The organism is Azospirillum soli (genome assembly GCF_017876165.1).
GTDB classification, from domain to species: domain Bacteria; phylum Pseudomonadota; class Alphaproteobacteria; order Azospirillales; family Azospirillaceae; genus Azospirillum; species Azospirillum soli.
Genome location: NZ_JAGINQ010000005.1, coordinates 171,250 through 228,258, shown reverse-complemented (window position 1 = coordinate 228,258; position 57,009 = coordinate 171,250). Strand labels below are relative to the sequence as shown.

48 protein-coding genes and 4 tRNA genes (1 of these 52 only partly in view) are annotated in these 57,009 nt (G+C 68.8%); 16 read left to right on the top strand and 36 right to left on the bottom strand.

Annotation, left to right across the window (positions count from 1 at the left end):
- Window positions 1–58: 58 nt before the first annotated feature.
- Both J2852_RS10725 and J2852_RS10720 read right to left on the bottom strand, forming a co-directional pair.
- Window positions 59–271, bottom strand: a complete 213-nt coding sequence (locus J2852_RS10725; protein ID WP_209875103.1) for a hypothetical protein — start codon at window positions 269–271, stop codon at window positions 59–61.
- Window positions 272–398: 127 nt separating this feature from the next.
- Window positions 399–2,093, bottom strand: a complete 1,695-nt coding sequence (locus tag J2852_RS10720; RefSeq protein WP_209875100.1) for an adenylate/guanylate cyclase domain-containing protein — start codon at window positions 2,091–2,093, stop codon at window positions 399–401.
- A gap of 287 nt (window positions 2,094–2,380) precedes the next feature.
- Here J2852_RS10720 and J2852_RS10715 point away from each other — a divergent pair, with 287 nt between their 5' ends.
- From J2852_RS10715 to J2852_RS10700, 4 genes are read left to right on the top strand one after another with little or no spacing between them, the layout of a single operon-like run.
- A complete protein-coding gene (locus tag J2852_RS10715) occupies window positions 2,381–3,544 on the top strand; it encodes a hypothetical protein (RefSeq protein ID WP_209875098.1) in 1,164 nt (387 codons plus the stop codon).
- Window positions 3,537–4,859, top strand: coding sequence for a YcaO-like family protein (locus tag J2852_RS10710; RefSeq protein WP_209875095.1), 1,323 nt, complete (start codon window positions 3,537–3,539; stop codon window positions 4,857–4,859). Before J2852_RS10715 ends, J2852_RS10710 begins: the two co-directional genes overlap by 8 nt.
- Window positions 4,856–6,253, top strand: coding sequence for a TfuA-like protein (locus J2852_RS10705; protein WP_209875092.1), 1,398 nt, complete (start codon window positions 4,856–4,858; stop codon window positions 6,251–6,253). The genes J2852_RS10710 and J2852_RS10705 overlap by 4 nt, the downstream gene beginning before the upstream one ends.
- The gene (locus J2852_RS10700; RefSeq protein WP_343206717.1) at window positions 6,250–6,558 is read left to right on the top strand and encodes a MoaD/ThiS family protein; all 309 of its coding nucleotides are present in this window, start codon (window positions 6,250–6,252) and stop codon (window positions 6,556–6,558) included. Before J2852_RS10705 ends, J2852_RS10700 begins: the two co-directional genes overlap by 4 nt.
- 3 nt (window positions 6,559–6,561) lie before the next feature.
- Here the strand turns inward: J2852_RS10700 and J2852_RS10695 are convergent, their stop codons facing one another.
- From J2852_RS10695 to J2852_RS10680, 4 genes are all read right to left on the bottom strand, one after another.
- Window positions 6,562–6,954, bottom strand: a complete 393-nt coding sequence (locus tag J2852_RS10695; protein WP_209875088.1) for a response regulator — start codon at window positions 6,952–6,954, stop codon at window positions 6,562–6,564.
- Window positions 6,951–8,627: a PAS domain-containing sensor histidine kinase gene (locus J2852_RS10690; RefSeq protein ID WP_209875085.1), complete on the bottom strand. Its 1,677-nt coding sequence runs from the start codon at window positions 8,625–8,627 to the stop codon at window positions 6,951–6,953. The genes J2852_RS10695 and J2852_RS10690 overlap by 4 nt, the downstream gene beginning before the upstream one ends.
- A gap of 49 nt (window positions 8,628–8,676) precedes the next feature.
- Window positions 8,677–10,326 carry a hybrid sensor histidine kinase/response regulator gene (locus J2852_RS10685; protein WP_209875082.1) on the bottom strand — a complete coding sequence of 550 codons (1,650 nt, stop codon included), beginning with the start codon at window positions 10,324–10,326 and terminating at the stop codon, window positions 8,677–8,679.
- 166 nt (window positions 10,327–10,492) lie between these two features.
- Entirely contained in the window at window positions 10,493–11,392 is a 900-nt protein-coding gene (locus tag J2852_RS10680) for a YihY/virulence factor BrkB family protein (RefSeq protein WP_209875079.1), read from the bottom strand.
- A gap of 113 nt (window positions 11,393–11,505) precedes the next feature.
- Between J2852_RS10680 and J2852_RS10675 the strand changes: the two genes are divergently transcribed.
- A tRNA-Glu gene (locus J2852_RS10675) sits at window positions 11,506–11,581 on the top strand.
- Between the two features lie 136 nt (window positions 11,582–11,717).
- On the opposite strand, the gene tatA is transcribed toward J2852_RS10675, so the two are convergent.
- The 3 genes from tatA to J2852_RS10660 all read right to left on the bottom strand — a co-directional run bounded on the left by tatA (window position 11,718) and on the right by J2852_RS10660 (window position 14,028).
- On the bottom strand, window positions 11,718–11,945 hold the full coding sequence (tatA, locus tag J2852_RS10670; protein ID WP_209875076.1) for a twin-arginine translocase TatA/TatE family subunit: 228 nt from the start codon (window positions 11,943–11,945) through the stop codon (window positions 11,718–11,720).
- A 131-nt stretch (window positions 11,946–12,076) separates the two neighbouring features.
- On the bottom strand, window positions 12,077–12,694 hold the full coding sequence (locus tag J2852_RS10665) for a DUF2076 domain-containing protein (RefSeq protein ID WP_246499477.1): 618 nt from the start codon (window positions 12,692–12,694) through the stop codon (window positions 12,077–12,079).
- A gap of 305 nt (window positions 12,695–12,999) precedes the next feature.
- On the bottom strand, window positions 13,000–14,028 hold the full coding sequence (locus J2852_RS10660; RefSeq protein ID WP_209875074.1) for an AraC family transcriptional regulator: 1,029 nt from the start codon (window positions 14,026–14,028) through the stop codon (window positions 13,000–13,002).
- A gap of 52 nt (window positions 14,029–14,080) precedes the next feature.
- Between J2852_RS10660 and J2852_RS10655 the strand changes: the two genes are divergently transcribed.
- Window positions 14,081–15,505, top strand: a complete 1,425-nt coding sequence (locus tag J2852_RS10655) for a cytochrome P450 (protein ID WP_209875071.1) — start codon at window positions 14,081–14,083, stop codon at window positions 15,503–15,505.
- Here the strand turns inward: J2852_RS10655 and J2852_RS10650 are convergent.
- Window positions 15,450–18,398 (bottom strand): PAS domain S-box protein, encoded by a 2,949-nt coding sequence (locus J2852_RS10650; protein ID WP_209875068.1) that lies wholly within the window; start codon window positions 18,396–18,398, stop codon window positions 15,450–15,452. The two genes, J2852_RS10655 and J2852_RS10650, sit on opposite strands and share 56 nt — an antisense overlap.
- Window positions 18,399–18,746: 348 nt before the next feature.
- Between J2852_RS10650 and lysM the strand changes: the two genes are divergently transcribed.
- The gene (lysM, locus tag J2852_RS10645; protein WP_209875065.1) at window positions 18,747–19,217 is read left to right on the top strand and encodes a peptidoglycan-binding protein LysM; all 471 of its coding nucleotides are present in this window, start codon (window positions 18,747–18,749) and stop codon (window positions 19,215–19,217) included.
- 64 nt (window positions 19,218–19,281) lie between these two features.
- Here the strand turns inward: lysM and J2852_RS10640 are convergent.
- The 4 genes from J2852_RS10640 to J2852_RS10625 all read right to left on the bottom strand — a co-directional run bounded on the left by J2852_RS10640 (window position 19,282) and on the right by J2852_RS10625 (window position 19,994).
- Window positions 19,282–19,368, bottom strand: a tRNA-Leu gene (locus J2852_RS10640).
- Window positions 19,369–19,420: 52 nt separating this feature from the next.
- Window positions 19,421–19,496, bottom strand: a tRNA-Ala gene (locus J2852_RS10635).
- Window positions 19,497–19,534: 38 nt separating this feature from the next.
- Window positions 19,535–19,621: transfer RNA gene (locus tag J2852_RS10630), tRNA-Leu, on the bottom strand.
- A gap of 166 nt (window positions 19,622–19,787) precedes the next feature.
- Window positions 19,788–19,994, bottom strand: coding sequence for a hypothetical protein (locus J2852_RS10625; protein ID WP_209875062.1), 207 nt, complete (start codon window positions 19,992–19,994; stop codon window positions 19,788–19,790).
- Window positions 19,995–20,224: 230 nt separating this feature from the next.
- Between J2852_RS10625 and J2852_RS10620 the strand changes: the two genes are divergently transcribed.
- Window positions 20,225–22,771, top strand: a complete 2,547-nt coding sequence (locus tag J2852_RS10620) for a DUF3772 domain-containing protein (protein WP_209875059.1) — start codon at window positions 20,225–20,227, stop codon at window positions 22,769–22,771.
- Here J2852_RS10620 and J2852_RS10615 read toward each other — a convergent pair.
- Together J2852_RS10615 and J2852_RS10610 are read right to left on the bottom strand one after the other, a co-directional pair.
- The gene (locus J2852_RS10615; RefSeq protein ID WP_209875057.1) at window positions 22,768–23,916 is read right to left on the bottom strand and encodes an MFS transporter; all 1,149 of its coding nucleotides are present in this window, start codon (window positions 23,914–23,916) and stop codon (window positions 22,768–22,770) included. The two genes, J2852_RS10620 and J2852_RS10615, sit on opposite strands and share 4 nt — an antisense overlap.
- 115 nt (window positions 23,917–24,031) lie before the next feature.
- Window positions 24,032–24,454: an organic hydroperoxide resistance protein gene (locus J2852_RS10610; protein WP_209875054.1), complete on the bottom strand. Its 423-nt coding sequence runs from the start codon at window positions 24,452–24,454 to the stop codon at window positions 24,032–24,034.
- A gap of 175 nt (window positions 24,455–24,629) precedes the next feature.
- Between J2852_RS10610 and J2852_RS10605 the strand changes: the two genes are divergently transcribed.
- From J2852_RS10605 to J2852_RS10595, 3 genes are read left to right on the top strand one after another with little or no spacing between them, the layout of a single operon-like run.
- Window positions 24,630–25,088, top strand: a complete 459-nt coding sequence (locus J2852_RS10605) for a MarR family winged helix-turn-helix transcriptional regulator (RefSeq protein ID WP_343206716.1) — start codon at window positions 24,630–24,632, stop codon at window positions 25,086–25,088.
- A 58-nt stretch (window positions 25,089–25,146) separates the two neighbouring features.
- On the top strand, window positions 25,147–26,079 hold the full coding sequence (locus J2852_RS10600; protein WP_209875048.1) for an aldo/keto reductase: 933 nt from the start codon (window positions 25,147–25,149) through the stop codon (window positions 26,077–26,079).
- Complete coding sequence (locus tag J2852_RS10595; RefSeq protein WP_209875046.1) at window positions 26,079–26,729, top strand: DUF6064 family protein; 651 nt, start codon at window positions 26,079–26,081, stop codon at window positions 26,727–26,729. Before J2852_RS10600 ends, J2852_RS10595 begins: the two co-directional genes overlap by 1 nt.
- 8 nt (window positions 26,730–26,737) lie before the next feature.
- On the opposite strand, the gene J2852_RS10590 is transcribed toward J2852_RS10595, so the two are convergent.
- Window positions 26,738–27,649, bottom strand: coding sequence for a LysR family transcriptional regulator (locus J2852_RS10590; protein WP_209875044.1), 912 nt, complete (start codon window positions 27,647–27,649; stop codon window positions 26,738–26,740).
- A gap of 143 nt (window positions 27,650–27,792) precedes the next feature.
- Between J2852_RS10590 and J2852_RS10585 the strand changes: the two genes are divergently transcribed.
- Genes J2852_RS10585 through cysE form a run of 5 tightly spaced genes read left to right on the top strand, consistent with a single transcriptional unit; the run spans window position 27,793 to window position 32,646 of the window.
- Complete coding sequence (locus tag J2852_RS10585; protein WP_209875042.1) at window positions 27,793–28,953, top strand: acyl-CoA dehydrogenase family protein; 1,161 nt, start codon at window positions 27,793–27,795, stop codon at window positions 28,951–28,953.
- 3 nt (window positions 28,954–28,956) lie between these two features.
- Window positions 28,957–30,084, top strand: coding sequence for a CaiB/BaiF CoA transferase family protein (locus J2852_RS10580; RefSeq protein ID WP_209875040.1), 1,128 nt, complete (start codon window positions 28,957–28,959; stop codon window positions 30,082–30,084).
- Window positions 30,081–30,917, top strand: coding sequence for an HTD2 family dehydratase (locus tag J2852_RS10575; protein ID WP_209875037.1), 837 nt, complete (start codon window positions 30,081–30,083; stop codon window positions 30,915–30,917). Before J2852_RS10580 ends, J2852_RS10575 begins: the two co-directional genes overlap by 4 nt.
- Entirely contained in the window at window positions 30,917–31,780 is an 864-nt protein-coding gene (gene ripC, locus J2852_RS10570) for an itaconate degradation C-C-lyase RipC (RefSeq protein ID WP_209875035.1), read from the top strand. The genes J2852_RS10575 and ripC overlap by 1 nt, the downstream gene beginning before the upstream one ends.
- A gap of 35 nt (window positions 31,781–31,815) precedes the next feature.
- Window positions 31,816–32,646, top strand: a complete 831-nt coding sequence (gene cysE, locus J2852_RS10565) for a serine O-acetyltransferase (protein ID WP_209875033.1) — start codon at window positions 31,816–31,818, stop codon at window positions 32,644–32,646.
- Between the two features lie 9 nt (window positions 32,647–32,655).
- On the opposite strand, the gene J2852_RS10560 is transcribed toward cysE, so the two are convergent.
- The 19 genes from J2852_RS10560 to J2852_RS10470 all read right to left on the bottom strand — a co-directional run.
- On the bottom strand, window positions 32,656–33,363 hold the full coding sequence (locus J2852_RS10560) for an SPOR domain-containing protein (protein WP_209875031.1): 708 nt from the start codon (window positions 33,361–33,363) through the stop codon (window positions 32,656–32,658).
- 1 nt (window position 33,364) lies between these two features.
- Complete coding sequence (locus J2852_RS10555; RefSeq protein WP_209875028.1) at window positions 33,365–34,048, bottom strand: hypothetical protein; 684 nt, start codon at window positions 34,046–34,048, stop codon at window positions 33,365–33,367.
- Window positions 34,049–34,229: 181 nt separating this feature from the next.
- The gene (locus tag J2852_RS10550) at window positions 34,230–34,616 is read right to left on the bottom strand and encodes a DUF4280 domain-containing protein (protein WP_209875027.1); all 387 of its coding nucleotides are present in this window, start codon (window positions 34,614–34,616) and stop codon (window positions 34,230–34,232) included.
- Between the two features lie 12 nt (window positions 34,617–34,628).
- Complete coding sequence (locus tag J2852_RS10545) at window positions 34,629–35,252, bottom strand: toxin-antitoxin system YwqK family antitoxin (RefSeq protein ID WP_209875025.1); 624 nt, start codon at window positions 35,250–35,252, stop codon at window positions 34,629–34,631.
- Between the two features lie 5 nt (window positions 35,253–35,257).
- Window positions 35,258–37,279 (bottom strand): type VI secretion system Vgr family protein, encoded by a 2,022-nt coding sequence (locus J2852_RS10540; RefSeq protein ID WP_209875023.1) that lies wholly within the window; start codon window positions 37,277–37,279, stop codon window positions 35,258–35,260.
- Window positions 37,280–37,294: 15 nt separating this feature from the next.
- Window positions 37,295–39,952: a type VI secretion system ATPase TssH gene (tssH, locus tag J2852_RS10535; protein WP_246499475.1), complete on the bottom strand. Its 2,658-nt coding sequence runs from the start codon at window positions 39,950–39,952 to the stop codon at window positions 37,295–37,297.
- Window positions 39,953–40,043: 91 nt separating this feature from the next.
- Window positions 40,044–41,426 (bottom strand): hypothetical protein, encoded by a 1,383-nt coding sequence (locus tag J2852_RS10530; protein ID WP_209875019.1) that lies wholly within the window; start codon window positions 41,424–41,426, stop codon window positions 40,044–40,046.
- A 237-nt stretch (window positions 41,427–41,663) separates the two neighbouring features.
- Complete coding sequence (locus J2852_RS10525) at window positions 41,664–42,671, bottom strand: eCIS core domain-containing protein (RefSeq protein ID WP_209875017.1); 1,008 nt, start codon at window positions 42,669–42,671, stop codon at window positions 41,664–41,666.
- A gap of 105 nt (window positions 42,672–42,776) precedes the next feature.
- Window positions 42,777–43,922 (bottom strand): type VI secretion system baseplate subunit TssG, encoded by a 1,146-nt coding sequence (gene tssG, locus J2852_RS10520; protein WP_209875014.1) that lies wholly within the window; start codon window positions 43,920–43,922, stop codon window positions 42,777–42,779.
- Window positions 43,886–45,700, bottom strand: coding sequence for a type VI secretion system baseplate subunit TssF (gene tssF, locus J2852_RS10515; protein WP_209875011.1), 1,815 nt, complete (start codon window positions 45,698–45,700; stop codon window positions 43,886–43,888). The genes tssG and tssF overlap by 37 nt, the downstream gene beginning before the upstream one ends.
- 5 nt (window positions 45,701–45,705) lie before the next feature.
- Entirely contained in the window at window positions 45,706–46,185 is a 480-nt protein-coding gene (gene tssE, locus J2852_RS10510; RefSeq protein ID WP_209875009.1) for a type VI secretion system baseplate subunit TssE, read from the bottom strand.
- Window positions 46,186–46,209: 24 nt separating this feature from the next.
- Window positions 46,210–46,710 (bottom strand): Hcp family type VI secretion system effector, encoded by a 501-nt coding sequence (locus J2852_RS10505; protein WP_209875007.1) that lies wholly within the window; start codon window positions 46,708–46,710, stop codon window positions 46,210–46,212.
- Window positions 46,711–46,810: 100 nt separating this feature from the next.
- A complete protein-coding gene (tssC, locus tag J2852_RS10500) occupies window positions 46,811–48,298 on the bottom strand; it encodes a type VI secretion system contractile sheath large subunit (protein ID WP_209875005.1) in 1,488 nt (495 codons plus the stop codon).
- Window positions 48,299–48,374: 76 nt separating this feature from the next.
- Window positions 48,375–48,908, bottom strand: coding sequence for a type VI secretion system contractile sheath small subunit (gene tssB / locus J2852_RS10495; RefSeq protein ID WP_209875003.1), 534 nt, complete (start codon window positions 48,906–48,908; stop codon window positions 48,375–48,377).
- 136 nt (window positions 48,909–49,044) lie between these two features.
- The gene (gene tssA, locus J2852_RS10490; protein WP_209875001.1) at window positions 49,045–50,169 is read right to left on the bottom strand and encodes a type VI secretion system protein TssA; all 1,125 of its coding nucleotides are present in this window, start codon (window positions 50,167–50,169) and stop codon (window positions 49,045–49,047) included.
- Window positions 50,166–54,359: a type VI secretion protein IcmF/TssM N-terminal domain-containing protein gene (locus J2852_RS10485; protein ID WP_209874998.1), complete on the bottom strand. Its 4,194-nt coding sequence runs from the start codon at window positions 54,357–54,359 to the stop codon at window positions 50,166–50,168. Before J2852_RS10485 ends, tssA begins: the two co-directional genes overlap by 4 nt.
- A 10-nt stretch (window positions 54,360–54,369) precedes the next feature.
- Window positions 54,370–55,215 carry a DotU family type IV/VI secretion system protein gene (locus tag J2852_RS10480; RefSeq protein WP_209874996.1) on the bottom strand — a complete coding sequence of 282 codons (846 nt, stop codon included), beginning with the start codon at window positions 55,213–55,215 and terminating at the stop codon, window positions 54,370–54,372.
- A 14-nt stretch (window positions 55,216–55,229) separates the two neighbouring features.
- Complete coding sequence (gene tssK, locus J2852_RS10475) at window positions 55,230–56,603, bottom strand: type VI secretion system baseplate subunit TssK (protein WP_209874983.1); 1,374 nt, start codon at window positions 56,601–56,603, stop codon at window positions 55,230–55,232.
- A gap of 25 nt (window positions 56,604–56,628) precedes the next feature.
- Window positions 56,629–57,009: the 3' portion of a hypothetical protein gene (locus J2852_RS10470; RefSeq protein WP_209874971.1), read on the bottom strand. Its footprint extends 117 nt past the window's final position; the window shows 381 of its 498 coding nt (coding positions 118–498); its start codon lies off the right edge, out of view; its stop codon occupies window positions 56,629–56,631.

Genomic DNA, 57,009 nt, shown 5'->3' with positions numbered 1-57,009 from the left:
CCTCGCCGCGCCTCCATAGGCGCGGTGGGGTCTTGCAGAATTTTTGAAGGAGGGTGCTTTACGCCCGGCGCTCGCCCAGACGCAGGGACGGCGCGCGGCCGAAGCCGGACAGAGCCGTGATCAGCTTGCGGAAGATGTTGCGGATGGTCTCGGCGCGGATCTCTTCGGCTTCGCGACGGATGCGGCGCAGGTCTGCGGCGGACGGAAGGGCCGAGGGGAAGGTGACCGAGGGGGAATTGGTCGAGGAAACGTCGGAATGCGTGGTGATCAAGGAAACCTCCTCAAGGATCGAGAAGGCGTCTCTCCCGGAATGGGTTCTTGTTTTGCTGCGGTGCACTATAAATGCGTCAGGGCCACTGCCATGTCAAGGCTGGTGCACGAAAGATCAATCCAACCGGCTAGCCCGGCCGCTCCAGCACCGCCCGCAGGTGCGCCGTGCTGGGAAGGACCAGAACCCGCACCGGAGCCGCCCGGCCGCGCACCGCGATATCCCGCGCCGCACCATCGCCGAGGTCCAGCCCCGCCCGCCGAACAACCGTGTCGGAGACGACGAGTTCCGCGTCCAGTTCCTTGGCAAGCCCCTCCAGCCGGCTCGCCACGTTGACCACGTCGCCGACGGCGGTGAGCGAGGTGGCCGGGCCGTAACCCATCTCCCCGACGATGGCGATGCCCGCGTGCAGCCCCATGGCGAGACGCAGCGGGTGGGACATGTCGGCCTGCAAGCCTTGGCTCATCTGCTCGACGCCGGCGGCGACCGCGCAGGCGGCGGCGATGGCCTGACGGCAGGCGCGGTCCGGGTTGCCGTCCACGCCGAACAGGGCCATGGCGCCGTCACCGATGAACTTGTCCACGCGCCCGCCCTCCCCTTCCACCACCTGCCCGATCATGGCGAAATACTGGTTCAGCAGATGGACCACGTCGAAGGGCAGCTTCTGTTCGGACAGGGCGGTGAAGCCGCGCAGGTCGCAGAACAGGACGGCAATGGCGCGCTCCTCACCACTCCAGCGGCCATCGGTGCGCGGCCGCGGCCCCAGCGGGGTGGAGCGGATCAGCGGAATCACCGCGAGGTCGGCGGTGGGGCGCAGCTGGCAGGCGAGCCGGACACCCTGCGGCGCGCCGACCCGGTCCAGCGTGGCGCGCTCGTCGGCGTTCGGCTCGGGCAGCTTGTCCGCCCCTTCCACGATGCGCACCCGGCAGGTCGAGCAGCGGCCCCGCCCGCCGCAGACGGACACATGCGGGATACCGGCCAGCCGGCTCGCCTCCAGCACGCTGAAGCCGCGCGGCACGGCGACGGTCTGGCGGTCGGGATAGGCGATCCGCACCAGCGTGCGCCGCCGTCGCAATGCCCGTACGCCCCGCGCCGCGAGCGTCGCCGCGATGGCCCCGCCGAACAGGCCGTAGGCGCCCGACCGCACCCACTCCAGGGTCGGCGGGTCGGGGCCGCGCACCTCCGGCCCGTAGCGCGCGACCAGTCCGGCAACCTCCTTGCCCGCCTGGGCGAAGCCGATCAGGGCCAGGACGGGGATCAGCAGAGCCACCGCGAACAGCCATGGTGCTGCGGCCGGATACCAGGATCGGTGGCGGAGCCAGAAGTGAATGCCGATGCAGCCATGGGTCCAGACCACCAGCAGAGTCAGCACTTGGCGCAGGCCGACCATTGGCGAGTCCACCCACAGCGCCTGCACAACCACATCGTATGTGTCCTCAAGCCCGGTCAGGACCGCGTGCAGCCGCGTTGCTACGGCATGCGGGATCACCAGGAACGGAACCGCCAGCCCGAGGACCAGCTGCGCCAGTTCCCCCGGCGGCATGCGCAGCGTGCGGCGCCGGTACAGCGCCACCATCGCCAGGGCGGCGTGGACGAGCACCGACCCATAGAACAGGATCGTCGCCGGGGTGCTGCGCCAGAAGCCGACGAACCAGCCCCGCGCCACGTCCATCGCGTCCAGCGAGACAAGGCCCATCGCGTGGTTCAGCAGATGCGTCGCCACGAAGCTGAAGATCACGAGCCCGGTGGTCAGCCGCAGGGCGCGCACCGAGGGCCGCGCCGGCACCCAGCCGGAATTCCCGCTTCGAACCGCGTTGTCCGTCATCGCGATTCCCTCCCGATGTGCTGGGCGGCGCACCATGACCCTGGCACAGACCGCCCGCCCGTGTCAGCCGCCCCTTCGGGAGAGGAGGGCTGCAACCTGTGGGAGATGGAGGTGGCGTGCAACAAAACGTCGCATGCATGCGAATTCGCATCCATACGCACTCACGGATGCGGAAATTTGGTGGTAGTTCCATCGTTATCGCTGACTATAATAACTTGCAAACGTGGCACGACGCACACCGAGTGCGGGTGTCTTGACCGGGAAAACGGGATAACAGGGGGAATACGATGGCGAACACTCGCGCGCTCGACCTCATCAAACGCCTTGCCACCGACAGCGAGTTCCGCAACACGCTGAACGGCTTGGACGCCGCCGGCAAGCGTGCCTTGCTCGCCAGCAGCGGTTTCGAAGGCGTGGATGCCGAGGAGGTGCGGTCGGCCGCCGGTGATGCGCTGCGCTCCCTGACCGCCAAAGGCCAGAACGTCGATCCGGGCGTGGCCGCCGAGTCGATCGCCACCGCGGCCGCAGCCGCCAGCGCGCCCGCTGTCGCGGCTCAGCCGGCCGGCGCTCCGATCTTCGCCGGCCAACCGACCAATGGCGCCACCACGGACGGCGGCGCGAGCGCCGGGATTTTCGCTGGCCAGCCGGCTGCGGGCATCTTCGCGGGCCAGCCGGCCGCTGGGATCTTCGCCGGCCAGCCGGCGGCGGGAATTTTTGCCGGCCAGCCGGCGGCCCCCATCTTCTCGGGTCAGCCCGCCACCGGCGCCACCGCCAGTGCCTTCATCTTCGTCGCCCAGCCGCTCCCCAGCGCGGCCACGGGCGCCTTCATCTTCGTGGCCCAGCCGATGACGGGTGCCACGGCCGGCGCCCCAATCTTCGCCGGTCAGCCCGCCACGGGCGCCACGACGGGCGCGGGCATTTTCGCGGGCCAGCCGGCCGCTGGAATCTTCGCCGGCCAGCCGGCGGCGGGCATTTTCGCCGGTCAGCCGGCAGCCGCCCCCATCTTCTCGGGCCAGCCCGCGACCGGTGCGACGGCGGGCGCGCCAATCTTCTCGGGTCAGCCGACCGCCGCTCCGATCTTCTCGGGCCAGCCGGCGACGGGTGCCGCCGCCGGTAGCCACATCTTCGCGGGTCAGCCCGCCACGGGCGCTACGACGGCCGCAGGCATCTTCGCCGGTCAGCCGGCTGCCGGAATCTTCGCGGGCCAACCGGCTGCTGGCATCTTTGCCGGCCACCCGGCCGCTGGGATTTTTGCTGGCCAGCCAGCGGCGGGCATCTTCGCCGGCCAACCGGCTGCTGGAATTTTTGCCGGTCAGCCGGCGACCGCCCCGATCTTCTCGGGTCAGCCCGCCGCCGGAGCCACCGCGAGCGGCTTCATCTTCGCCGGCCAGCCGGCCGAGGGAACCGTCGCCGCTCCGCAGACCCAGCCGGTGAAGAAGGCTGATGACTGAGACCGGTTCGGGTATCCGGCTCGGCGACACCGTTCACCGGGCGGCCAAGCGTTTCTTCCTGGGGACCCATCGCACCGCGACCCCGGAAGAAACGCTGGAGCGGATCAGGCCGCATCTGCGGCGGTGCGGGATCACCCGCCTCGCCGACGTGACCGGCCTTGACCGCATCGGCATCCACACCGTGCTGGCCCACCGGCCGAACAGCCCGTCGCTGTCGAACAGCGCCGGGAAGGGGTTCAGCCTGACCGCCGCCACGGTGTCGGCCGCCATGGAGGGCATCGAGGTCTACCACGCGGAGGCGCTCGCGCTTCCGCCGGTCGAATGCCCGTGGAACGCCCTGCCCCCGGACGGCCGGATCCCGATCGACCGGTTGCCGGGCACCCGGAACGGTTCCTTTCGGCCCGACCTGCCCGAATATTGGGCCTGGGGCTGGGATTTGATGAGCAACAGGCCGGTCGCCGCCCCCTGGACGGCGGTCGGCATGCTCGGTCCCCCGGTGCCGAGGCCGGGCCTGCGCAGCTTCTACGCCATGGGCACCAACGGGCTGGCCAGCGGCAACCACATCCTGGAGGCCATCGCGGCGGCCCTCTACGAGGTGATCGAGCGCGACGCTGTCGCCTGCTGGAAATTCGCCGGTGGCGTGCTCGGCTGCGCCACGCCGCGCGTCGATCTGAACACCGTGGACAGCCCGGTGATCCGGGATCTGGTGGCGCGCTTCGCCGAGGCGGGCATCCGCCCGCTGCTCTACGATATGACGGTGGACACAGGTGTTCCGACCTACATGGCCATCGTCTACGACCGGGAACTGCGCCACGGCGGCATGCACCGGGGCTATGGCAGCCATCTGGAACCGGCGGTCGCCATGTCCCGCGCCCTGACGGAAGCGGTGCAGTCGCGTCTCGTCCTGATCGCTGGGTCGCGCGACGACTTCTTCCGCCGCGACATCCAGATGAACCAGAGCGCCGACGACGCCGTCCAAGTGGCGGCCCTGGAGGCGGCGCCCGCCACCGTGGACGGCCGGCGCCATCCCAACCGTGCCACCCCGACTTTCGAAGGGGACATCGCCCTGCTGCTGGACGCGTTGCGCCGCGCCGGGATCGGGCAGGCCATCGCCTTCGACCTGACCCACGCGGACAAGGGAATCCCGGTGGGCCGAGTGGTGGTGCCGGGGCTGGAAGGCTATTGCTCCGATTTCTACACGCCGGGGCCGCGCGCGCAGGCCTTCGCCGCCGCCCTCGCCAACGCGATGGCCGCCCCTTCGCTGTCCGCTCAGCCAATGTCCGCCCAGCCAATGCCCGCCGGAATGCCGACATGAAGATTTGCGTCTTCCTCGGCCCGACCATGCCGGTCGAAGCCGCCCGCGCCATTCTGCCGGACGCGGTCTACCTGCCGCCGGTGGCGCAGGCCGACGTGGTCAGCGCGCTGCACATCCACCGGCCGGACGTGCTGGCCCTGATCGACGGCGTGTTCGGGCAATCGCTGGCCGTCTGGCACAAGGAGATCCTGTTCGCCCTGCACGAAGGGGTGACCGTATTCGGCGCCTCCAGCATGGGCGCACTGCGCGCGGTGGAGTGCGCCGAATACGGGATGATCGGCGTCGGCGAGGTGGTGCGCCAGTACACCGACGGCACCCTGACCGAGGACGACGAGGTCGCTCTCGCCCACGCCGGGCCGGAAGACGGTTTTATGCCGCTGTCCGAGCCGATGGTGAACCTGCGCGCCAGCTTCCGGGCAGCGCAAGACGCCGGGGTGATCGACGCTGCGCTGCACGACCGGCTGGTCGCCGCCGCCAAGCGGCTGTACTTCCCGGAGCGCGCGCGCGACCGGATCTGGGCCGAGGCTGGACTGACCGACGCCGAGACGGAGCGGTTGGAAGGCTTTCTCGCCACCGGCTATGTGGACCTGAAGCGGCGGGACGCCGAGACGCTGCTGCACCATCTGCGCGACCTCGCTCTGCGGGGCGTGACCGCCCTGCCCCCGCGCGTGCCCTTCGACTTCAACCGCACGCATTTCTTCGAGGTGCTGTACGAACGCGACCGCCGCGCCGTCCATGGCGGGCATGAGGTCCCGCTGTCCAGCATCGCCAACCACGCCGCCCTGCACCGCGCCGACTTCGCCGAGATCAACGCGGCGGCGCTGGGCCGGGTTCTGTCCCTGCAACTGGCCGAACTGGTCGGCGTGACGGTGGACGCGGCGGCGGTGACGGAGGAGACGCGACGCTTCTGCTGGCGCCGGGGCATCACCAGTGCCGAGGCGCTGGCCGGCTGGCAACGCCGCAACGACCTGACCGAGGCGGAATTCTCCGGCCTGATGATGGAACTGGCGGTCGAGCGGGCCATGCGCCATTGGCTGATCGCCCGCCGCTTCATGGCACGCACCACGCGCCCCGTGCTGAACGAGCTGCGCGTGCGCGGCCTGTACGAGGCGGTGGCCGAGGATGCGGCCCTTGCCGAGCGCGTCGCCGAGCTGCACTTCGCTGACTTCAGCCGTCAGCCGGCGGTGGAGATGGACCGGCTGGTGCTCGACCACATCGAACAGACCGATGGGCGGATGGACGCCCATTACACCGCCTGGGCCTATGAGGCCGGCTTCAAGGACGCGAACGACCTGCGCATCGATCTGGTGAAGGCGCGTCAGGTCCGCGACCTGTTCCGCCGTCTGGCCGATGAGGCCGAGGCGGCCTTGCGCGAAGGGGAGACGGTGCCGTGAGCGAGGTTGCGGTGAGCCACAGTGCGGTGAACGAGGTGAGCATCCGCGTGCCGGGGCCGTTGCGCGGTTTCGTCGGCGGCCGGGGCGAGGTGGCCGTGACCGGCGCCACGGTGCGGGAGGCCCTGACCGCGTTGGTCGGCGCCGACGCGATCTTCCGCGAGCGGCTGTTCACCGCCGAGGGCGACCTGCGCCGCTTCGTGAACGTGTATCTCGGCGGGAACGACGTGCGCCGTCAGGGCGGCTTGGACACGCACGTCCCGGCCGGAGCGACCCTGACATTGATGGTGGCCATCGCGGGGGGGTGAGCGTTACGCCGCCGTGTGCGGCAGCACGCTGTTCATCACCTTCTTCAGGGCGACGAAATCCACGGGCTTGGTCACCAGATCCAGCGCGCCCTCGTCCAGCGCGCGGCGACGGCTCTCCGCGTCTCCATAGGCGGTGACCATGACCACCGGCACGCCCGGCGTTTCGGCGCGCAGGCGTTGCAGCAGGTCGAGGCCGCTCATGCCCGGCATCTTGATGTCGCTGAGGACCAGAACGGCCTCCGGATCCAGACCGCCGTCCAGCAGCGCCAAGGCCTCCTCGGCCGACTTGGCGAAATGCAGGACCAGTTGCCCTTTACGCAGCTCGGACCGGAAACGCTGGCGGAACAGATCCTCAACGTCCGGCTCGTCATCCACGACAAGGATCCCGACGGTCATGGTCTGCGACGCTCCCCCAACGACACCGCCGATGCGACGCGCGGCAACGTAATGGTGAATTCCGTATAGTCGTTTTCGACGCTGCTGACGTCGAAACGGCCACGGTGCTGGTGTACCACGATGTCGTAGCTGAGAGAAAGCCCCAAACCGGTCCCTTCCCCGGTCGGCTTGGTGGTGAAGAACGGCGTGAACAACTTGGTCATTACGGATTCCGGAATGCCCAACCCGTTGTCGCGCACCCTGATTTCGATCTTGTCTTTGCAATCGGCCGTGGAAACGGTCAGCGTCGGCCGATAGTCCCGATCGGGAATCGACATCTGGCGCTTGCGCATCGCGTAGAAGGAATTCGCGAAAAGGTTGACCAGCACCCGCGACACGTCCTGCGGCACGATGTCGATGGTGCCCACCGCCGGGTCCAGACGGCGGTCGAGGGCGGTGTTGAAATCGCGGTCCTGCGCGCGCGCGGCGTGGTAGGCGAGCGTCAAACTTTCCTCGACCAGCGCGTTGAGGTCGGTGCGCCGCCATTCCCCGCCGCCGCCGCGCGAATGGGCGAGCATGCTCTTGACGATGCCGTCGGCGCGGCGCCCGTGGTCGGCGATCTTGCGCAGGTTGCCCTGAAGATTGCCGACCAGATCGTCGAAATCGGCCCGCGCGTCACCGTTCAATTGGTCACCGAGCGGGGCGATCAGCTCCGTCAGCTCGTCCAGCAGCTCGCCCGACAGTTCGGCGAAGTTGTTGACGAAGTTCAGCGGGTTCTTCAGTTCGTGGGCGATGCCGGCGGCCAGCTGGCCGAGCGAGGCCATCTTTTCCTGAACGATCAGCTGCTGCTGCGTCTCGCGCAGTTCCTGCAACAGGCTTTCCGCCTGGTCGCGCGCCTCGCGCAGTTCGTCCTCGATGCGCTTGCGGTCGGTGATGTCGAAGTGGGTCAGGACGAAGCCGCCGTCCGAACGCGGGGCCGCCCGGATGTCGAGCACGCGGCCGCTCGGCACGCGCCGCTCCGAATGAACCACGCCCCGGATCTTCAGCAGGCCCCGGAACTCGTCGATCTTGCTTTCCAGGGGCGCGTCGCCATAGTCGCCGCGCTCGTGGTTGTAGCACAGCATGGCCTTCATGGAGGTGCCCGGCGGAAACAGCCCCGGCGGGTAGTCCCACAGGCGCAGCAGCTCGCTGTTCACGCCCTCCATCCGGCCTTCGGCGTCCAGCATCAGCACGCCGTTCGGCATGGCGTCGATGGCGGATTGCAGGCGTTGCCACTGGTGCGGCAGTTCGGTGAAGCCGTCGTGCGGGCGCACCACGGTCAGCATTTCCAGAACCGCCGGCTCCCCACCCCACTCCACCGGTTCCAGAAGCTGGTCGAACCACTGGACGCTCGAATCGGCGCAGCGGCGCTTGGTCCGGCGGACGTCGGTGCGCCGCTCGCCGGCAAGGCAGCCCTCGTAGGCCTGCCGCTCGGCGTAGGCGGCGTCGTCCGGCACCAGACGCAGCACGTCCGGCAAGGCCGCGATCTCGGCCGGAGAGTCGTAACCGAGCAGGCGGGCCAGAGCCTCGTTGCAGTGGATGACGCGCTCGCCGCGATGGATCAGCAGGCCGGGCACAACGGCAAGGACCTGATCGCGGTACCGCCGGGCGCTCTCGATCACGGTGTCGGTATCGTCCGGCCTGTCGTTTTCCATGCCGCTGCGCTCATCGTTGGACATCGTGTTTGCTGGAAAGTGCGTTTGCTCAGGCCGTCCCGGCCATGGCTTCGGCGGCGAGCGCCTCGGCCGGAGCGTCGATGGGCAGGCGCAGGATGAAACAGGCGCCGCGACCGGGCTCGCTCTCCGCCCGGATTTCGCCGTGCAGCTTGTCCGTCACCAGATTGAAGGCGGCGTAGAGCCCGAGGCCGATGCTGCCGGCCCCGCGCCGGGTGGTCGCAAAGGGCTCGAACAGACGGGGCAGGATCTCGCGCGGGATGCCCCGGCCGTTGTCGCTGACCCGCAATTCCACCCGCTCATCGGGCAGCATCGCCGCCGAAATGACGACGCGGCCCAAACGGCCCGGTTCGAAGGCGTGGTTGAAGGCGTTGGTCAGCAGGCTGATCAGCACCTCGGTCAGCGTCCCCGGATAGCTGTCCAGAACCAGATCCTTCGGGCAGTCGAGCAGCAGTTCGTGCCCCACCGCAACCGGCTGCACCCGGACGGCCAGCAGGATATCCTCCAGATACTCCCTCAGGTCGAAGCGGCTGCGCGGCATGGAGGCGCGCCCCTCCGTCACCAGCTTCAGGCTTTGGATCAGGGCGACCGCGCGCTCGATGTTGGTGACCAGGAGACAGGCAACCTCGCGCGCCGTATCCAGATAATTCTCCAGGTCGGTGCGGCGCAGCAGCCCGTCGTTGAAGGTGCCGGAGATGGTGTCGGAAACCGTCAGCAGATGCGTTGCCGCCGTCAAGGCCACGCCAACCGGCGTGTTGATTTCGTGCGCGACGGCGGCGATCAGCTGCCCGATCACGGCCATCTTCTCGGCCCGGATCAGGTCCTCCTGCATGCGTTCCAGATCGGCGAGCGCGGATTCCGCCGCGTCCTTGGCGGCGCGCAACGCCTCGGCCTGGGCCTTGCGCTCGGTGATGTCGTAGACCCACACGACGAACACCACGCGCCCTTCGTACATGGTCTGATCGAAGGACAGGATGGCCCACACGGTGCTGCCGTCCGGGCGGGTGAAGGGAACCTCCTCGTCGCGAATCGGGCGGCCCCGGCGCAGGCGGACCAGCAGCCGCTTGCGTGCCATGATGTGACTGTAGAGCGCCGCCGCCCCACGCTCCCGCATCGCCTCCGGCGACAGGCCGAACAGGTCGGTGCATTGGCGGTTGCAGTAGAGGATGTCGCCGTCCTCCGCCGCGATGAAGACGCCGATGGGGCTGCCGTCCAGCACGCGGCGCAGGCGCGCGGCCTGTTCGCGCGACGCCGCCTCGGCCGCGCGGGTTTCGAACAGGGCGTCGCGCAGCTCGCGTTCGGCCTGCCGTACCGCCAGCGTCTTGCGGATGGTCGCTTCCAGGTCGGCGAAGTCGATGGGCTTGGTGATGAAGTCGAAGGCGCCGCGATTCATGGCCGCGCGCACGTTGCCGAGGTCGTCGTAGGCCGACACCATCACGGCGCGCACGTCGGCGTTCACCTTCGGCAGGTGGTCCAGCAGCGTCAACCCGTCCATGCCCGGCATGTTGATGTCGCTCAGCACCATGTCGATGTCGGGATCCGAGCGCAGGGCGGCGAGCGCCTCGTCGCCATCATGGGCGAACAGGAACTGCATTTCGCCGGCGCGCACGGCCCGCCGGAAGCGCTGGGTGATCAGCACCTCCACGTCGCGCTCGTCGTCGACCACCAGAATCTTGCTCATCCCGTCTTCCCAGCGCGGACCCATCCTCGGGGCGGGCCGTCGTTCCTCCACGGTCGGGGCATCGGTAAGATTGAAGACGTTATGACCCACCTCCACCGTACGCACATGCGACACCATAGCATGTTTACCATAGGGCGTGCATGCGCTGCTTGTGCGAACGGCCTTCTCAGGGGGCCGGGGCCTCGGACGGCGTGCGGCACGATGTCGCTGACGCTCGGCGGGAGCGGCTGCCGACGCGTTCCGAATAGGCGCGCGTGATCTCCGCCCCGAACAGGAAGATCGACGCGGAATAGTAGACCCACAGCAGGACGAGCACGAAGGACCCCGCCGCCCCGTAGACGGTCGCCACACCGCTGGTGCCGAGATAAAAGCCGATCAGGAACTTGCCCACGGCGAACAGCAGCGCCGTGATCGCGGCGCCGAACCAGACGTCCATCCAGGGAATGCGGGTGTCGGGCAGGACGCGGTAGATCAGCGCGAACAGCACGGTCAGCACTACCCAGGACGTGACGACGTCCACGATCCACAGCAGGGTGGGCAAGGCTGGAAGATACCGCCCCACCCATGTGCCGAACACGGCGAGCGCCGCGCTGACCGCCAGCGACACGATCAGCAGGAATCCGATGGCGGCGATCAGCGCCAGGGCCTTCAGCCGGACGGTGACCAGCCAGGTGACGGTGGACTCGGCGGGTGGCTCGGCCTTCCAGACGCGGTTCAGCGCCGTCTGCAACTCGGCGAACACGGTGGTCGCGCCGACGACGATGGTGGCGATCCCGAGGACGCTCGCCCACACGCCGGTTTGCCGGTTCCCAGCGCTGGCGATCAGGCTTTGCACGGTCTGCGCTGGCTCCGGGCCGATCAGCCGGGACAGCTGCTCCACCAGCGCGCCCTGCGCAGCCTCCTCCCCGAAGGCAAGGCCGGCGAGCGCCGTGACCAGGATCGCCGTCGGGGCCAGCGAGAAGATGGTGTAGAAGGCGATGGCCGCGCCGAGGCTCATGGCGTCGTCGTTGAACCAGCCGCGCGCGGCGGCGGCGACGATTTCCCAAACCCGCCAAACTGCGTTCATCGAGAGCCTCCGGGCATCAGGCGCGCTTATCCGAAAAAATAAACACGCGGCCTGAAGATCCCGCTTGCGTCCCCCCTCCGCTTTCGCTAAACAACGCCTCCCGCGCCGACGACGTCCCCATCGTCTAGAGGCCTAGGACACCGCCCTCTCACGGCGGCAACCGGGGTTCGAATCCCCGTGGGGACGCCACTTCCGCACGAAGTTGTGCATGCGGGCCGGGCATCTGGTTGGATGCCGGTCCGGCGGAAGTGGAGGACAAGAAGAGGCCTCCTTCCGGCGGTTTCTCCGGTCAGACTTCACTCATTCTCACATCAAAATCATCGGCTCACGCCCCGGCTTCCGGGCGCTTGCGGGCTTCGGTCGGGCGCACCGGCGTATCGCGGGCATCGTTGCCGGTGGTGGCCGCCACAGGCGTATCGTCCTCGTTCAACCCGGCCTTGAAGCTTCGGATGCTCTTGCCGAGGTCGCCCATGAGCTGCGGGAGCTTGCCCGCCCCGAAGATGATCGCGACGATCAGCAGAAGGATCAGGATTTCCCAGACGCTCAATCCCACAGCTACTCTCCTTCGGCCCGGTGCGCGGAACGGCGCGACGGCAGGTTAAGCGCATCGGTCGAGGTTGAAAAGGCGCAGCGTCGGGGCGGGCCGAAGCCCGCCCGCCCCCTGCTGGATCAGGGATTGCCGGATCAGAGTTCCTCTTCCTCGTCACCGCCGCCGAAGAGGCTCCAGCCGCTGTCCTCCGGCACCTGCTCGGCCACCTGATCCACGGCGTTCGTGGCTTCCTGGGCCATGGCCTCGCCGCCGCCGGCGAACATGCTGGACAGGGCGCTGCCGAGCAGCATGCCGCCGGCCACGCCCGCCGCCGTTTGCATTGCGCCCGCCATGAAACCGCCGCCCGCGCGCTGCTGATGCGGGTTGGCGTAGGCCGCCACGCGCGGATCGCCGTAGGCCGGCGCCTGCGCCTGCTGGCCCCAGGGCGAGTTGGCCGGGCGCTGCGGCGCCGGGGCGGGCTTGGCGCCGCCGCCGAACAGGCCGCCGAAGATGCCGCCGCCGGCAGCGGCCGGGCGCTGCTGAAGCTGCTGCTCAAGCTCCTGGTTGCGGTTCTGGGAGGCGGCGAGCGCCTGCTCCAGCATGACGATGGCCTGCGCCATCAGGTACGGCGCGGCGGGTTGGCGGGCGACGGCGTCGCGGATGTGGGCTTCGGCCTGCGGGTCGCGCGGGCCGGACTGGGCCTCGGCCTGACGCAGCTTGGCGAACAGGTCGTCAATGATCTGGCGTTCGGTCTGGTCCATGGCGGTGCTCATGCTCTCGGTTGTTGCGGGAAATGCGGACGCGCGGCATCGCGGCGCCATGGCGGCACCGTGCGCGGTCCTTGGGCTTTGCGGGAGATTGGGGCAGGAGATTGGGGAAGTGGGAGCTTGGGTGTCCTGGGTCCGTGGGGGCATCAGTCCCTCCAAGTGCGGTCACGCCCGTCGGCGCAAAAGCAGGTGAAGAGATCCGACATCGCGACCACGTCTAAGTCGCCAGAGGGGCCCGGATCCAAGTGGCAGGAGACGTGGCCCCGTCCCCCGGCCTTGTCAAGACCGCCACGGGCACAGAAAATGCGGCGTCACATCCAGATCCGGTAGAGCCAGAAGGACTCGTCCTCGGCGAAGCGCCGGGCGAAGTCGTTCGGCGAAAAGCCGGTGATCCGCTTGACCGCGCGGCACAGATGCGCCTGATCGGCAAAGCCTTCATCATGGGCCAGTTCCGCCCAATCGACGGGAAGGCCGGACTCGTACCGTTCCCGCGCGGTGAAGAACACACCTTCGGTCTTGACGAGCGTCTGCCACTGCCGCAGCGACCGCCCGCTGTGCGCCATGATGCGGCGCTCGACCTGCCGAGGGCTGTGGGTGCGCCGCCACTGGTGCGCCTGCCACGCCAGCCGTTCGACCCAATGCCGGCCGAAGCGGCGCAGCGAGGGAAACGACAACGCGCGCCCCTGGAGGGTCCGCCAGCGGTCCGCCATGTGGCACTCCAGCGCGGCCAGGGTCGCAGCATCGTCCGGGGCGTCGAGCAGCGCGTCCAGCAGCGGCCACCAATCGGCGTCCAGCACCTCCCGCGCGGGGACGAAGCGGTCGTGAACGGCGGCCACATCGACCCCGAACAGCGTCCGGGCGACGTCCGCCGGGACGCACAGCATGCCGGCGCGCCCGGTGGTCGGCGCCCACCCCACGGTGGGCCGGGACTGGCTACCCGACAGCATCACCGCCGCGCCGCACGGCCGCCACCGCACGCCGCCGGCCGTGCGTTCCACGAATCCCGCGTCGAGGCCCTGGAACCAGGACAGGCACACCAGCGGCGAGGCCGGGAAATGCGACAGGCGTTGCGCGTCGGTCAACGCCGCGCCGCGCGTGTCCCGCAAGATGACGGCCGTCACCGCCCCCTGCAAGGCCAGCGGCGCGAGATGCAGCCGCGCGCGCTCGGCCGTTCCCGCGACGGTCACGCGGGGGGCGCGCGTCAGCGGGTCGGGGCAGTCCACCGGCGAAGGCTGTCGGTTCGGGATCATCGCCGCACAGCATAGACGGTGGCGAGATACCGCGTCGATGTCGGTTGCGTTCAAGACGCGCATCGCGTGCCGGCGCACAATCCTGGTCATGAACACGCCATCCCCCTCGCCTTGCCCGTTCCACGCGGATGCGTCGTCCCGCGTGGAGGCACCCTCCCCTCCCGGCCCTCACCCCCTCGGCGACTGGCCGCCGGGACCGCCGCCCGGCCTGACCGGCTGGGGTCTGCTGAAACGGATGTCGGGCGATCTGCCCGGCACGCTGGCCGCGTGGCAGCGGGAGTTCGGCGATCTCGTGCATCTGCGCATCTGGCCGGAGCATCAGGTCGTCGTCACCGATCCCGACCTCGCGCGCGAGCTGCTGGTCACCCACCACGACGCGCTGATCCGCTGGGAACGCGGCATGCGCGTCTTCGCCCAAGTGCAGCAAAGCAGCGTCTTCATCGCCGAGGCCGAGGCTTGGCGCGCCAAGCGGCACGCCTTGCAGCCGAGCTTCCAGCCCAAGGCGGTGCAGGCCTTCGTCCCGACCATCGCCACGGCGGCCGGGCAGGCGCTCGCGCATTGGCCGGCGGACGGCGAAAGCGTCCCAATCGAGAGCGCGTTCACGTCGCTGGCCATGGACGTGATCCTGCGGATGGTGTTTTCGAGCGCGATCGGCGACGACGCCCGCGTGGCGGAAGACGCCGTGCACACGGTCCTCCGGCAGGTGAACGCCGAGCTGTACTGGCCGGCGAGCTGGCCCGATTGGGTGCCGTGGAAGCGCGAGAAGCGGCGCGCGCTGGCAATGCTCCGGGATTTGATCGACCGGCATGTGCGGGCACGGCTGGGATTGGCGCCGGACGGCTGGCCCGACGACCTGCTGACCCGCCTGCTGCATTTGCATCGCGACGACCCGGCGGCGTGGCCGCTGCAAACCGTGCGCGACGAGTGCATGACCATGTTCCTCGCCGGCCACGAGACCGCCGCCGCCACGCTGACCTGGTGGGCGTGGTGCATAGCGGCGAATCCGGACGCGCAGACGGCCGCGCGCGACGAGGTCCGGCGGACGCTGCAAGGCCGCGCACCGACGGCGGGCGACCTGCTGTCCCTGCCCTTCCTGACGCAGACCCTTCAGGAGACGCTGCGCCTCTACCCGGCGGCGCCGGTGCTCAACACCCGCCGATCCACTCGGCCGATCACCCTGGGCCCATGGCGGCTGCCCGCCCGCACCATGTTCATGCTGCCGGTGCAGGTGATTCAGCACGATCCACGCTGGTTCCCGGAACCGCTGGCCTTCCGGCCGGAGCGCTTCGCCCCCGACGCGCCGGCCTTTCCGCGCGGCGCCTACCTGCCTTTCGGCGCCGGCCCGCGCGTTTGCCTGGGGCAGCATCTGGCGATGACCGAGATGACGGTGATCGCGGCGATGGTGCTGCAACGCTTCGCGCTGTCGGTGCCCGAAGGCGTGGCGCCGCCGCGCCCGGTCATGACGGTCTCGCTGCGGCTGGACCGACCCCTGCGCCTTCGGCTGTCAGAGGTCACTCCGCAGCACGCATCTGACGGGCGAGCGCCACTTCCAGAAGGCGTGGCGTGACCGGCTTGTGCAGAAGCCCAAGGCCGTGGGCGATGGCGTCGTGCTGCGGCTCGGCGCCGATCTCCCCGGTGATGATGATGCCGGGGAGCTTCCGCCCGTACATCTGGCGGGCGCGCAGGATCGCCTCCGTGCCGACCCGCCCTTCGCGCAGACGGTAATCGACGATGAGGATGTCGGGCCGCCGGGGATCGGAGCGCAGCTTTTCCAGCGCCTGGTCCGTCGATCCCGCGATCAGCACATCGTACCCCCATTCGCGCAGCATGGTGTCGAGCCCCATCAGGACGATGGCGTCGTCGTCCACCACCACGGCGAACGGCCGCTCCTCCCCGGCGGCGGAGAGCGTCTCGGGCGCGCCGTCGGGAGAGGACGCCGGCTCCGCCTCCTCCGTCGCCAGGGGCACGGCGACGCTGAACCGTGAACCACGGCCGGGCTCGGACCGGACCTCCACGGGGTGGTCCAGCAGGCGCGACAGGCGGCGCACGATGGCGAGGCCCAGGCCCAAACCCTGCGACCGGTCCCGCTCGGCGTTGCCGACCTGATGGAACTCCTCGAAAATCCGGGTGAGATGGTCGGCGGGGATGCCGATGCCGGTGTCGCAGACCTCGATGAGCAACCGGTCTTCCTGCGCCGTGCAGTCGATCACGATCTGGCCGCTGTCGGTGTAGCGGACGGCGTTTTCGATCAGGTTGCGCAGCATGCGGCCGAGCAGGACGCGGTCGCTGCGGACCGTGGCGCCGCAGGGCATGGCGCGCCACTCGACCCCCTTGCCACGCGCGATCGGCGCGTAGGCATCGTTCAGCGGTTCCAGCACGTCGGCGGCGCGGAACACCTCGAACTGCGGCGCCACGATTCCGGCGTCGAGGCGGGAAATGTCCAGCAGCCCGTCGAGCAGCCCCTTCATGACATCCAGCCCGTGCAGCAGGCGTTTCAGCTTGTCCTGGGCGGCGGGCTCCGTCAGGTGCGGGCGCAGCGTTTCGGCGAACAATAGGATCGACTGCATCGGCTGGCGCAGGTCGTGGCTGGCCGCCGCGAGGAAGCGGCTCTTCGAGCGGTCGGCCTCCTCCGCAACCTCCCGCGCGCGGTGGATGTCGTGGATGTCCACCGCGCCGCCGAACCACGCGATGATGCGCCCGCCCTGGTGAACGGGGTGGGTGCGGCTGAGGTGCCAGCGGTAGGCCCCGTCCGCCCGCCGCAGGCGCAGTTCGTACTCGTGCGGCTCTCCGGCGGCGATGGCACGCCGACGTTCCGCCTGGATGCGCTCGACGTCGTCCGGGTGGACGTCGTTCATGCGGGTGTCTTCGGTCGTCCGGCGGCCGGTGTAGGCGCGGAAGGCGGCGTTAACAAATTCCAGCGTACCGTCGGGATGGTTCACCCACATCATGTGCGGCGCGTCCTCGACCAGCGCGCGGAACCGTTCCTCGCTGGTCCGCAACGCCTCTTCCGCCACCCAGCGGCGCGTGATGTCGCGCATGATGCCGGTGAAATAGCGCTGACCGCCAACCGTCCATTCGGCGACGGCGAGTTCCAGCGGAAAGGTCGATCCGTCCTTGCGCCGTCCCTGCACCTCCCGGCCCGAGCCGATCATCTTCCGGACGCCGCTGCGCAGAAAAGCGCCGATGTAGCCGTCGTGCTCCGCGTGGAACGGCTCCGGCATCAGCGTCGTGACGTTGCGCTCGAGCAGTTCGGCCTCCGTGTAGCCGAAGATTCGCTCCGCCGCCGGGTTGCAGGACTGGATGGAGCCCTGCTCGTCGATGACGACCATGGCGTCAACGGCGGTCTCCACGATGGCGCGGTGGCGGGCCTCGCTGACCTGCAACGCGGCGGCCGTTGCCTCCCGCGCGCGGATCTGCGCCTCCAGATCCTCGGCCATGCGATCGAACGCCTGCCCCAGTTGACCGAGTTCCGAGCCGTCGTCCGGCAGGCCGGCGCGCGCGGACAGTTGTCCTGACCGCCAGCGTTTCGTCGTCTCGACCAGCGCTTCCACCGGGCGATGGATGGGGCGCCGGGCGAGCAGAAGCGCGCCCAACAGGCTGAGCATGAGAGCGGTCGCGATCCACAGGAGGGAGCGCCGCATCGTCTCGTCCACGTCGGCCATGGCGGCGGCGTGGTCGAAGCCGATGGCAACAAAGGTTTGCCGGACGTTGATGGTGATCGGTTCATAAGCGAACACCCGCAACGTGCCGTCGATGCCCATCACCTGGGCGGTGCCGATCGCCTTGGCGTCGATCAGCGGGCGGAACCGGTCCGGCAGCGTGGTGCCGACCAGACCGGGACGGTCCGGCACATGGGCCAGAACGACTCCGTTGCCGTCGGAGAGAAGGATCACGGCGTTGGGCGGAAGCGGATGCTCCGCAAGATAGCCGCCGAGCCAGCCGAGGTCGATCAGCGCCGTCACCACGCCGACCATGGTCCCATCGTCCCCGTGAATGGGCAAGGTGAACGGAACGGCGGGCTTGCCGGTCGATCGGTTCCGGGTGAACTCGCCGACCGTGAAGCTGTCCCTCTCCAGCGCATCGCGCACATGAGTGTTTTCGGACAGAGTCGTGCCGGACAGGCTCTTGTCGGTGGAGCAAAGAACCGCGCCGTCCAGCCTGGCGAGATAAATCGTCAGATAGTCGGGCAACTGCGGGCGCGTCCGCTCCAACAGGCCCTGGCATACGCCGCCGTTGAGTTCCCGCGCGGCGCGCGTCTCCGCCAGCAGGGACAGCGTGTTCCGCACCCCTTCCACGAGGCGCCGCTGCTCGCCGCCCAGCAGGCCAAGCAGGTGAAGGGCCGTGCGGTAGACCTCCGCCTCACGGTCATGCCGCAGGTCGATCTGGTTCCAGATCTCGACGGCCGAGATCGGAGCGAGGGCAAGGCCAACCAGCAGGAGGAGCCGGGCCAGGATGCTCATACCAAGGCGCTCATGAAGGTCAGCTTCCCGCGTCTGTGCCCGGCCGCATCGCCCCGTGCTGGTGCATCGTGCACTCTCCTGTCTCTGACCTTTCAACGTCAACAGTGCAGTTGGTCGAGCGAGCAATCAATAGGCTGCTTGATCTGTGAAGGTCGTCGCCGATCACGTTGACGTTCAGATTGCTGGGATTCGAGAATCCGCCTTCTCTTTATTCAACGTTGACGCGCAGCCTGGACGCGCACCCATCTGAACGCCACGGTTTTACTGGTCCACCCGGTGGACAACCCGATGGGCAACCCTACGCCCCGCCCGTTGTTCTTTTGGTCCAATCGAGACGAGGAGGACACCATGGGCCTGTTCGATTTCTTCCGCCGTGATGCCGGTGACAAGGTCGGCGATGCCGACACCCCGACGCCCGAGGAGCTGAAGCAACACGTCGCGCAGCTGGGTCTGCCGGTCAACGCGCTCGACATCCAGGTCAAGGACGACACCGTGACCGTGCGCGGCACCGTCACATCGCAGGACGAGAAGGAAAAGATCGCCGTCGCGCTGGGCAACGTGAAGGGCGTGTCACGGGTGGACGACCAGACCGCCGTGGTCCGTTCCGGCCAGGATCAGCCGACCATGGCGCCCACCGAGCAGCCGAATCTCCAGTCGCAGTTCCACACGGTGGAAAAGGGCGACACGCTGTCGGCCATCGCGCAGAAGGTCTACGGCGACGCCCAGCTCTACAATCGGATTTTCGAGGCGAACAAGCCGATGCTGAAGGACCCGAACAAGATCTACCCGGGGCAGGTGCTTCGGATTCCGCCGCGATAAGGGGGATCAGCCTGGAGTGCGTGGCAGGTCCTTAACCCAAGGGGGCCTGCCGCTTTCCGGCGAATGGTGCGGTCGAGAAGACTCGAACTTCCACGGCATTTCTGCCACAGCGACCTCAACGCTGCGCGTCTACCAATTCCGCCACGACCGCAATTCGTCCAACGGGCGGATAGGCAGCCCGCGGTGAGGTATCAAACGAGAGATGGTGGAGCCAAGGAGGATCGAACTCCTGACCTCTACAATGCCATTGTAGCGCTCTCCCAGCTGAGCTATGGCCCCACGTTCATCTCTATACAGCCCCAACACTGGTAAGGTGTTGGTGCGCTTGGAGGGACTCGAACCCCCACGGCCTTTCAGCCACTAGGACCTGAACCTAGCGCGTCTACCAATTCCGCCACAAGCGCGTCCCGCGTCGTTCTGGGTGACTGCGGGGAGGCGGATATAGGCCGAACCAACCCCTCGCCGCAAGCAAAATTTTTCACATTCGAACGTGGTAGCGTCGGATGACGGAAAAGGCCGGGCTCGCGCGCGGCAAAACGCCGGCGCGGCCCCGGCTTTGGATGGACTGCGCTAGGCGCGGTCGGCCGTCTGCGGAACGACCGGAACGCCGTCGAGATCGCGCGGCAGGCTGCTCGGCACGTCCGAGCGGAACTTGACCGTCAGCGCGTAATCCGACCCGACCTGCGCGACTTCCACGCGGTCCATGCCGGGCAACTGGCTCAAGGTCGCCAGATAACGGTCGCGGGCGGCTTCGGCGGCTTCCTTCGAAACGGGCATGCTGACCTCCCTATGGTTTATGACTCCAGGCTTTTTGTAAGACTGGGGTCTATTGTTTGCTGGGTCAACACTCCAAAAGCGAGAGAGACAGACTGTCACATCGCCGTGACAGGGGCCGTGACGGGATTCGCCCCCCTTTTGCATCGGCGCTTTTGACGGTAGGAGTCGTCGCCCCGCGCCGTAAGCGTCCCTCGCAAGCGGCGCCGCAGCTGAAATGAGCCAGGACGTCGATGCCCTTCCCTTCCGCCCTCGGCCGCCGGATCGGCCCCGCCACGCTTGCCAGCCTCCTTCTCGCCGGCCTGCTGCTCGCTGGCCCGGTGTCTCCGGTGCTGGTGTCTCCCGCGCTGGCCCAGAACGCCGCGCCGGCCGCGTCCGAGGCCGCCGACTTCAAGACGCGGCTAACGCAATGGCAGGACACGCTCAACAAGGCCGCCAACCGCCTCGCCGCCGGCGATCTGGACAACGCGGAGTATGAGGCGCTGCGCGCCCAGCTGCTCGCCGTCCAGCAGGCGGCGCGGGAGGCCGGTGGCGCCTCCGTCGCCTCGCGCGAGACGGCGCAGCGCATGCTGGACGCCCTCGGCCCGGCGCCGGCCCAGGGTGCGGCGCCGGAGGCCGCCCCCATCGCCGCCGAGCGCAAGCGCCTGTCGCAGACCATCGCGGAGGTGGAGGGGCGCGGCAAGCAGGCCGACCTGATCGTCGCCCGCGCCGATATCCTGCTGCGCACGGCCGCCGACCAGCGCATGACCCAGCTGACCGAGCAGATCGCCAAGCGCGGACCGGTGCCCCTGTCGCCGGTCAGCTGGGCCGCCCTGCCCGAACAGGTCGCCTACGTCCAGGAGCGGGTCGGACGCGCCTTCGCCATCGTCCTGGCGGAGGGCGAATGGCGCGACCGCCTGTACGGGCTGGGCGCGCTGGCCGCCTTCCTGGTGCTGGTGGCGTGGCCGGTGCGCCGCGCGCTGCTGCGCCGCTACGGCCACCGCGACGGGGTTGAGCGGCCGAGCTACCGCCAGCGGGTCGCCGCCATGGCGGTGGAAGCGCTGGCCCGCTGCCTGATGCCGGTGGTCCCGACCGTCGCCATCACGGCTTCCCTGGTCGGGCTGCTGCGCGACGTGCCCGACGCCGGGCCGCTGACCGCCCTGCTGCTGGGGCTGTCCGGCGGCCTGTCCGCCTTTTTCCTGGTGACCGGCGTCGCCCGCGCCATCCTGTCGCCGGACCATCCGGCGTGGCAGCTCGCCGACCTGTCCCCCGACAGCGCCCGCCGGCTGGTGCGCCGGATCGCAGTGGCGTCGGTCGGCCTCGCGGTCGCCGGCACGGGAATCGGCCTCACCGAAGGCATGTTCATGCCGCCGGAACTGCGCTCCGTCATGGGGCTCGGCACCATGGCGCTGCTCGCGCTGTCGTTGCTGTCCCTGCTGCCCGACCGGCTGTGGATCGCCGCTCCGGTCGTGGAGGAGGTGGACGACTGCGGCTGTCCGGAGCCCGTGGAGCTGACGCCGGCCCCGGCCCACGCGGTGTGGCCGCGCTTGCGCCTCGCCATCGGCGCCATCGCCGTGGCCGCGCTGGCCGCAGCGGCGGCCGGCTATCTGGCCGGGGCGGTCTACGCGGCCAAGCTGATGCTGACCACTATCATCGTCGGCGGCGTGCTGCTGGTGGCGCGCGGCGTCCTGCGCGAGCTGCTGTGCGTCCTGCTGGAGCGCGGCAGCGGGCAGGTGGCGGAGGTCCGCGACCTCGTCGTCGCCACCGACAAGGGCCGGCGCATGCTGGGCCACGCCGGCCGGGTGACCATCGACGCCGCGCTGCTGGCCGTGGCGTCCTTCTTCCTGATGCCGCTGACCGGCATGACGCTGTCGGAAATGAAGGGGCTGGCCGACAGCTTCCTGAGCGGCGTCACGGTGGGCGGCGTGCGGATCGCGCCGGGCGACATCCTGTCGGCGCTGCTGGTGCTGGCCTCCATCGTCGCGGTGACCCGCTTCGTGCAGCGCCAGCTGGACGAGCGCATCCTCGGCCGCGTCGGCATCGACGAGGGCGTGCGCAACTCCATCCGCACCGGCGTCGGCTATCTGGGCACGACGCTGGCGGTGCTGGTGTCGGTCGGCACGCTGGGCCTCGACCTGTCCAGCCTCGCCATGATCGCCAGCGCGCTGTCGGTCGGCATCGGCTTCGGTTTGCAGAACGTCGTCAGCAACTTCATCTCCGGCCTGATCATGCTGGTCGAGCGGCCGATCAAGGTCGGCGACTGGGTCGTCGTGAACGGGATGGAGGGCACGGTTCGCCGCATCAGCGTGCGCGCGACGGAGATCCAGACCTTCCAGCGCGCCTCGGTGATCATCCCGAACTCGGAATTCATTTCCAAGGCGGTGGTGAACTGGACGCTGAAGGACAAGACCACGCGCATCGAGATCAAGCTGCGCGTCACCTACGATTCCGACGTCCGCCTCGTCCACGACCTGCTGCTGAAGATCGCGTATGGACACGAGCAGGTGCTGCGTATCCCGGAGCCGGTCGTGATGTTCCGCGAGTTCGGCCCGAGCGGCCTGGAGTTCGAGCTGCGCAGCTTCGTCGCCAACACCGACCACATCCTGCCGGTGCGCAACGAGCTGCGCATGCGCATCATCGAGGAGTTCCGCGCCCAGGGCATTCAGATGCCCTTCGACCAGCGCGTCGTCCACATGCCGAAGGTCGAGGAACTGCTGGAGGCGCTGGCCGAATCCCGCGCCGTCAAGGCGATCCCGGCGGCGGTCCCGGCCCGTGAGAAGGAGCCGAGCCCCGTCGATTAAGCTTCCTTCCGGATCAGTCCGACCGCCCCGATGCCCAGCGCCGCCGTCAGCAGGCCGGCACCCAGGAACAGCACGGTGAAGCCGGCCGTGTGGGCGATGGCGCCGTACAACACCGGGCCGATCCCCTGGCCGAGGAAGAAGGACGAGGCGAACAGCGCGAGCGCGGACCCGCGCGCCGTGGCGGACAGCTCCGTCGCCTGGGTCTGCATCGTGTTGTGCAGCATGTAGAAGCCGAAGCCCGCCACCAGGAACAGCGCGGTCACCACCGGCCAGGGCACTGGGAAGGCCATGACCATGTAGCTGCCGCCGCACAGCAGCCCGCCAACCCGCATCATCCCCCATTGGCCGAGCCGGGGCAGAAGCCGCCGCACCACGACGCTGTAGCAGACCCCGCCGACGGCGAAGGCGGCGATGGTAATGCCGGCCTCGACCGCGCCGGACGCGCCGTGGGTCATCAGCAAGGGGGCCACGAACGGGAAGACGCCGAAGATCAGCAGCCCTTCGGCCAGCACCGTCGCGAAGACCCAGATGGAGGCCGGGTTGGCCAGCACGCTGGCGTAGCGCCGCCGCGCATCGGCCAGCGACAGCGGGTGCTGCGGCTCGCTCTGCCCGCGCAGGCCGATGAAGACCAGCAGAGCGATGAGGCTGGTCGCCCCCGCCGCCAGCCCGAACACGGCGCGCCAGCCGGCGGCCTCGGCCATGGCCCCGGCCACCGCCGATCCGGACATCTGGCCCAGGATGACGGCCAGCAGGAAGCGGCTGATGGCGAACTGCCGCTCCGTGTAGGCGACCCGGTCGCCGATCAGCGCCATGGCCGCCGGGATGATCCCGCCCGCGAAACCGCCGGCCAGAACGCGCGAGGCCAGCACGGTCCCGTAATTCGGGGCGACGGCGGAAAAGGCCACGCCGACGGTCAGCACCACCAGCGACAGCCGGATCAGCCGCGTCTTGCCGATGGCGTCACCCACCGGCCCCAGGATCAGCTGCATCGCCGCGTAGGGCAGCGTGTAGGCGGAGGCGAGCAAGGCCGCCTCCGCGACGCCGACGCCGAGGTCCGCCGCAATGACGGTCAGCATTGGGTCGGTCGTCCGCAGCGAAAAGGCGCTCGCGAAGGCGGCGAGCCCGAGGGTCAGGATCAGATTCATCGGGAAGACAACGGCTGGACGGGAAAAAGGGACGGTCCGCCGACCGTAAAGCATCGGCTGCGCCGGGCGCCCGGCAACCTCGCCATGGCACCCATGCGCGGCCGAACGTCACCGGTTACGCAACGGACAGGCGCACGTCGATGTTGTTTTGCGTGGCGTGCGAGTAGGGGCAGACCACATGCGCCTTGGCGACGAGGTCTTCCGCCGTCGCGCGCTCCACGCCCGGAAGGGCGACGGCGAGATCGACGTCGATGCCGAAGCCGCGCCCGTCGTCGCGCGGGCCGATGCCGACGCTGGCGGTCACCGTCGTGTCCTCCGGCAGCTTGGTCTTCTCCTGCGCGGCGACGTACTTCAGCGCGCCGAGGAAGCAGGCCGAATAGCCAGCGGCGAAGAGTTGCTCCGGATTGGTGCCCGGCCCGCCGGCACCACCCAGTTCCTTCGGGGTGGAGAGCTGCACGGCCAGCACGCCGTCGGCGCTGGTGGAACGGCCGTCACGGCCGCCGGTCGAGGTGGCGCTGGTCTTATAGAGAACCTTCATGGCTGCTTCCTTCCGATGTGAACGCTGTGTCTGGGCAGTATGATGGCGCGCCATCTAATTGTGCACAATTTGCTGTGGCGCGGAGCTGCCATGCCGATCGATTGCGCACAATCCCATTGCCCGTTCGCGTTTTCGCTCTATGCTCGTTCGGTTCCGCTTCTGGAGAGACCGTCCCGTGACCGACCGCGACCGCGCACCGGCGCCGCTGTCCGAACAGCTCTGCTTCGCCATCTACTCGGCGGCGCACGCCATGAACCGCGTCTACAAGCCGCTGCTCGACCCGCTGGGCCTGACCTACCCGCAGTATCTGGCTTTGCTGGTGCTGTGGGAGTCGGAGGGCATCACCGTGAAGGAGCTGGGCAACCGGCTGTTCCTCGATTCTGGGACCCTGACCCCGCTGCTGAAGCGGATGGAAGCCGCCGGGCTGGTTGCCCGCCAGCGGGACACCGCCGACGAACGCCTCGTCCGGGTGACCCTGACCGACGCCGGCCGTGCCCTTCGCCAGAAGGCCGGCGCGGTGCAGGACGGCATCCTCTGCGCCACCGGCCTCAGCGCCGATGCCCTCACCGCCCTGCGCGATGGTCTGGCGGGCCTGCGCGGCAACCTGCTGGCGCAGCCCCAGCGGGAGGATTGACGCCGACCGGGCTTGCGGCATCTTTCCCTTCATGCCCGGCCAGAAACGGACAGTCCCGATGCAAGACGCCCGCACGCTGAACCGCCGCAGCCTGATGCATCTGCTGGCCGCCACCGCCGCTGTGGGGATCCTTTACCCGTCCCCTGCCACGGCCCAGCGCGGGCCGCTCGTCACCAGACCGATCCCGTCGTCCGGCGAGATGCTGCCCGTGGTCGGCCTCGGCAGTTGGATCACCTTCAACGTCGGCGATGACGAGGAGGCCCGCGACGCCTGCGCGGCGGTTATGCAGGCCTTCTTCCAGGCTGGCGGGCGGATGATCGATTCCTCGCCGATGTACGGCTCCGCGCAGGAGGTGATCGGGTATGGCCTGGGCAAACTGGGCACGCCGCCGGCGCTGTTCGCGACCGACAAGGTGTGGATTTCCTCCGGCGCGCGCGGGCCGGAGCAGATCGAGGAGTCCCGGCGCCTCTGGGGTGTTCCGCGCTTCGATCTGCTTCAGGTGCACAACCTGCTCTCCTGGCAGGAGCATCTGAAGACGCTGTTCGCGATGAAGGCGGACGGGCGGCTGCGCTATGTCGGCATCACCACCTCGGAAGGACGGCGCCACCGCGAGTTCGCACAGATCATGCGCGGCCAGCCGCTCGACTTCGTCCAAGTCACCTACAACATCCTGGACCGCGAGGTGGAAGACCGCATCCTCCCCCTGGCTCGGGACCGGGGCATGGGCGTCATCGTCAACCGGCCGTTCCGCCAGGGTGCGCTGACTCGGCGGATGGAGCGCCACCCGCTTCCGCCCTGGGCGGCCGAAATCCAGTGTTCGACCTGGGCGCAATTCCTGCTGAAGTTCATCGTGTCGCATCCGGCGGTGACCTGCGCGATCCCCGCAACCACCAACATCAATCACGTCCGCGAGAACATGGACGCCGCCCACGGCCCCCTGCCGGACGAGGCCATGCGCCGCCGCATGGTGGCCTATGTCGAGGATCTCTGATGTCCGAGTGGTGGACCTACACGCCCTCGGACTTCCTGCTCTTTTCGCCCCGCACCTACTACCGTCTGATCGAGCTGTACAACGCCGCGATCTGGCCGGGACAACTCGTGGCGCTGGTCGCGGGTCTCGCGATCCTTGTGCTGGTGCGCAGGGCGGGGCCGTCCTCGGGCCGGATCGTCGCCGCGATTCTGGCCGCCGGCTGGCTGTGGGTGGCGTGGGGCTATCTGTTCACCCGCTACGCCACCATCAACTGGGCGGCCAGCTATGTGGCGGCGGCCTTCGCGATTGAGACGCTGTTGCTGGCCGTGGCGGGCGTGATCGCCGGCAAGCTGACGTTCCATGGCGGCGGACGGTGGGTGGGCCTCGGCCTGTTCCTGTTCGCCCTGTTCATCCAGCCGTTGATTGGTCCGCTGAGCGGGCGCGCGTGGTCCCGGGCCGAGCTTTTCGGGGTCATGCCGGATCCGACCGTGGTCGCGACGCTCGGCGTTCTGCTCGCGGCGGATCGGGTGCGCTGGGAACTGCTGGCCGTGCCTCTGCTCTGGTGCCTGTTCAGCGGGGCGACCTTGTGGACCATGGAGGCGCCGGATGCCTGGGTGATGCCGCTGGCGGCGGGGCTCACCGTCGCGGAACTGGCGCGCCGCAGGTTCTGACGCCCCGATCAGGGGAGGGTCCAGCGCAACTCGGCGGAATTCGCCTCGATGAAGGCGAACACTTCGCGCTCCAGCGCTTCGGAGGCCGGGGTCGGAATGCGGTCCGGCGGGCGAACCAGCACCAACGAACGGCGAATGGCTGGAAACACGGCGGCGGCGCTCAAGCTCCCTTCGCTGACCAGCGCATGCACGCAGCAATAGGGCAGCAGAGTGCAGCCCTCCCCCATGCGCACCAACTCGATCAAGGCCGGCAAGGCGTCCACCTCGACGATCGGGGCGCAGGTCAGGTCACGCTCGGCGAAGACCTGATCGACCAGCAGGCGCAGCCGGTGCGGGCGAGCCGGCAGAATCAGGTCGAGCGCCGCGACCTCCGTCACGTCCAGTTCCGCGCCGTCCGCGAACCGCCCGGCGGATCCCAGCAGCACCATGGTTTCCTCCAGCAGCGGCGTGGTGTGCAGGCTGCCCATGGTCTTGGTCTCGTACAGCACGGCGAGGTCGAGGCGCCCGGACAGCACCCATTCGTGGATCGACGCGCTGAACCCCTCCACCAGATGCAGCCGCACCTTCGGCGCCTGCCGCCGGAACCGCACCGTCAGCCCCGGCAGCATCACCGCCCCCAGCGAGGTCGGCGTGCCGAAGGTGACGCTGCCCGACGGTTCCATCTGGTAGGCCTGCACGGCGTCGCGGGCGGCCCCCACCTCCTTCAGCACGCGGCGGGCGTGCTCCATCAGCACCTGTCCGGCGGGGGTCGGCGTGACGCCCCAGCCGTGCCGCTGCAACAGCTGCACGCCCAGTTCCTCCTCCAGCGCCTTGATCTGGCGGGACAGGGCCGGCTGGGCCACGCGCAGGACGGCGGCGGCGCGCGACAGGCTTTGCAGCTCCGCCACATGCAGGAAGTTGCGGAGCTGCCGGAAGTCCATGCCGCGATCACCCTCATATCCAAATGGAATAGCGGTTATAAGATTTATACCATTGACGCATAGCCTATCCGATCCACACCTTTCTTGAAAAGGCCACCGTGTCAAAAATCGACGGGGGCCGAAAATCGAAAGGGGAGGATGCCGTGGAGGCACCCGGCGAGACGTTTCCGGAGATCCGCGAGTCCGTGCGCAAACTGTGCGCGCGCTTTCCGGGCGAGTACTGGCGCAGGCTGGACGCGGAGCGGGCCTACCCCACGGAGTTCGTGCGGGCGCTGATGGAAAGCGGTTTCCTGTCCGTCCTGATCCCGGAGGAGTACGGCGGTTCCGGCCTCGGACTCGGCGCCGCGACCGCGATTCTTGAGGAAATCCACCGTTCCGGCTGCAATGGTGGTGCCTGCCACGCGCAGATGTACACGATGGGCACCATCCTGCGGCACGGCAGCGACGCGCAGAAGCGGGCCTATCTGCCGGGCATCGCCGAGGGCACGCTGCGCCTCCAGGCCTTTGGCGTGACCGAGCCGACCAGCGGCACCGACACCACCCGCATCCGCACCTTCGCCCGGCGCGAGGGCGACCGGTACATCGTCAACGGCCAGAAGGTGTGGATCTCGCGCGCCGAGCATTCCGACCTGATGGTCCTGCTGGTCCGCACCACCCCGCGCGACGAAGTCGCCAAACCGACCGAGGGGATGAGCGTCCTGCTGGTGGACCTGCGCAAGGCGGTCGGCAACGGCCTGACCATCCGGCCGATCCGCACCATGATCAACCACGCCACCACCGAGCTGTTCTTCGATAATCTGGAGGTCCCGGCCGAGAACCTGATCGGGGAGGAGGGCAAGGGCTTCCGCTACATCCTCGACGGCATGAACGCGGAGCGCATCCTGATCGCATCGGAGTGCATCGGCGACGCCCACTTCTTCATCGACCGCGCCTCCGCCTACGCGCGGGAACGCGAGGTGTTTGGCCGCCCCATCGGCGCCAACCAGGGCATCCAGTTCCCCATCGCCCGCAATTACGTGGAGACCGAGGCCGCCAACCTGATGGTGCGGAAGGCCGCAGCCATGTTCGACGCTGGCATCCCCTGCGGCACCGAGGCGAACATGGCGAAGCTGCTGGCTTCCGAAGCGTCCTGGCACGCTGCCGACACCTGCTTGCAGGCGCACGGCGGCTTCGGCTTCGCCGAGGAATACGACATCGAGCGCAAGTTCCGCGAAACCCGCCTCTATCAGGTGGCGCCGATCTCGACCAACCTGATCCTCTCCCATGTGGGCACGCATGTGCTCCGGATGCCGAAGTCGTTCTGAGCCATGAGTAACCTACCGCTGGAAGGCATTCTGGTCGTCGCCCTGGAACAGGCGGTGGCGGCCCCCTACTGTTCCTCCCGCCTTGCCGACGCCGGTGCGCGCGTCATCAAGATCGAGCGGCCGGAGGGCGACTTCGCCCGCAACTACGACCACGTCGCGCACGGCGAGAGCGCCTATTTCGTCTGGCTCAACCGGGGCAAGGAATCGCTCGTCCTGGATATCAAGGACGGCGGGGACGCCGCGCTGCTGCACCGGATCGTGGCCCGTGCCGACGTGTTCATCCAGAACCTCGCCCCCGGCGCCGCCGAACGCGCCGGCTTCGGCTCGGCGACCCTGCGCGAGCGCCACCCGCGCTTGATCACCGTGGACATCAGCGGCTATGGCGAGGACGGCCCCTACCGCGACATGAAGGCCTACGACCTGCTGGTGCAGAGCGAGACCGGCCTCGCCTCCATCACCGGCGCGCCGGAGGCTCCGGGCCGCGTCGGCGTATCGGTCGCCGACATCGCTTGCGGCATGTACGCCCACACCGCCGTGCTCCAGGCCCTGTTCGAGCGGGAGCACACCGGCCAGGGGCGCGGCGTCGCCGTCTCCCTGTTCGATTGCATCGCCGACTGGATGACCGTGCCGCTGCTGCACCAGGATTATGGCGGCAAGGCGCCGGAGCGGGTCGGGCTGAACCACCCGTCCATCGCCCCCTACGGCGCCTTCGCGCTGGCCGACGGGCACACGGTCGTCATCTCCATCCAGAACGAGCGGGAGTGGCGGACCTTCTGCGCCGAGGTGCTGGAGCAGCCGGATCTGGCGACCGATCCGCGCTTCGTCACCGTCGCCCTGCGCGTCGCCAACCGGCCGGCGCTGGACGCGGCGGTCGGAGCTTTCTTCGCCACGCTCGACCGCGCGCAGGCGACCGAGCGGCTGCGCCGGGCGCGCATCGCCTTCGGGTCGCTGAACAGCGTCGCCGACCTGTCGGAGCACAGCCAGCTTCGCCGCATCACCACCGACACGCCGACCGGCCCGGTCACGGGCGTGGCCCCGCCGCCGCGCTGGGCCGGCGAAACCTTCCACCCCCGCCCGGTGCCCGCCGTCGGCCAGCACACCGAGGCCCTGCGCAGGGAGTTCGCTCCATGAGTTTCGAGCATCTGAAGGACTGGATCGGTCGCGCGGAGGAGCATCTGGACGTCGCCACCGCCGCCCCCCTGACCGGCCTTGCCGCCACGCTCGACCACCTCGACCCGCCCTGGCGCGCGGGCGAGGTCCCGCCGCTCGGCCACTGGCTCTATTTCCTGCCCAGGGCTCCGCAGCGGGAGATCGCGGAGGACGGGCACCCGCACCGGGGCGACTTCCTGCCGCCGGTTCCCCTGCCCCGCCGCATGTGGGCCGGCGGGCAACTGGAGTTCGCCGCACCGATCCGCACCGGGGAGGCACTGCGCCGCCGCTCCAGCATCGCCGACGTGACGCACAAGTCCGGCCGCTCCGGCGACATGGTGTTCGTCAAGGTGGTGCACGAAATCCTGAACGAGGCCGGCCTCGCCGTGCGTGAGGTGCACGACATCGTCTACCGCGAAGCGCCAAAGCCGGGCGAAACCCCGCCCCCGTCCGAACCCGCCCCCGAGGCGATCTGGTCACGCCCGATCACCCCGGATCCGGTCCTGCTGTTCCGCTTCTCCGCTTTGACCTTCAACGGCCACCGCATTCATTACGACCGCAAGTATTGCGAGGAGGTGGAGGGCTATCCCGGCCTGATCGTGCATGGGCCGTTGACGGCGACCCTGCTGGTGGACTTGTTCCTGCGCGAGAATCCCGGTGCGCGGGTCGCCGCCTTCCGCTTCCGCGCGCGCCGTCCGCTGTTCGACGTGCACCCCCTCACGCTTTGCGGCTCCCCGCAGGGAAAGGGTGCCGCGCTCTGGGCGCTCGATCACACCGGGCAGGTCGCCATGACCGCCGAGCTGGAGGCCGTCTGATGCGCCGCCGCAGTTGGCTGTTCACCCCGGCGACCAAACCCGACCGCTTCGACCGCGCTGCCGAGGCTGGGGCCGACGTGCTGATCCTCGATCTGGAGGACGCCGTCGCCCCCGCCGATAAGGCATCCGCCCGCAAAACGGCACTCGACTGGCTGAGCGGTCCCGGCGACGGCAGCATCACGCGCGTTTTGCGCATCAACGCTCCCGGCACCCTCGCCGGTCTGGAAGACCTGCAAGCCCTGCTCCGTTCCGACGCGCGGCCGGACCTGATCCTGGTGCCGAAGACGGACTCCGCCGACACCCTGCGGCTGATCGACGAGTTATTGACTGAAGCGGGCAAAACCACGCGCCTCGTTGCCCTGATCGAAAGCGCGCGCGGCATCGCCAACGTGGAGACCATCGCGCAAGCCACGCCCCGGCTCGACGCGTTGTTCTTCGGCGCGGCGGATCTGGCCGCCGACCTGGGCGCGGAGGTCGCGTGGGAACCCCTGCTGGCTGCGCGGTCGCGGGTGGTGAACGCGGCGGCGCTCGCCGGCATCGCCGCCATCGACTCTCCCTTCTTCGCGCTCGGCGACGAGGCGGGCTTGCGCGCCGAAACCCATGCGGCGGTTCGCCTGGGCTTCAGCGCCAAGGCCGCCATCCACCCCCGCCAGATCGCCGCGATCAACGAGGTGCTGACCCCCACCCCGGAGCAGGTGGCCGAAGCGCGCTTGATCCTGGCGGAGAACACCAAGGGCGTCGGCGTGGTCGGCGGCCGCATGATCGACGAGGCCATCGCCCGAAAGGCCCGCCGGGTCCTTGCCGCCGCCGGTGAAGCAATGGCCCCTGAAGCAATGGTGGTGCAAGCCGGAACAAGGGGATAAACTGCGCCGCCCGGCATTCAGGATGGAGGGCTGCCATGAATCACATCGCCCCCAAGACCGACGACGGCATCAACACCGTGACCGAGATGTGGGCCCGCTTGCGGACGGAGGCCGTCGCGGTCATCGCGAAGGAACCGTGGCTGCGCCCCTTCATCGACGCGGCGGTCCTGTCGCACGCCAACTTCGCCTGCGCATTGGGAGGCCTTCTCGCGCGCAAGCTCGGCGATTCCTACATCTCCGCCGACCAGCTCGCCGACCTCGCCCACACGGTCACGGCCGACGACCCGGCGGTGGTGGAACTGGCCTGCTCCGACCTCCAGGCCATCTGGACGCGCGACCCGGCGGCGGACAGCGTGCTGACGCCCTTCCTTTACTACAAGGGCTTCCACGCCCTGGAATGGCACCGCATCGGCCACTGGCTGTGGCGGCACGAGCGCCAGGATCTCGCGCATTTCCTGCAAAGCCGCGTGTCCGAGGTGTTCGCGGTGGACATCCACCCGGCCGTCCCGGTCGGGCGAGGCGTCTTCATCGATCACGGCACCGGCGTGGTGATCGGCGAGACGGCGGTGGTCGGCAACGACGTGTCGATCCTTCAGGAGGTCACGCTCGGCGGCACCGGCAAGGAGCACGGCGACCGCCACCCGAAGGTGCGCGACGGCGTCCTGTTGTCGGCCGGCGCGAAGGTGCTGGGCAACATCGAGATCGGCGCCCGCGCCAAGGTCGGCGCCGGCAGTGTCGTTCTGAAGGACGTTCCGCCCTGCGCCACCGTGGCCGGTGTCCCGGCGCAGATCGTCGGCTGGTGTCGCGACACCATCCCGGCCCTGGCCATGGACCAGACCCTGCCCGAGCCCGAGTATCACATCTGACCCATCCCCTTACGGGGCGAGCCAGCTCACCAGCCACGTTTCGAACCCACGCGCGGCGGCGTCTTCGGCGAGGCGTCCGGCGGTGGCCGCGTCCACCTGCGGGCCGAGTGTCACCGTCATCCAGCCAGCGGGATCCGGCGGATCCGGGACGACGATCATCGGCTGGTAGCCCTTCGCCGCCGCCTCCGCGTACAGGCGGCCGGCGTTCGCCTCCACCAGGAAGCGACCGACCGCGACCGAGTACACTAGCGGCGGCCCCGGCGGGTCCTTGGGAGCATCCTTGGGGGGAGCATCCTTGGGCGGCGTGTCCTTGGCGTCGGCGGGGGGTGGAGGCGCGCCCGCCTGCCGCAGCAGCTTGCCGCGCAGAACCGAGGCCGGCTCGCTCGACGGCGGCGCACCGAAACCGAAGCCCTTGACCTTCACCGGCACGATGGCGGGCGCCTCCGCCGCCGGTTCGGCCGCTCCCGTCTTGGCCGGAGTCTCTGCGGGAGCCGGAGTGGTCGGCGGAGCGTCGCCGCCCGACGCTCCACCCTGCGCGGGTACCGGCTGGGCAGCGGGCGGAGGAGCCTCCTGCGCCGAAGCGACCTCAGCCACAGCGGCAGCCGGCACAGGCGCGTTCATGTTCACGCCGACGACGAGGCCCAGCAGGAAGGTCAGCGTGCCGAACAGAAGCGTCCCGCCGAGGACGATGGGCAGGGAGCCGCGCGGAACGGCCACCTCAAGGCCCTTTTGCCGGGGGTGCTGCCGACGCGGCTGGCGCCGTGCCCGCCGGTTTCGCCGCGACGGGGGCCGTCGCGCGCTCGACCTTCGGCGCTTCCGCTTTTGCCGGCGCGGCCTTCGCCGCTTCCACCTTCACCGGTTCGCGCTTGGCGGATTCGGTCTTCGCCGGTTCCCCCCTCGCTTCGACCCTCGTGGGTTCGGCCTTCGTGGGTGCGGTCGCGGACCGCCGGTCGTTGAACATGCCGCGTTGCAGGCCGACACCGCCCATCTGCAGCTTCTGCCAGGGAACGAAGGCGTCCTCGGGCAACTGCGCCTGCTTGCGGAAGGCGGCGATGGGCTGGTACGTGCCCGAATAATTGCTCCACCAGTCCAGCTTGCCGCTGTCGAAGCGCACCGTGCCGGCGTACAGCACCGGCCGGCCGCCGGCCAGCCCGGCATGACCGCTCTTGGACGACACGAAGGTGTGCGCGTCGTTGCGCGTGGTCCCCTGGACCCGCACGAAGTTGTAGGTGCCGTTCGGCTTCACGCGCACGCCCCGGTCGGCGACCTGCAACAGGAACTCGTTCCCCTGAACGGACACCAGCTCGTCCCCGGCGCTCGTCCGCTCCGCCTTCCCGGAACGCAGCGCGCCGAAACTGGCATGGCGCTGCACGACCTGACACTGCACAGCCCTGCCCGGCATGGCGGCTCCCGGTGCCGGCTGCGGCGGGCGGCCGGGCCATTGGGTCGGCGGCGGGGTAAAGCGCTTGGGCGGGGCGGACATGGTCGATTGCGCGGTCGGTCGGCCTGCGGTCGGGGGTTCCCGTCACTATAGCGCAACCGGTGAGCGCCGCAACCACGGCGCGCCGATCACGCCTGAACGCTCAAGCCTGAATCTGGACCTGACCAGCGAAGTTGATGCTGATGACGCCGCCCCAGTTGCACATGCATTTGCAGCTGTCGTTCAGCGCCGGCATGTTGCCGATCAGCACCTGCGGCACGCCGGGCATCCAGGGCGCGGCGGTGACCGGAATGCAGGGCATTGGGGTCAGCACGCCCAGGGCCGCCGCCGTGGCCGCCGCCACCATCGGGTTGGCTGGGCTCTGGCACATGCCGAAGGGCAGGATGTTCATCATGGGCTTGTTGTCCATGATGTTCGCCGCCGGCGGCCCGCCGCCCAGCACGCGGTTGGCGGGCAGCACCAGGAGGCTGCTGGGCGCCACGCCGAAGCTGCACTGCGTCATCGCCCCCGCCACCACCAGAAAGCCCATGAGCGCTCTCCCTTATTTTCCGCGCAACCGTGCCAGCAAACCCTTCTTGCCGGGCGCGTCCGAATCGTCGAACCGCTGCGGCCCTTCCACCGGAACGCCTGCCGCGAAGACCGTCCGTTCGCTCGGGCTTCCGCCGGGGTGGAACTCCACCGTTTCCCCGTCAAGCAGGTCGTTTCGGTAGGACGCGCTGCGACGCACCGTCCCGTCCGCCCGGTATTCGACCATCGGACCGTCCAGCCGGTCGTCCTTGTATTCGGCGGTCATCAGCGGCTTGCCGTCCGGCCCGAAGCACTCCATCAGTCCGTGGCGCCGCCCGCCCGCGTAGCGCACCACCGACACCAGCCGCCCGGCCGCGTCGAAGCTGCGCATCTCGCCCTCCAGCACCCCGGCGGCGTAGGTCATTTCCGTCTGCGGCTTGCCGTTGTGGAAGACGGTCGAGGTGCCCTCCGGCACGCCCGCGCGATAGGTCATGCGCATCTGCACCGCCCCGTCCGGCCCATAGGCGGTGAAGGGGCCGTCCAGCGCCCCGTCCGGCCCCAGCGTGGCCGTGGACAGCAGCCGCCCGTCGTCGGCCCGCGTCTCCACGACCGTATGTCCTTCCCCGATGTCCGCAGGAGTGTCCGTGGTGGCGTCCATATCCATCAGTTCAGTTTGACCAGACCGCCCTTCACCTCGGTCATGCCGCCGCCGTCGATGCTGGCTTGGGCGCTGCCCTTCACGGTGACGGTCGCGCCGCCCTGCAAGGTCGCGCCCACGTCGGCTTTCACCGTGGCGTTCAGGCCCTGGACCATGGCGTCGGCGGTTGCCTTGGCGGTGATTCCGGCGGAGGATTTCAGGTTCATGTCGCTGGTGGACTGCACCGTCATGCCGGAGCCCGCCTTGATGGTGACGGAGCCGCCGGCCTCGATGGTGATGTTGCCGTCCACCTTCAGCGTGAAGTCGCCGGCCACCTTGTGGGTGAAGGCGTCCTTGTTGGTGTGGGTTTCCGCGCCCGTCACCGTCAGGTCACGCGTGCCCTTCACCGAATGGGTCTCGTTGCCCTTGGCGATCTCGGAGGTGCGGTTGCCCTCCGTGATGGTCAGCGTGTCGTTGCCCTTGCTGATGGTGACCGACCGGTTGCCCTTGTTCAGGGTCAGCGTGTCGTCGGCGGCGTCCACGGTCGTCGTCCGGCTGTTCTTGATCAGGACGTTCATGTCCTTCTGCGCCTGGACGTAGATCTCCTCCGAATCCGCCTTGTCCTCGAAGCGGATTTCGTTGAAGCCGGCGCCTCCGGTCGAGCTGTTGGTCTTGATCGTGCTCTTGGTCTGGTCGTCGCTCAGCGTGTAGGGCACGGTGTTGGTGCCGTTGTAGACGCAGCCCGTCACCAGCGGCTGGTCCGGGTTTCCTTCCAGGAAGCTGACGACCACCTCCATCCCGATGCGCGGCAGGAAGAAGGCGCCCCAGCTCTTGCCCGCCCAGCCCTGCGCCACCCGCACCCAGCAGGAGCTGTTTTCGTCGCTCGTCCCCACCTGATCCCAGTGGAACTGCACTTTGATGCGGCCGTACTGGTCGGTGTAGATCTCCTGCCCCGACTTGCCGACCACCGTCGCGGTCTGTGTCCCCGGAATGCGCGGCACCGGCGTGACGCGCGGCGGGCGAAAGGTGGTGTCCGACGGCAGCGCCGCGAAGCGGTTGGTGTATTCGCGGAAGGTCGCGCTGTGGCTGACCGTGTGCAGCACCCAGGCGGCGTTGAGGTCGGCGCGCGGGTGGCCCGACAGCGTGAACTTCTGCCCCGCCGTGAAGGCGCGCACGACGCTGCCCCCGGTCAGCCGCTTGGCCCCGGCCTGGAGTTCCGCCACGCGTACTTTTGCGATGCCGTCGCCCTGGTCCTTGGTGGTGTAGTTGCCGGGATACTCGTAGACCTGCGGCGCGCCGGATTTTCCGGTGACCGTGGCCTTCAGCTGGGTCGCGGGCGTGGTGAAATTGTAGTCGTCGGCCTGATAGCACCCGCTGGTCACCGCCTGTTCCAGCGCGCAGTCGGTGACGTGCAGCCCGTCCACCCAGTCCTTCCCCACCGGGAGCGGCAGATAGGGCACCGTGGACGTACCGGAAATGTCGGCGAAGGCCGAGGCGTCGTCCCCCAGCACCAGCGTGTGCTTCCCCGCCTCGTGCGTGAAGAAGTAGAAGATGCCCTCGTCCTCCATCAGGCGCAGGACGAAATTCAGGCTGCTTTCCCCATACTGCACGCAGTAATCGCGCGTCGTGTAGGTGGCGGTGGTCGAATCCTTGAAGTCGGTGTAGCCCAGGTCCTGGAAGACCTGCTTGATGATCTCCACCGCCGTCTTGGTCTGGAAGATGCGGTGGTCGGTGGTCAGACCCAGCATCCACAGCCAGGGGCGCAGTTCCGCCACATAGGCACTGGCTGTCTGCACCACGCGGGTGCACATCCCGTCCACGATGCGCGTTCCACCGTCGCCGGTCAGCGTCACGGTCAAATGCTGGCCGACCAGCTGCGACAGGTCGAGATCCTGCGCGCCGGTGGCCGATTGCATGACCAGGGTGAATTCGAACAGGCCCGACACATGCTCGGTCCCGCTGAACTCCAGCAGGATCAGGCTGTCCTTGCCGAGCGGGGTGCTGACCGAGAGCGAGGCCTTGTCCTGGGTCGTTGCCTTATCGCTCACGAAGGGCGCTCATGGTCAGTTCATGCGGATGGCGGGAGCCCCAAAGGTGTAACGCAAGCCCCCCGCCCCGTCGAGGTCCACATGCACCAGATCGACCGGCACGCCGTCGGCCAGCCGGTCCAGCACGCCCGCCGACAGGTCGGGCAGCAGTGTGTTGGTCAGCAGATGGTCGATGGCCCTGGCGCCCGCGTCGGTCGCCGTGCAGCGCCTGGCGATGTGCGCGACCACCGCGTCGTCGTAGGTCAGCTCCGCCCCGTGCGCCTCGGCCACGCGGGCCTGCACGCGGGCGAGCTTCAGCCGGACGATGGCGTGGATCTGCTCGTCAAGCAGCGGCCGGTAGGGCACCACCACCATGCGGCCGAGCAGCGCCGGCTTGAAGTGGCGCACCAGCTCCGGTCGGATCGCTTCGGCAAGGCGGTCGGCGTCCAGAGCCGGGGCCGGCACGGGGCCGGACCGGTCGGCCAGCCGCGCGATGGTGTCCGTTCCCAGATTGGACGTCAGCAGGATGATGGTGTTCTTGAAGTCCACCACCACACCCTCGCTGTCCTCCAGCGTGCCCTTGTCGAAGACCTGATAAAACAGCTCCAGCACGTCGGGGTGGGCCTTTTCCACCTCGTCCAGCAGGACCACCGAATAGGGCGCGCGGCGCACCGCCTCGGTCAGCACGCCGCCCTTGCCGAAGCCGACGTAGCCCGGCGGTGCGCCCTTCAGGCCGGAGACGGAGTGCGCCTCCTGATATTCCGACATGTTGATGGTGATCAGGCTGCGTTCCCCGCCGAACAGCAGGTCGGCCAGCGTCAGCGCGGTTTCCGTCTTGCCGACGCCGCTCGGGCCGACCAGCAGGAAGACGCCCGTCGGCTTGCCCGGCTCGCCCAGCCCGGCAAAATAGGTGCGGATGCGCCGGGACACCGCGTCGAGCGCCGCGTCCTGCCCGACGACCCGCTCGCCCATGCGCTCGCGCAAGGACCGCACCGCCTGAACATTGTCGGTCAGCATGCGGCCCACCGGGATGCCCGTCCAGCCCGACACGACCGCGGCCACGGCGCGATGGTCCACCGCCACGGGCACCATCGGCGCATCGGCCTCCTGCACCTGTTCCAGCTCCAGCCGCAGCCCGTCCAGCTCCGACCGGGCCTGGAGGTAGGCGGCGCCGGACAGCCGCTCCAGAACCTCCTCCAGCGCGCGGATGCGTTCGACCACCTCGGCCTCCTGGCGCCAGCGGGATTCCAGCCGGTGCCGCTCCTCCTCGATGGCATCGCGCTGGTCGGCGAGCCGTTCCATGCGCTCCGTATGGTCCCTTCCAGCCGCGCTTTCCCGCGCCAGCAACGCGATTTCAGCCTCCAGGTCGGCGCTCCGGCGCTCCGCCCCCTGGAGTTCCGGCGGTGGGCCGCTCTGCGCCAGGGCGACCCGCGCGCAGGCGGTGTCCAGCACGCCGATGGCCTTGTCCGGCAACTGGCGGTCGCTGATATAACGGTGCGACAGGCGCACGGCGTCGGCCACCGCCTCGTCCAGGATGCGCACGCCGTGGTGGGCTTCCAGCTTCGGCACGAGGCCGCGCAGCATGGCGATGGCGGTGGATTCGTCCGGCTCCTCCACCTTCACCACCTGGAAGCGGCGGGCGAGCGCCGGATCCTTTTCGAAATAGCGCTTGTACTCGCCCCAGGTCGTGGCGGCGATGGTGCGCAGCTCGCCGCGCGCCAGGGCGGGTTTCAGCAGGTTCGCCGCGTCCCCCTGCCCCGCTGCACCGCCGGCCCCGACCAGCGTGTGCGCCTCGTCGATGAACAGAATGACGGGTTTGGGCGAGGCCGCGACCTCCTCGATCACCTGCTTCAGGCGGTTCTCGAACTCCCCCTTCACGCCGGCCCCGGCCTGGAGCAGCCCCAGATCGAGGATGCGCACCGACACGCCTTGCAGAGGCGGCGGCACGGTCCCATCGGCGACCCGCTGGGCGAAGCCTTCGACCACCGCCGTCTTGCCGACGCCAGGGTCGCCGGTCAGGATCGGGTTGTTCTGGCGGCGACGCATCAGGATGTCGATGACCTGCCGAATCTCGCCGTCGCGCCCGACGATGGGGTCGGTTTTCCCGGCGCGCGCCTGCGCCGTCAGGTCGATGGTGTAGGAATCCAGCCCCGGCGTCTTCGTCGGCGCCACCCCGCCCGCCATCGGCGCTGCGGCAGCCCCTCCGGCCGGCGCTCTCGCGTCCTCCGCCCCGCCGCGCAGCAGGTCCGGCAAGTCCTCAGCCAGCCGGCCGCGCGGGATGCGGGCCAGCAGGGGAGCTGCCTCCAGCACCAACCCGCGCAGCGCGTCGTCCTCCAGCAGCGCCGCCAGGATCGCACCGGAGCGGATGGCCGCCCCACCCAGCCGCAGCGACGACACCACCCAGGCGCGCTCCAGCAGACGCAGAAGATGTTCGGAGAAGGCCGGCGTCTGCACGTTGCCGCGCGGCAGCCGTTCCAGCGCGCGGGTCAGGTCGGCCGACAGCGCCCCCGCATCGACCCCATAATGCCGCAGCAGCCGCGCCACGTCGCCCTCCGGCATGGCCGCGAGCCTCAGCAACAGATGCTGCACCTCGACGGCGAAATGCGTCTGGGTCAGGCACAGTTGCGCCGCCGTCTCAAGCGCCCGCTTGGCCGTGGGGTTCAGCTTGTCGATGAGGGGCTTCAGGGAGGACATGAGCAATGAACCGGTTGGCTTTTTCTGGCTTTGGTCGGCCTGCCGGAGCAGACTCTAGGTCGAACTGCCTGACATGATCGTGAGGCGATATTTACCTGGCTTTCCCATCATCATTTTTAACCGCATCTTCTAGGTAATTCATAATTATTCTATCAAATTCATCCCAATGCTTCTTCTTTGGCTCTATTCTTTGCATTTGATAAGCAAGCTTGATAAGATACCTGTATCCACCAACCATTTCTATCCGTACCTTTTTTCTCTTAGACTTTTCCAGAAGCATACTATCTATTTCAATGGCCAGAGACTTTTCCGGATGATCTGTCCCGTATTCGGTGCGGGTCGAGCCATTTGGTGTATCCTTCTTTTTCGTTCTGCCTCCATAAGTGTAGCTGTCCTCCCTGTGGTGCTCTCCGGAAACGAATATTACTAAACCTTGCTTCTTAATTTCACTCGCCGATAGCCCATCAACCCAATCGACGTCTTTTTTCTGATTGGAAGAATCCGCGTTCATATGGTCGCGGTTCGTCAAATGCCTCCTTCCCCACGGCCCTATTTGCTTCTGCGCATGCGCATACTCGGTGACGTCCCACTTTTTAGCGGAGTCGTCTTCGGTGCGATCAGATCGGTAACGAGACTTCCCACCTATTATCTTTTGTCCACCTGAGGCATGCTGTTTTCCAGCATTTTTGAACCGGATGAACTGATCGACGGTCATCTCAACGGGACCATTGTTTGACACGGGCAGTCTTGTCCTGTCATGATCAAAATGAACCCTACCTTCCACAACCGTAACATAGACCTTATCGGTAGAAATTCCATTACTAAGGTTGGGCGTCAGGTTTTGATTAATCTGCTGATTCTGATTAAGGTTTTGGGTCGGAATATTCAGCTGAGTCTGGCCAGACTGCTGACTCGAACTGGCAATTGAGAGCGGCTTATGGAACTTTCTTTTTTTGGTGGTGGATTGGGGCGTGCTGCTTGCTGAATTTTGATTGATCTGCTGATTCTGATTAAGGTTTTGGGTCGGAATAGTCAGCTGAGTCTGGCCGGACTGCTGACTCGAACTGGCGGTTGAAAGCGGCTTGTGGAACTTTCTTTTTTTGGTGGTGGATTGGGGCGTGCTGCTTGCTGAAGTCTGCGTGTTCTGATTCGCCGAGTGCCGATTAATCCTTCTCTTCGTCAACTGTACGACACTGCTCGGATCGACGGCTGGCCGCGCCGACGGAGCCGCAGCATTTGAAGGTGCCTGCGTAAATCCTCGATGGCTGCTGATCTGAGATTGGTGACCGGCGGGCCCTAGATGATCGGGCCACCCCACACGGTGTGGAGCCGCTCCCCTCGCCGCCACACCGGCAGCAGCTTTTTGCTGGATTGACCGATTGGCGTCGGCAAAACGGGTGGGGGGCGGCGGAACCGCTGTGTTGTTGCCCGCATGTCCGCCCGCATGTCCGATGGCCTTGGACGGTTGCGCCACCGACTGGGCCTTCGCTGTCCTGCAGGCCGGCAGGGCAGCCGGGACCAAAGAAACAGCTTGCGTAGCGGGTGGCGGCGGAAATGCTCCGTGACCCGCGCGTTGAACAACGGATGGAAACGGCTGAGGCACCGCCGGCCTCGGGGGCGGAGGAACCGAAGGTCGCGATTGCGGTATTGCCGCTCCAGGCTGCACTGGATGCGGACCAACAAACCTTTTCATGTTGTCGCGTTCTCGCTTTTAGATTTTCCGGTAAAAATCCCGTGGCCCGCGCACCACCCCACCCCCGAACGCATCCACACCGGCCGCTTTCGCCACGTCGGCAGCGAATCCGGTGCACTGGCGTCGCGCCAGGCTGAATTGCGTGGCGCCGCCCCGGTACTCGGAGATCTTGGCCATGGCCGCCTGCGCCTGCTCCGCGCTGATGGCGAAGCTGCGCGTCCGCACGCCCGGCTCGGAAAAAGCCGACTCATCGCGATGCACGCGCCCCGGCACGCCGGTGGTCAGGCGCCCCAGATCGCGCTTCGGATCAATACTCGACAGGTTGGCGGGCGAGAACCCCCACGCCTCACGCTTGCCGCCGGGGCGTTCGACGGCCACAAAGCCGTGCCCGGCCATGGCATCGGGTAGGCCCTTTTTCTGATGCAGGTAGGCGCCGACGATCAACCGGTAGCCAGATCCATTCTCGGCCTTCCTCTGCACCTGGGCGTGCGGTCCGGCCACGTTCTGCGGTGCCGGCTTGGCCTGCACGGCCGGCGGCGTGAAATGCGAGGCGGCGCGCATGCCCATGCGGTCGGCCTCGGCCTCCAGCCCAGGATCCTGCACCACGGCGATGCCGCTGCCGAACGGATTGCGCACGCGGCCGGCGCGCTGCTGCACCACATGCGTCAGTTCGTGGCCGAGAAGCTGCTGGCCGTGCGGGGTATCGGGGTTGTACTGCCCCGGCGCGAAATAGAGGTTGGAGCCCAGCGTGAAGGCCAGCGCGCCGATGGACGGCGCCTCGGACCCCACATGCACGCGCACGTCCGAAAAATCCGCTTTAAAGAAGGACTCCATCTTTTGCCGCACGCCGTCCGGCAGTGGACGCCCGCCGCCGCCCGTGCGAATCAGGCCCGGCGGCAACGCCTGGGCGTTGCCGTTGGCCTGCCGCTGCACCGTGCCCGTCGAGCCTGGGCCGGGCAGGCGCGGCCCTGCCGCAAGGAAGCGGCCCTGGATCACTTTACCGGAAACGGACGAGAATGCCGTCATGACAGCCCCTTCACGCAGTCGGTGAAGTATCCGGACTCTTGCTCGCTTCTGTCAACGAGCAGAATGGCTTTGAGCGACTGTTTGGGGAAAATGGATGAGCGGACTTCACGCACGCGTGTGCCCTCCCACGCCGCCCTTCAGATCGACACGCCCCTCGTCCACCCGCGTCCGCGTGGTCAGCCACGTCGTCCAGCCGAGCCTTGGCGCGTCGTGCGCCGCCCGTGTCAGCAGCCGCCCCCCATCGCCCTTGGGTCCCCCCAGCCGCACGCCGGCCGCGCGCGGCCGGTCGGCGAGCGTCCTCGGCGAATGCAGGTGCAGCCGGTTCGCCCCGACCAGCCGCGTACCCGGCACCGCCGCAGGCTTCAGCCGCAGCCGCACCGCCGTCTCGGTCCTCGGCCCCACATAGAAGGCCGCCAAGTCGCTCAGCACACGCGCCGCGTGGCCGTCCGGCAGGAAGCTGCGGAAGTCCGAAAGATTCAGCGGCCCGATCTCCAGCGTCACCGCCGCCTGCTGGTCCCACACCCGGCGGCCCAGCACGGCCCCGTCGCCCAGTACCGAATTGCGCTGCCCCAGCCGCGTCGTCTGCGTGTCGTCCAGCGCCAGCCAACGGCCTTGCAAAGGCATCGCGCGCACCGGCACGTCGAAATGGTCGCTCAGCAGGCGTTCCAGCCCGTGCAGGCTGCGCGGCTGCTGGGCCAGCACGCCGGCGTGGTTCAGCAGCACCCGGTCGGGCACCGCCATGCGCCCGCGCAGGCCCTCCGTCCCCTGCCCGATCAGGCTGTAGAGATACTGGGCGAACGGCCCCTGGTCGGGCGTGCCCCGGTTCAGCGCCGGCCGGTGCGCGCGCCGCGCCCGGTACAGCAGAGAGACGAGCCGGTGGTTGAACAGGTCCAGGAAATCGCGGGTCGCCGTGTCGCCGGTCCGCAACTGCTGGACGATGGCCTCGGTGATCGGCGCCGGCAGTGGGCCGAACCCGCCGGCCAGCCCGAGGAAATTCACCAGAAGCTCCCAGCGCGGTTCGCCGGGGCCGGGCGGTGTGGCGGCGCTGAGGTCGCTGGCCGGAAAGGCGCTGGTCAGGCTGGAACGGAAGCGCACCGCCTCGTGCGCCGTGTGGGTGCCATCGCCGACGCTGCGGGAATCCGGGCGCAGCCGTTCGATCAGGCTGACCGCCTGCAGGAAATCGAAGCGGTGGGCCTCGGCGGCCAGCTGCTCGATTACAGAACGGGTTGATCGCCAGCCAGAGGAGGCCATGTCTTCCAGATCCCGTTGCGTTGCCGACTGGTCAGAACCAGCTGCGTGAAAGAATTGACGGCGGCGTACAGCCCGAAGAAGCGGTTGAGGACGGAGGCCAGAAGGAACGGATGGCTGCCGACGAAGCGTTCCTCGTCCAGTTCCAGCCGCACCTCGGTGCCCCGGCAGAATCCGCGCCACGCCTCGTTCCCGACGCGCCGCACCACGCTGGCGCAGGACAGGCCCGACAGTCCGGCCACCTGCCCGTTGACCGAGGCGTCGTCAAAGGCGGCGTAGAGGCGCAGGATCTCGCGCAGAGCCGTCAGGCCCGCCTCGCCGTCCAGCGACAGGTGGTTCAGCGACAGGTGCGACACCAACCGCCACAGCGTTTGCCCGCCCAGCGGCGGGGTGATCTGCCGCGTCGGCTTGGTCAGGCAGGCGACGCCGCGCAGGGGGGCGTCCACCTCGATCTCCAGCCGCGCGCCGGCCGGCATCTGCTCCGCTACGCCCCGGTTGGTGCACAGCGTGTGCGCGAACACCACCTGGGCCGGCGGGCGCGTCGGCTTGAAGTCCAGGTCCAGGAAGGACAGCACCATGTCCGTGCCCGGCAGGTCGGCGCGCCCCGTCGGCTGGCGCCGCGCCGTCCAAAAGGCCCGCGCGTCGGCCCGCGCCGCACTATGGTCGAAGGAATAGAAGGGCTGGAAGGCCCGGCTGTCGTCCTCGAAAGACGAACTGGCCGAGACTTTCAGGATCGAGTGGATCTCCGTGGACCGCTCGCGGTAGCTGTCGGGCAGCAGCCGGTAATCGACCTGCGTCTGGTCCAGCCGCACCGGCTCCGTCGTCTTGCGGAACAGGTTGACGATGGGCGCGCAGTTCAGGCGGAAGGTGCCCCGGTCCACGGCGATGGCGCGGCGCGGCGGCGCGGACAGCAGGAACAGAAGCTCCACGTCCTTGCCGGCACCAAGGTCGCTCAGCCCCTCCACGTCCACGAACAGGAACTTTTCCGGAAAGACGAAATATTCCTGGATCAAGCGATAGGCCTGATGCGCGTGGCGCGGCCAGGGCAGCACATCCTCGTCGGGCGCGAAGCCCACCGGGCGGATGGCGCCGGCCGGCAGTTCGCGCACGGGCTGGGCGGCGCCGGCCGGACGCACGGCGACGCCGCGCACCTCGTTCATCAGCAGTTCGTACAGCGCGCCGCCGGACATGGCGCCCGCGTGCAGGTGAAAACGCAGCCGCTTCGGCGCCATGTCGGCGAAGGTCAGCTTACCCATGCCGCGCAGCGTCAGCCGCAGGACGGCGCCGACGTCCGAACGGTGGTCCAGGAAGTTGAAGGCGGCCGAGGGCTGGATCGCCGCCTCCGCCACCTCGATCGGCCACAACTCCACCGGATAGCCGGTGCGGAAGCGGCAGGTCAGCCCGTCCACGGCCTCCGCGAACAGGGGCGTCTCGTCCGGCAGGGTGAAGCCGGTGGCGGCGCGGGCTTGGTCCGGGTCCACCTCGAACTGCGCGATGGCGAGGCTTGGCACCGGAGCCAGCAGATGCGGGTACAGCACGCCCAGCAGGGCCGAGGGGATCTGCGGAAATTCGGAATCCAGCGTGCGCTGGATGCGCGCGGTCAGAAAGGCGAAGCTTTCCAGCAGCCGTTCGACGTGGGGATCGGGGGATTCCGCCCCACTGAGGTCCAGGCGCGCCGCCACGCGCGGGTAGCGCGCCGCGAACTCCGCCCCCTCGTGGCGCAGGTAGGACAGCTCGCGCTGGTAATAGTCGAGAAGGTCATCGCGGCCTTCAGTCGCCATGGGCCTCACTCGTCATTCGTGTCTTCCACGCTGTCGGTCAGCAGTATGGGAAAGGTCACCGGCTCCACCATGCCGTCCAGCATGATCTCGCCGGACACCACGGCGCGCAGCTTCGCCCGTTCGTTGCCGACGCGCTCCACCGTCACGCGCGGGCGCAGCAGGCGCGGCTCGAACGCCGCGACCGTGTCGGTGATGAGCGCGGCCAGCCGCGTTTCGCTGTCGGGGTTGTAAGGCCAGAACAAGGACAGGTCCGGCAGCCCGTAGTCGAGCGTGCTGCGCGGCCGCCGGCCGAGATCGTCGGCGGACAGCGGCGTGCGCGTGTTCAGCAGCCGGTCGAGTTCCCGCCCCAGCGAGGCGCCGAGCCCCTCGCGGTCCAGCATGCGCAGACTCTCGCCCTTGGCCCCGCCCGCCGCCCCGCCGACACCGGCGGCGAGGCGGTCGAACAGGGGCGCCCGGACGCCCTGCGTGACGCGCGGTCCCGGCATGGCCGCCCCCTACGGCGCGCCGCCTTACGACACTTCCTGCTTGGCGAGGTCGTGCTTGACCGGCTCGTTGCCGCCGCCGGTGCCGTCCGCCGCCTTCTGCTGGATGTAGGTGTACTTGACCGAGCTGTAGCTGAGCGTGATCGTCTCGGTCGAGATGTCGCCGGTGCCGCCGCCGATGGAGACGTTGGAGACGATGACGCCGGTCATGTCGATTTCCAGGTACTTGATCGCCTTGTTGTCGCCGTCCGAACGGTAGGCGGTGAAGGTGGCGGTGCCGATCTGCTTGCCCGACCAGCACATCTTCAGCAGGTCGTCGGTCGCCGCGTCGGTGTACTTGGTAAAGGAAAAGTCGGAGTGGTTGGCCTGCTCGACCGTGCCCGAACCGGCGGAGCTGCGCGTCGGCGAGGTCGGCTGGTTGAAGGAATGGCTCCAGGACAGGACTTGGATCTGATCGGTGTGCGTGCTGTCCGCGCTCTCACCCTTGATGTCCGGGGTCTTGAACACGATGAACATATTGCCGGCCATGACGGTCTTCCCTTTGTTGGCTAGCCAGTAATCATTGTCGTGCGCGCCCCCCTACCCCCGCGCGGAACGCGGGGGCGGGGGGCAATCCGTGCGCGGTGCGTTACGCCGCCGGCGGCGGCAGTTCGGCGACCAGACGGATGGAGGCGGTCAGCTCTTCCAACTGGAAGTGCGGCCGCAGGAAGACGGTCGCGTTGTAGCAACCGGGCTTGCCAGGGATGTCCGTCACGTCCACGCGGGCCTCGCGCAGCGGGTACTGCGCCTTCAGGTCCTGGCCGGCATCGTCCTTGCCCAGGACGTAGTCCATGATCCAGGTGTTCAGATAGGTCTGAACGTTTTCCTTGGTCATGAAGCTGCCGATCTTGTCGCGCATGATGACCTTGATGTAATGGGCAAAGCGCGACGCGTTCAGGACGTAGGGCAGCATCGCCGACAGCCGGCTGTTCGCGTTGGCCGCGGCGGTGTTGTACAGCTTGGGCTTGTTGGCGGTCTGGCCGCCGAAGAAAGCGGCGTAGTCCGTGCCCTTGCAATGGACCAGCGCGATGAAGCCGAGGTCGTTCAGCTCCTTCTCGCGGCGGTCGGTGATGGAGATTTCCGTCGGGCACTTCAGCGCGATGTCGCCCTCGTCGGTGTGGAAGGTGTGGGTCGGCAGACCCTCGACCTTGCCGCCGCCCTCGACGCCGCGGATGGCCGCGGTCCAGCCGTACTTGGCGAAGGCGTCGGTGATGCGCGTGCCCAGCATCCACGCCGGGTTGCCCCACAGATACTTGGAATGGTCGCGCCCGTCGGTGTCCTCGACGAAGTTGATGCCCTCCACCGGCACGGTGTCCGGCCCGTAGGGCAGGCGCAGCAGCACGTGCGGCAGGCACAGCGTGACGTAGCGCGAATCCTCGCTGGCGCGGAAGGACCGCCACTTGATCAGCTCGGCGCTCTCGAAAATCTTCGACAGGTCGCGCGGGATCCCCAGTTCGGTGAAGCTGCCCATGTCGAACAGCAGGGGCGAGGCCGCCGCGATGAAGGGCGCGTGCGCCGCCGCCGCGACGTTGGACACCTTCTCCAGCAGCGCCATGTCCTGCGGGTGGCGGCCGAACTCGTAGTCGCCGATCAGCACGCTGTAGGGGAAGCCGCCGAAGGTGCCGTACTCTTCCTCGTACACCTTCTTGAACAGGGCGCTCTGGTCGAACTCGACCGCCTTTTCCAGATCCTTCAGCAGCTCCGCCTTGGTGATGTTCATCAGGCGCAGCTTCAGGCGGGTGCTGGTCTCGGTGTTGAAGACCAGATAGGCGAGGCCCCGCCAGGAGGCTTCCAGCTTCTGCAGGTCGGGGTGGTGCAGGATCTCGTTCAGCTGCAGCGAGATCAGGTCGTCGATCTCGGCGATGCGGTCGGTGATGGCGGCGACCACGTCGCCGCTGACCGTGCCGCCGGTCTCGGCCAGGACGGAATTGACGAACTCGTCCACCAGATCGCGGGCGTAGCCGCGCTGCGTTTCGTCGCGCACGAGCTTGCCCTCGACCAGGATGCGGTCGAGAATGGGAAGATTCTGGGTCTCGGTGGCCGTGGCGCCGCCAGCGTTCTCGGTCTCGTCAGCCATGACAAGCGTCTCCTCGGGTGGGTCCGCCGGGCTTGCAGGTCCGGCGTCTCATCGAATTTTTGCAGGTGCCGGGCGGTTATTCGGCGGCGGGTTCGGCGGGAGCGGCGCCGGCCGGGGCGGCCAGCTGGGCCTTCAGCGCGGTCTGGTCCTCGGTGCTCTCCATCACCTTCTTCAGCAGCGCGTCGAGATCGTCGTTGCCGTCCAGCTTGGTCAGCAGGTCGCGCAGGCGCGAGCGGGCCTCGTAAAGGCGCTTCAGCTGCGGCACCTGGTTCAGCACCTCGACCGGGCCGAAATCGTCGAGATGCTTGAAGCGAAGCTCGACGTTCAGGAAGTCGTTGCTGTCCGGCTGCAGCTTGTTCGGCACGCGGAAGGCCACGCGCGGGTTGATCGACGCCAGGACGTCCTGGAAGTTGTCGCGGTCGATCTCGACGAACTTGCGGTCCTTGACCGGCGGCAGTGCCTCGGCCGGCTTGCCCGACAGGTCGGACATGATGCCGACGATGTAGGGAAGCTCCTTCTTCTCGATGGCGTTGCCGATTTCGACGTCATAGGTGATCTGGACGCGCGGCGGGCGGACTCTGCTGAGCTTGTGCTGGGTGCTTTCGGCCATGGCGATGCTCTCTCACAGATGTGGCGGTGCGCGCCCAACGAGAATATCAGGCGCGATAACTTACCATTTTGAACAAGATTAGAATCGGTTCATCATTGAAACAAGAAGAAATCAGCTAATTTTCAACTCGGATTGATCATCTTCCCCCTGTTTTCTGTGTCAGTTCTGTAAAGTTCAGCCCCAGGAGGTCGAAGACCGTGGACAGGTCATTGCGGCCACGGCTGACCTCCAGAAGAACTTCATGCAAGGGCATGTTCGCCCAGCCCAGCGCCCGGTGGATCAGGTACGGGGTCGGGCTGTGCGGTTCGGTGCGCAGTAGGAAATCGGCGGCCTCGGCCAGCCAGTAGTACGCCTCGTCGCGCGTGCGGATCGGACCGGGGGGATAGGCGCCCGGCGGGGCATCCTCCGGATACTCTTCGCCGAACTCGTCCGGCGGCACACCGTCCTCCGGCTCGGTGATGTCGGCGGGCATGACGGGCTCCTCCCCCTTGGCGCGCAGCATGGTGTCCACCCAGCCCTGAAGGCCCACCAGGGTTTCGCGCAGCGTGACCAGCCCCGGCGCCTGCCGGCCGCACAGGCCGTCCAGCAGCGCCGACAGCGCGTCGGCGGCGGCCACCGCCTCGGCCAGATGCTCGTGCTGGGCGCGGTGGAAGGCGACCGGCGTGCCCATGGCGCTGGCCTCCACGTCGGGCAGCAGCGCCTCGCCCTTGGCCGCCGCCATGTCGGCGACGCGCGGGTCGCGGGCGGCGGCGAGGCTGCGGCGCTGGGCGTTTTCGTAATCGGCGTAGGAAAAGGCGACCACCGGATTGCTGCCCGAGCGGGTCAGCGGCAGCATGTGCAGCAGGTGCGGCAGCTTGCCGTTCAGCCATTCCAGCGGCGCGACGCGGGCGGTCACGTCGCCGTCGTCGATCTCCGGATGCAACCCCTCCCAGAAGATGTCGCACAGCCCCGCCAGCAGGCGCAGCCCCGGCCCCAGTGCCGTAAAGCCGTGCCGCTGCACCAGCGCCTCCAGCAGCCAGCAGGCGAGTTGCAGATCTTTCGACCGCGTCTCCAGCGCGTTGCGGCAAAGCCGCGCCACCTCATCCCAGTCGGCGCGCTTGGCGGTGGTCTGCCAGACGCCGACCGGCAGCGACGGGTCGTCCTGCCGACGCGCCTCGCGGATCGCGTCATACACCGGGTCGTAGCGCAGCGACGGACCGGCCGGCGCATCCCCCGGCAGCGGCGTCAGAATCGCAGCGAAGTCGAACGGCGAGGCGGTCATCGGCCAACCCCTTTCACAGAGGGCTTGCGGGGAATGAGGCGCACCGGTTCGACCGGGCCGAGCGGATCCTCCTCCACGGCGGCGCGGACGCTGCGTCCCGCGTCCAAGCGCGGCGCGGCGTAGGGGAAGACCGGCAGCGCGTAGGTCGTCCTAGTCTTGCCGTCCGGGTTCGGCGTGCTGAGCGCGAGGCGCAGGAAGACCGAGGTCTTGCCATCCGCCAGGGGCTTCGGCGCTGGCGCCCCGCCCTGCCCCGACGCCTGCCCCTGCACCGGCACGGCGGCGGTGTCGGCGGAGAACTTCAGCGTGTGCGGCTGCGGATCGGTCAGCTTCGGCAGGTCCGACGGCGGCGCCCGATGCGTCTGGAGCAGCCGCAGCAGCGACCAGCGGTTGGCGTAGGAGAAGCTGATGGCGCGGTCGGGCTGCACGCTGCCGTCGCCGCCGATGATCGACACCGGCACGACCGGCGCGTCCTTGGCCCAGCGCAGCGTCACCGCAACCGGCACGCCGGGAGTCCACTTCGCGGCCTTGGCCTCGCCGCCGCGCTGCAGGGTCTGCTCGCCCAGCGTCACGGACCAGTCGATGATCTGGTTGCCGCCGGTCTCGCGCGGACGGTTGACGCGGAATTCCGGCGTCACGTCGAAGGCCGGCGGGGTGGCCGAGCTGGCGGCGAGGAACGGCGCCAGGAAGTCGCGCACCGACGCCATGCGGTTCATGAACTCCAGCGCCTGCGCGGCCGGCGTGCCCGGCGCCGGGGCGCCCAGGCCCCGGCGGATCGCCGGCTCGGCCGTGCCGAAGCGTTCCAGGAAGGCGGTGACCGCGTCGATCTCGGCCTCCGGCGTGTCCGGCCCCTGGTGCTCGCCGAACGGGTAGCGCCCGGCCAGCAGGCTGTTGAAGTCGGAGGCCAACCGCGCGTAGTCGGTGGACATGCTCTGCGCCGCCACGCGCTGGCATTGGGCGAGCGCCATGCGGCGCAGCGTGTCGCGCCGTTGCAGGAAATAGTCGCCGCCGCTGCCGTAGCCGCCGCCGGCCAGCTGTTGCAGGCAGTTGTCCGGCTTCACCGCCTCGCCCAGCTCGAACCGTACGAAGCGCTCCAGCAGGGCCAGCGAGCTGTTCGGGTTGTCGGCCTTGTAGCGCTGCTGCTCGATCAGGATGCGCTGCCACTTGGTGACGTGCGGGTTGTTGCGCAGGGCGGGCGGCGTCTGTTCGCGCAGCGCGAAGTTCACGATCGGCGCGGCGACCTCCATGCCCAGCCAGTCGAAGCGCCCGCGCGTGTTGTCGAGATACTGCGCCAGCTCCACGTCGCTCAGCGCCTGCCAGCCGTCGGCGTTCATCGGCAGCGTGCCGTCCCAGTCGCGGAACTCGTTGAAGGGCAGATAGGGGGAGCCCTCCTCGGCGATGCGGTCGGCCTGCTCCAGCATGGAGACGAGGTGCTGGGCCACGATGTCGCCGACGCTGCCGTAGGCCTGGTCGAAGCCGCGCCGGCTGAAGGCGGCCAGCACGTCGGCCAGCCCGCGCGACGCGCGCCCGAACTCGCGCACCTCGCGCAGCAGGGCGGTCTCGTCGGCGGTCAGGCGGAAATCCTGGCCGCGCCGTTCCACCACCTGCGCCTCGGCTACGGCGGTCAGCATGGCGCCTTGCAGCCGTTGCGCGGCGAGCGCCTGGATCATCGGCCGCAGCGTGTCGGGCACGCGGGCCAGCGGGCCGGCCTCCATCTGCTCAAAGGCACGGTAATGGCGCACCGCCTTGTCCAGCGGTTCGGGCAGCCACATCATGGCGCTGCTGCGCTGGGCCGGCTGCACCGGCTGGCGCAGCGGTGCGTCGGCCATGAACTCGTAGCGCAGCACCTCCGGCAGCGCCCCAGCCAGATCGGCCAGCGCGGGCGTGAGGCGCAGCAGCCCGTCGGCGTTCTCGTCCGCCGCCAGGATCGGCCCCAGCCCCGGCACGCGGATCGCCAGCAGCGCCGCGCGCAGCTCCTCGACACGCGCGGTGGCGATGCCCAGCGCCTCGGCCGCCGCCTGCTCGCCCAGGAACGGGTTGCGGCGGATGCGCGGCAGCACGCCCTGCCAGTGCGCCTCCTGCTCCGGATGCTTCACGAACAGCCAGCGCAGATTCGGGTCGCCCAGCAACGCTTGCACCCGCTGCAACGCCGCGCCGAGGTCCTGCAACGCCGCGCCGGAGCCCTCCGGCGTGCCGAAGCGCGCCAGTTCCACCCGCTCCAGCGCGTTGGCGAGCGCGCCGAAGGGCCGCGCCAGCGGGCCGTCCGGGGCGATCAGCACGGCGGCGTCGCCGACCAGCCGCTTCAGCGTCTCCCGCGAAGGCGCGAGGTTCTGGTCGATGACCAGCGGCTTGACCGAGACCTTGCCCATCACCTCGGTGTAGAGCGCGTTGTCGGTGCGCAGCGCCTCGCCCAGGTCGATGCCCAGCAGCGAGGTCGTCAGACCGGCGAAGGTCTGCACCGGCAGCTGCTTTGCGTTGTGATACAGCGCCAGATCCCCGGCGATCCGGTCGATCTCGTCCAGATAGGACTTCATCCGCGCGAAGGCGGCGGCTTCGCCCGCCCCGGCCGGCAGCGCCCCGGCGTGGCGCGCCATGAGGTCCTTCCAGCGGTTGATCAGCTCCAGCCGCATGGGGTCGAGCACGACGAGGCGGAAGCCGTGCACCAGCCCGTCCTTCACGTCCTCCTCGATGTTGCTGAACCAGGAGCTGGGGATGAAGGGCACCAGCAGTTCGTGGTCGCTGACCGCCTTGAAGGCGTCCAGGATCTTCGGCGCCACGTCGCGCAGCTGCCGGTAGGCGCTCAGCGTTTCGCCCGCCGCGCGCGCCCGCTGCATGGTCTGCCCGGCGTCCTCGACGACCTGCATCGGCCGCGACAGGTTCGCCTTCGCCACGTCCAGCGTCCGGAGGGAATACCAGAGCCCACCGGCCAGAATCAGCGCCACGGCGACCAGCGCGATCTGCGCGTTGCGCACCACCCGGCTGCGCGCCACCAGACCGCGCCGCGCCGGCTGCACCAGCCGCGCCTCCCGGAAGATCTTCTCGCCGAACAGGTCGGTGACGAACAGAGGCTGCACGCCCAGCGGCACCACCCCCGGCATCAGGCCGGCCGGAAGGTCTTCATGGTCGCCATCGTCGCCCGGCACCGGAACCGGCAGCCCGCGCCCGCCAGCACCCAACGCCGCGCCATCGCCGGTGAAATACAGCCCCCGGAAGAAGTGCGGATCCTGATAGGCGTCGGCGCGGAACAGCCGGTCGGCGAAGCGGGCCAGCGGCGCCGCCAGCTTCTGGAACTCCGCCGGGAACAGGAAGGCCATGTCGCTGATGCCGCCGGTCGTCACGGCGGTCCCCATCAGCGCGCGGTGCAGCTCCCGCCCGATCTCGTCGAAGGCCTCGTTGATGCGGTTCGGGTCGTAGACGGTTTCCAAGGTCTGGCCGTTTGACCAGCCGAAGACCTCGTTCGCGCGCTGCGCGGCCAGCGGTTCCCAGAAGCTGGCGAAGCCCGGCACCACGTCGCACTTGGTGACCACCAGATAGACCGGCAGCCGCAGCCCCAACTGCTGCTGCAACTCGCGCAGGCGGCGGCGCAGCAGCTTCGCCCGGTTGGCCAGCCCGTTGGCGTCCAGCCGGTCCGGCCCGATCAGGTCGGAGCATGGCAGCGTGACCACCACCCCGTCCAACCCGCGCTCCGCCCGGTGGCGCAACAACAGTTGCAGGAACCGGCGCCAGCCGGCGTCGCCGCCTTTCCCATGCTCCTCGTCGCCCCACAGGATGCTGCCCGCCGGGTCCAGCACGATGCCGCGTTCGAACACGTGCCAGGCGCAGCCGTGCTCCGCCAGCTCCGGATCGGTGTCCAGCTCGAACGGCCGGTGCAGCGCGATGGAGGAGGCGAGCGCGCTCTTGCCCGAACCGGCGCTGCCCAGCAGCAACACCCACGGCGCGGCGTAGCGCCAGCCGGCGCCCGGCACCATCGCGCGCAGGCTCTTCAGTGTCGCCGTGAAGCTGCTGGTCAGTGCTCTGGTATCGGCGCGGTGGGCAAAATGCCGGCCGCCGCCCAGTAGCTCGACGCCGGACGTTTCCGCCGCGCGCTCGCCCCGGCGCACCACCCAGGCCAGCAGCACCAGCACGGCCAGGGCCAGCATTCCAAGAAGGAAGCCGATGAGCAGGGGGTGCGCGGCGATCAGGCTGTCGTCCACGGGGTCCCCCTCACTGGCCCGGCGCCGGGCCGGAATGGGCCCGTTCGATCCGGTCGAGCGCCTGCTCCAGATCGGCGGTCCGGGTCACCCACAGCGCGTGGCTGCCGGCCAGGAACAGCGCGACCAGCGCGACCAAGGCGAGCCCCCACGGGCGCAGGTGCGGCATGCGCACCGGCCGCCCCTGTTCGATGGTGTGCCCGTAGGCCTGTTCGAACAGATGGCCGCCTTCGCGGGCAAGTTCCGGATCGTGGCGGGCGATGATGCGGGCCAGCGCGGTGCGGTAGGCGCGCAGTTCCCCCTCGTCCTCCGGCCGCCAGCAGCGTCCGCGGAACCCCAGCGCCAGCGCCACCAGATAGACCGTCGCCAGATCGGGCGAGGCGCGGGAGCTGTCGGCCAGCAGCGCGTCCAGCCGCTCGAACACCCGCTCGCCGGCCACCCGCGTGCCGAACAGCGCGGTTTCCAGCAGCCGGTCCGCCCAGACGTCGCGCCCGTCCCAGTTCACCCGCAGCAGCATCGTCTCGTCGGCCAGCGCGGCCATGACGTACTGCGCCTCGCGGTACAGCGCCTCACCGTAGCTGCCGCCCCAATGCCGGGCGCGGACCGCTTGGCTTTCCAGCAGCATGCGCAGCCGCTGATGCACCATCCCGGCGAGGTTGGCCGGCGTCAGCCCATCCTCTCCCGTTCCCATGCGGCCGGCGGACAGCGCGTATTTCAGGCGCAGCAGCTCCGCGAAGAAATCGCCGAACTGCACGAGCATCGTGTCGCCGCCCCGGCTGCCCATCAGCAGGTTCGCGACGGACGGCGGCAGGCCGGCCGGGGCCGGGGGCTGCATGGGCATCTGAGCCGGTGCGTCCATGCGATCCGTGCCCCTTACGCGCCGACCGGGCCGCCGCCCGGCGGGGCGACGTACAGCGCGATCTCGGCCGGGCGGCGGGCGCCCTGGCGCTCGCCGGGATTGGCCATTTCCAGCACGCGGTCGGCCTCGATGTAGGCGGCGTCGGCGGCGATGCGGTACAGCAGGACGCCACGTTCCGGCACCACCTCCAGCCGGTCGTCGCGCTCGATGCGCCCGCGCGCCGCACCGCGCAGCCGGCGTTCGCGCAGGATCCCCATGTTCTCGGCCGACGCGATCAGGGCGTCGCCCATCCAGGACTCGGCCTCCGCCTCCGTCTGGCCGGGCGCCAGCCGCAGGCCAACCAGCAATCCGTCGCCCTCCAGCCCATGTCCATTCAACCAAGCCGCTTCAATCTTCAGGCGGAAGCCGGCCTCGTCAGCGGCGAAGCGGATCGTCACGAAGGTCTCGCTGACCGTGTCGATCATGCGCTCGACGAACGCCAGCACCGGCCGGAGCGAGCCCAGCGGATCGCGGTGGTCGTAGGCGTCGAAGATCGGCGGCAGCAGCCCCGGCCCCAGCGAGGCCACCTGACCGGCGATGCCGCACAGCACCGAATGCAGCGCGAAGGGATGGACGGCCCCGGCGCCAAGCACCGCCTCCAGCTGCGGCAGGCCGGCGGTCAGGCACTGCACGGCGTGGCGCGTCTCGGCCACCATGGGCGCCTGCACCGTGCCGGCCGGCGCCCGCAGGCGCCCGGCCAGATAGGCGGCCTTCTCGCGCAGCCGCTTGGCGACCGTGCGGCAGGCGTCGGCCAGCGGAGACTCCGCCGTCGTCCCGAAGGCCGGCGGCACATAGTCGGTCAGCTGGAACGCCTCGTTCCGATAGACGACGCGGGCGATGGGCAGCGCCACGAACTTCGCCGGCACCTCCTCCCCCACCAGCAGGGACAGGCGGGGCCGCAGGCGCGGCATGGACTGTTCGTTGTCCCCGGTGTTCTCGTCCACCACCGGCGCGCCGTCCACCGAACGGTAGCGCGCCAGCTCGCCCCCGGCGGCGGCGCCCGGCTTGTAGACCGGCACCACCAGATGCACGGTCGCCGGAGCATCCTTCAGCTGGTCGGCGTAGGGTTGCAGACTGATCTGAAGGTCCCCGCCCCCCTCGCCCGGATGGTCCACCACCAGCCCGTCGGGCATCACCGCTTCCAGCGCCAGAATGCGGAAGATGCCGACCACCAGCATGGCCTGATCCACCTTCAGCGTGCGCACGCCGTAATGGAAGGGCGACAGCCGGGCGAGGTGGTAATGCAGCAACTGGTCCTGACGCAGCCAGGACTGCTGGAAATGCTGCGGGGTCAGCAGCATCCCCTCGTACCACTGGACTGGATCGGGCGGCGGGTTTGGATGGCTCATGCCGTCTCGCGCTGGCGGATTGGGTCTAGGAGGCGGGGGCGGCCACCGCGAAGTCCTTCTCGCCGAGGCGGAGGACCACGGTGGGGATGCCGTCGATGCGGGCGCGGTGCGGCCCCGGCGTGTCGTAGCCGGCGAAGACGAAGGCGCCCAACGCGTCGTTGGCGCGGCCCTCCACCTTGAAGCGCGGGCCTTTCTGGCCGGGGATGACCTCGAAGGAGTGGACCTCGATGCCCGTGGGATTGGCGAGCTTCAGCTGCTCCCGGTTCTTGAACCAGTTGGCCGAGGGCATTTCGGTGAAGGACGGCAGCAGCGTGTTCTCATGGACGAACACCAGATCCACGGCCAACGCGTTGTCGGCGTTGGCGTTGGGCGCCACCTCGATCTCCACCGTTTTGGTCTTGATCCG

Excerpts from the sequence above, each read along its gene's own strand:
- J2852_RS10720 (WP_209875100.1), bottom strand. The coding sequence starts at position 2,093 with ATGACGGACAACGCGGTTCGAAGCGGGAATTCCGGCTGGGTGCCGGCG.
- J2852_RS10715 (WP_209875098.1), top strand. The coding sequence starts at position 2,381 with ATGGCGAACACTCGCGCGCTCGACCTCATCAAACGCCTTGCCACCGAC.
- J2852_RS10710 (WP_209875095.1), top strand. The coding sequence starts at position 3,537 with ATGACTGAGACCGGTTCGGGTATCCGGCTCGGCGACACCGTTCACCGG.
- J2852_RS10705 (WP_209875092.1), top strand. The coding sequence starts at position 4,856 with ATGAAGATTTGCGTCTTCCTCGGCCCGACCATGCCGGTCGAAGCCGCC.
- J2852_RS10695 (WP_209875088.1), bottom strand. The coding sequence starts at position 6,954 with ATGACCGTCGGGATCCTTGTCGTGGATGACGAGCCGGACGTTGAGGAT.
- J2852_RS10690 (WP_209875085.1), bottom strand. The coding sequence starts at position 8,627 with ATGGAAAACGACAGGCCGGACGATACCGACACCGTGATCGAGAGCGCC.
- J2852_RS10685 (WP_209875082.1), bottom strand. The coding sequence starts at position 10,326 with ATGAGCAAGATTCTGGTGGTCGACGACGAGCGCGACGTGGAGGTGCTG.
- J2852_RS10680 (WP_209875079.1), bottom strand. The coding sequence starts at position 11,392 with ATGAACGCAGTTTGGCGGGTTTGGGAAATCGTCGCCGCCGCCGCGCGC.
- J2852_RS10665 (WP_246499477.1), bottom strand. The coding sequence starts at position 12,694 with ATGAGCACCGCCATGGACCAGACCGAACGCCAGATCATTGACGACCTG.
- J2852_RS10660 (WP_209875074.1), bottom strand. The coding sequence starts at position 14,028 with ATGACCAGGATTGTGCGCCGGCACGCGATGCGCGTCTTGAACGCAACC.
- J2852_RS10650 (WP_209875068.1), bottom strand. The coding sequence starts at position 18,398 with ATGAGCATCCTGGCCCGGCTCCTCCTGCTGGTTGGCCTTGCCCTCGCT.
- lysM (WP_209875065.1), top strand. The coding sequence starts at position 18,747 with ATGGGCCTGTTCGATTTCTTCCGCCGTGATGCCGGTGACAAGGTCGGC.
- J2852_RS10625 (WP_209875062.1), bottom strand. The coding sequence starts at position 19,994 with ATGCCCGTTTCGAAGGAAGCCGCCGAAGCCGCCCGCGACCGTTATCTG.
- J2852_RS10620 (WP_209875059.1), top strand. The coding sequence starts at position 20,225 with ATGCCCTTCCCTTCCGCCCTCGGCCGCCGGATCGGCCCCGCCACGCTT.
- J2852_RS10615 (WP_209875057.1), bottom strand. The coding sequence starts at position 23,916 with ATGAATCTGATCCTGACCCTCGGGCTCGCCGCCTTCGCGAGCGCCTTT.
- J2852_RS10610 (WP_209875054.1), bottom strand. The coding sequence starts at position 24,454 with ATGAAGGTTCTCTATAAGACCAGCGCCACCTCGACCGGCGGCCGTGAC.
- J2852_RS10600 (WP_209875048.1), top strand. The coding sequence starts at position 25,147 with ATGCAAGACGCCCGCACGCTGAACCGCCGCAGCCTGATGCATCTGCTG.
- J2852_RS10595 (WP_209875046.1), top strand. The coding sequence starts at position 26,079 with ATGTCCGAGTGGTGGACCTACACGCCCTCGGACTTCCTGCTCTTTTCG.
- J2852_RS10590 (WP_209875044.1), bottom strand. The coding sequence starts at position 27,649 with ATGGACTTCCGGCAGCTCCGCAACTTCCTGCATGTGGCGGAGCTGCAA.
- J2852_RS10580 (WP_209875040.1), top strand. The coding sequence starts at position 28,957 with ATGAGTAACCTACCGCTGGAAGGCATTCTGGTCGTCGCCCTGGAACAG.
- J2852_RS10575 (WP_209875037.1), top strand. The coding sequence starts at position 30,081 with ATGAGTTTCGAGCATCTGAAGGACTGGATCGGTCGCGCGGAGGAGCAT.
- ripC (WP_209875035.1), top strand. The coding sequence starts at position 30,917 with ATGCGCCGCCGCAGTTGGCTGTTCACCCCGGCGACCAAACCCGACCGC.
- cysE (WP_209875033.1), top strand. The coding sequence starts at position 31,816 with ATGAATCACATCGCCCCCAAGACCGACGACGGCATCAACACCGTGACC.
- J2852_RS10555 (WP_209875028.1), bottom strand. The coding sequence starts at position 34,048 with ATGCCGGGCAGGGCTGTGCAGTGTCAGGTCGTGCAGCGCCATGCCAGT.
- J2852_RS10550 (WP_209875027.1), bottom strand. The coding sequence starts at position 34,616 with ATGGGCTTTCTGGTGGTGGCGGGGGCGATGACGCAGTGCAGCTTCGGC.
- J2852_RS10545 (WP_209875025.1), bottom strand. The coding sequence starts at position 35,252 with ATGGACGCCACCACGGACACTCCTGCGGACATCGGGGAAGGACATACG.
- tssH (WP_246499475.1), bottom strand. The coding sequence starts at position 39,952 with ATGTCCTCCCTGAAGCCCCTCATCGACAAGCTGAACCCCACGGCCAAG.
- J2852_RS10525 (WP_209875017.1), bottom strand. The coding sequence starts at position 42,671 with ATGACGGCATTCTCGTCCGTTTCCGGTAAAGTGATCCAGGGCCGCTTC.
- tssG (WP_209875014.1), bottom strand. The coding sequence starts at position 43,922 with ATGGCCTCCTCTGGCTGGCGATCAACCCGTTCTGTAATCGAGCAGCTG.
- tssF (WP_209875011.1), bottom strand. The coding sequence starts at position 45,700 with ATGGCGACTGAAGGCCGCGATGACCTTCTCGACTATTACCAGCGCGAG.
- tssE (WP_209875009.1), bottom strand. The coding sequence starts at position 46,185 with ATGCCGGGACCGCGCGTCACGCAGGGCGTCCGGGCGCCCCTGTTCGAC.
- J2852_RS10505 (WP_209875007.1), bottom strand. The coding sequence starts at position 46,710 with ATGGCCGGCAATATGTTCATCGTGTTCAAGACCCCGGACATCAAGGGT.
- tssC (WP_209875005.1), bottom strand. The coding sequence starts at position 48,298 with ATGGCTGACGAGACCGAGAACGCTGGCGGCGCCACGGCCACCGAGACC.
- tssB (WP_209875003.1), bottom strand. The coding sequence starts at position 48,908 with ATGGCCGAAAGCACCCAGCACAAGCTCAGCAGAGTCCGCCCGCCGCGC.
- tssA (WP_209875001.1), bottom strand. The coding sequence starts at position 50,169 with ATGACCGCCTCGCCGTTCGACTTCGCTGCGATTCTGACGCCGCTGCCG.
- J2852_RS10480 (WP_209874996.1), bottom strand. The coding sequence starts at position 55,215 with ATGGACGCACCGGCTCAGATGCCCATGCAGCCCCCGGCCCCGGCCGGC.
- tssK (WP_209874983.1), bottom strand. The coding sequence starts at position 56,603 with ATGAGCCATCCAAACCCGCCGCCCGATCCAGTCCAGTGGTACGAGGGG.